Raw genomic sequence first — 57,671 nt, 5'->3', positions numbered from 1 at the left:
ACATACGAACGTTGACTATTTATGCTTTGCTGTCTTTTTATATTTCTTTAGTTCATATCCGCAAAAGTTCCAGACAATGACGGTATTTATCCCAGATTCATTAATTGTTCCAAAAACAGTTTGATGATTTGGCCATAAAAGGTATATGTAAAAGAAATCAATTTTCATTGGTCTTATTTAAAAAATTAAAAATATACGCTCCAAATTGAATGGCCGCACAGACCGCCTAAATTGTCCGGAACCGCCGGGAAAACTTAGTATGGTTCCCCGATAAGAGGAATATTCAGAGAAAAGGTTGTAAAGTACAGGACGAATGTATGGTGCTGTTTGTTGTCGTCATATTAACAATTTTGATATTCTGGGCCGCAATGCTGGCTGACTGTCTCCGGCGCCCTGTAGAGTACTTTCCCTCCGGAAGCGAGTTTGAAAAACTGACCTGGTCCCTGGTGGTGTTTTTCTGGCATCCTATTGGGGCATTTCTGTATTATCTCCTGATACTGAGAAACGACCGGTACTATGCCTTTTTGAAAGGATTGATGAATAACCGGAATATTCCCGGAGCTCGCAGGGAATGAAATAAAAGAGGGTCAGGGATGCAAAGATCAGATATGCAAGCACAAGCTTCCGAAGAAAATCTGCGGATACTGTCCCTTTCGAATGATTCCAGAAAAATCATACAGACCCTATCCAACGAAACTTCGATAAGAATCCTGCAGCTACTGGAATCCGGTAATATGTCGGCAAGCGAGCTTGCAGGCGGGCTTGACCTGCGGCTAAACACCCTCCAGTACCACCTTGATGCTTTGCTTGATTCCGGCCTGATCCGGGTCACGGAGGTCAGGTGGAGCCGGAAAGGCAGGAAGATAAAGGTCTATGAACCTGTCGATAAGTTGATAATCCTTATTCCGGGGCGAAGCCCTTTCAACAAAACCGCCCTTTCAGGCCTGCTTCAGGAGTGTATGGAGGAAGATCCTGACCTCTGCCCTATCTGATTTTTCCTTCAGGGTTTATTATTTCACAAAACTCCAGAAATGCAGGATCTTTAAATAAGGTGTTGAAATGAAGCTGAACAAAAGTCTGAAAGCAGGGATTCTGCTAGCCCTTATGTTGTTTTTGACGGCAGTTCCCGCAGCTTGCACGGAAGATGCTGAACTTCCCGTATATTCTCTTGAACAATTCAATACAGGAGAATCCGATGTAAGTGCAGAGGAAGCCTGTGGGTGCACAACCGAGCACGTCGGAGAGATTCTTTCCGGTGAAGAAGGTGTGATTGTCAGTGCTGAAGTCTTTGCGAGTTTTGGCTGGCCCCCCTTAACTGTAAGGGTGGACGGAAGCGGGGGTGGGCGCTTCCTGACAATCGGAGAGGCGCTGAAGCATCCTCTTTACGATATAATTCTTGTTGCCCCCGGGACCTATACCGAAAACCTTGTTGTGGATTCCCAGGTGACGATACGGGCCGAGTCCGGGAACCCTGAGGATACGGTGATAAGGGCAGCCGATCCCGGAGCTCCCGTTATCCATGTGACACGGAGGGTGTTGGAGATCAGGGGGTTTACTGTGGAAGGGGCAAACGGGAGTAACGATCCTGAAAAAAGTGCCGGTATCTTTCTCGATGGGGCCCGGGACTGCACGCTTGCAGATAATGTGTTTAGGGACAACACCTGTGCCATTTTCCTGAAAAATTCGGACGACTGCCGCCTGAGGAATAATACTGTAGAGGTTAACGGCAGCTACGGCATCCGGCTTGAGAATGCCGAAAGTAACCGGCTGGAAAACAACACGATCCGGGACACTGCATATTCCGGAATCCTGCTGCAGGGAACCCCGGGGCTCGAACTGGGGGACAGGTCTGTCCTGAACAGCTGCCGGGGCATAGGCCTGAATTTTTCGGACCGGAATCTTCTCTGTAACAATACCGTAAGCGTAAACTGCAGGCACGGAATCGAACTATTTTTCTTAAACAATTACATGATGGGCGGGGCCCGGGGCTTTGATGGTTCTGATAAGAGGCAGGCCTGGATCCGGGAAAATGCTTCCGAAAACAATACCCTGACAGGCAATTTCATCGGAGGCTACATAAAAGGGATCAATATCCCGGATGAGGATAGGGAGCGGATTGATGCAAAAAGGAGGAAGGTCTAGATGCAAGCAAGAAAAGAGGCAGAGCTATCGTTTTGGGGAGAATTTCGAGCGGACAGAATTGCTGAAGCTAATCAATGCAGGGAGTTGAGTTCGGGGGGATCCATATGAGAAGTTTTCGAAGAAATCTGATGATTGGCATTTCTTCTCTTGTATTGCTGTTCCTGCTGCTGTTCATAGTTATTCCCTATTTCATTGCCGGGCCACCGACTCCACTTTTTACTGCCAGGAACCATGACAGCGAAGGGCATGAACTCAGAGTGGAGGTCTTTGATTCGGAGAATAATTCCGTGCTTGACAAAACATACGAACTGGCACCTGATGAAAGAATCAGCCATCCCAAATCCTTCAGGTTCCGGGTGCCGGGGTTTGAAATCGTGGACTATACGTTCAAATTCACACTGGACGGCAGGATTACGGAAACTTACAGTACGAGTGTCCGGCCATGGAATACTGTTGAAGTCGAACTCTATGCCGATTACGCGGAAGGCAGGCCCCTTTCCGTAGGTGAGATCACTGTTTGAAATCACTGTTTGAAATGAGGGATTCGATGAGAAAACAAATTTCAGTATTTCTTCTGCTTTCGGCTTTCCTTATGTTTACGGGCTGTGCCGAGAGGCCTTCGGAAGATCTCTACCTTAATTCTACTGCTTACGAACTCCCGCTTTCCGAACTCTGGGCCCTCACGGTTAATGAAACCGGGGTTGAAAACGAATCTGCGGAGCTTGACCAGCTTGTTATCCGTATGCAGGATTCCGGAACCCTGGAATACGTCTTTCTGGAATTCAGGGGGATAAAGTCCGGTGAATGGGGGCATTTCCAGGTAAGGATGGACGAAAGCGGCAAAGTTAGCTGGCGTGAGTCAAAAGTGAAAGGGGACTTTCCGAAAAGTAACCATCCCCTGCCTGTCCTCAAAGTGGTAGAAACGGTAGGTTCCGGTGGCTCCAGCGGCTCCGGTTTTTTTGCTCCTTCCCGGGGCTTGCTGGTTCATGCGGATTTCCTGGCCGGGAGCATAGGTTACGGAGGGGAACCTTACGATTTGTATCTTTTCGAGAACGGAAAAGCTGTTCCTCTGGACCGTATCGAGTTTGGGAGCAGGGAGCCCTGGTGCCAGATTGTGTTCAACAGCCCCGGAGCTTGCAATACCACAATAAAAGAGGATAAAAAAGGCGTATTCAACGAAGTAATAAGTTCCGAATCCAGTTTGACAATCTCCGAGGTGAATGAAAATGGTCCGGAACCCGGTCTTCCCGATCACATACTCGTTTTTCTCGAAGATGATCTGAATAAGGCCCGATGTGTCGAATATGCGGTGGAAAAAACAGATGGCAGCAGTCCCTTGGATCTTATAAGCACAGGCTGTACCGAAAAAACCCTGGAGACTGTGGCCCTGACTCCAGAGCCTTACGAACTCCCTCTCTCCGAACTCTGGGACCTTACGGTTAATGAAACCGGGGTTGAAAATGAGACCGCAGCTTTTAGCAATTTAAAGGTCAGTATCGGGCCTCAGAGGTCCCCTGAACATATCCTGCTGGAATTTTGGGGAGAGCGGAGAGGCAGGTGGAATTTTTTCCATGTGGAGGTGAACAGCCGGGGAGCCGTAAGCTGGTATTCCAGTGAAAGTACTGATAGTTCCCAGGAGGCTCCGCATCCTCTGGAGCTTTTGGGTGAAGTCGAACAGGTCCGGCTCAGGGAACTCACCTTTGGAGAAGAAGGGCTCTATATTGAGGTTGATAAGGTGTGGAGAGCCAGTTATGATGGGAGGCTCAATAATGATGTTTTTGTGCTTAAGGACGGGAGCCTTCTTCCACTGGAACTGGTCCGTTTCTCAAGTGCAAAACCCCGGTATCCTATAACTATCGGTAAGAGGGGGTACCATAATGTTCTGGTAAAGGAAAACAAAACTACGGGGGAAAGTGACATTACCTTTTTGCCGGGAAAGGAGGCTCCCTCGTTTACTGTCTTTACGGAAGAGTCTCTTTCGGAGGCTGAACTGCTTGTGTATACAGAAGATGAAGAAACGGTGACCGTTTGTCCCCGGGCGGGTTATATGCTGATCAACAATATAACGGTGGTCCCGACATTGGTCCCGTATTCTGAAAACAGAACCCGCTATAACTATTATGCGGAACATCCGGAAAGAGAAGTTCCTGATGCTGTTATTGAAATTACTTTCAAGGACAATGTCTCCTTGCCCGAGGCAGTGGGGATTATTTCTGCTTCGAACATCCCCGAACCTTATTTGCTTTTCCAGCGCAGGTTCCGGGATTATTATATTAACGTTTCAGCAGAGGAATATGAGTATATCAAAAAGCAATACCCTGAACCTTATGTCTCTTATGAGGCAGAAAAGCCCGTCAAAGGCAGGTTTGTCGCCGTGCTCTCCATACACCCGGAGGAGAACGTTGAAAAGTTAAAGCAAGAGGGGATCACTTTGAAGAAAACGCTAAGTGTGTGGGCAATCTATGACCCTGAAGTTCTTCAAAATGAAAGCGATGCGATAATAAACAAACTTGAAGGGGAGAATGAGATCATTTCCGTATCTTTTGAGCTGTTATTCCGATGAACACGAAAATATGGTTTTCAGACTCCTTCGGGAAACTGGCCGGAAAATAAATTGTTGTTAGATTCAGGAGGTTTAATATTGGACAAAAGAGACCGTGCTTATTTGATCGCCGCTTCTGCGGCTCTGGCCGTACTTATCCTGGGTATTCTTATTTACTCCTATTTTAAAGCCCAGTTCCTCTGGGGAATCATAGTTGCGGGAATGATTATTCTAATAGCGTTTTCTCTTCTTTTTTGTCTCGTTTTTACTGATTCCCTGGCCTTTCCCTGGAAAAGTGAGGGTGGGAAATTCGGGGTTTCGGGAGTCAAATCAGAGGGAATTAAGTCAGGGGAAGTTGAATCAGAGGGAGTTGAATCAGAGGCTTTGAGCGACTCAAAAGTTTATGAAAGGCCGTCTTTCTTCTTTGGCATACCCTTCGGATTTGTGCTCGGAGGGGTTTTTAGCAGGTATGAGAGCCTGTTTTCCATGGAATATGACGGAGGATCGGCAGCTGTGCTGTATCGCGGGGTCTGCCTGGTTTCGAAAGGAGACAGGCTTAGAATTACCGGGAAATGGTACCCTGGGAAAAAAATCGGAGTAAGAGGGAATGTGATTGTAGCGGACAGGGTAGAAAATCTCAGTTCGGGGTTAATTTTCAGCAAAGAATGAACTTTATGTGTTTTTACACGGACTCCCTTTTAATTCACCTAATCTTTTTTTGGTGGTCTTACTTTGGTGGTCTTATTTTGGTGATCTGTTTTTTGGTGTTCCGATCAGGTTTTTTATTTTCGGGAGTCCGTGCAATAACATGGAAAGGAATGGTTCTTATGGGGAGGAGTTGCCTGCAAGCAAGTGACCGGGTGTTTACTGTGGGATTTGAACCTTTTAAGGCTTCAGGGCCCGGAAGACTTGCAAGCAAGCACTAGCCTTATTCCTACTTTATATTAGTTATAATTTGCGCTTGAAGTCCGAAGAAAAAATAGCTTGATTCGAAAAAGTTTGATCTGAAAAAGCTCAATTCAAAGGAATCTGGTCCGGGTTGTAATTGGAGAAAAAAAGTTCTGGAATCGGGCCTGGATGGTATTTCAGGGCCCGAAAAGGTTTTTGTTTTGAAATTGTTGCTTTAAAGTGAAATTGTTGCTTTAAAGTGAAGCTGACATTTTAAACTGAACTTCTTTATTAAAGCCCGAGAACGTCGTCCATGTTGTAGATGCCGGGGTTCTGTGCACAGACCCATTCGGCTGCACGGACTGCGCCTTTGGCAAAGATCTGGCGAGAGTGGGCCATGTGGTTGATCTCGATCCTTTCGGAGTTTCCGACAAAGAGGACGGTGTGGTCTCCGGTGATGTCTCCACCGCGGACGGCGTGGATGCCGATTTCCTTGTCACGGGGGGCTATTCCTTCCCTGCCGTAGACGTATTCCTTGCCTCCCAGGGCTTCGCTGATCACGTCGGCTGCCCGAAGAGCGGTGCCGCTGGGGGCGTCCTTCTTCTGGTTATGGTGGGCTTCGATGATCTCGATGTCGTAGTCTGCAAGGTACTTTGCAGCTTCCTTTATGATCTTGAAAAAGACGTTAACTCCGACCGAAAAGTTCGGGGCGATCACTGCACTGACCCTGTTTTCCTGGATTGCGCCGTCGACCACTGCCCTCTGTTCGGGGGTCAGGCCTGTTGTCCCTATAATCAGGTTGACTCCGCATCTGGCTGCGGTGGGGGCGTTTACCACGGTTGCGCCGGCTATTGTAAAGTCGATAAGGACGTCGGCTTCGGTCTTTTTCAGGACCGTTTCCATGTCTTTTACGTCCGATACTTCGATTCCGAGTGCCCCTACCCTGGCCATTTCCCCGGCGTCTTTCCCGACATTGCCAACGTCAAAGGCGGCAACGAGCTGCATGTCCGGGGAGCTCGTGATATTTTCTATAATCAGGGAGCCCATCCTGCCGCAGGCCCCTAAAACTGCTGCGTTGATCATTTGAGGACCCCCAGTTTCCTGAGTTCTTCTGCAAGCTTTTCAGTGTTGGCATCTGCGAGGGGAGCTAGAGGGAGCCTTACATGCCCGCTGGCAAGCCCTGCCAGATCGGCGGCCTTCTTTACAGGGATCGGGTTTGTCTCCAGGAAAAGCGCACGGATCAGGGGAGCCATTTCGTAATGGAACTTCCTGGCTGTTTCGTAGTCTCCCTTGAGGGCTGCGTCCACCATCCCGGACATTTTCTCGGGCACAATGTTAGCTGTAACCGAGATGACCCCACTGCCTCCTATGGACATGAGCGGAAGGGTCAGGCCGTCGTCCCCGGAAAGCACTATAAAGTCCTCGTCCACGGTGCCTTCAAGGATCCTGGTGGCCTTGTCGAGACTCCCGCTGGCTTCCTTGATCCCTACGATGTTTCCCAACTTTGCAAGTTCGGTGATGACTTCGACGGGCATGTCCTGCCCTGTCCTGGAAGGGACGTTGTACAGCACTATGGGTATGTCCACGGCCTCGGCTATTTTCGTGAAGTGCGCGATTAGCCCTGCAGGGTTGGGCTTGTTATAGTAAGGTGAAATTAAAAGAGCGCCGTCCACACCCGCATCTGCGGCGTGTTTTGTAAACTGGAGGGCTTCTCCGGTATTATTCGACCCTGTTCCTGCAAGCACCGGGACTTTTGCACAGTCCACGGCGATGTCGATCACTTCTTCATGCTCGGTTGCGGAAAGGGTTGCTGATTCCCCGGTGGTGCCGCAGGGTACTATACCTGTGACTCCTCCTGCTTCCACAAACGCGATATTTCTTCTCAGGCCTTCCCCGTCAATCCTGTCATCCTTCGTGAAAGGAGTGATCAGGGCAGGCATTGCTCCTTCAAACATACAGATCCCCAACTTCTTCCCGGTATCCCGGGGTTGCGCTCAGATTATTTTTGCGCGTGCAACTTTCCTTGTGACGTAGCCTGCGACCCGGTTCCTGATAACCTTGCTTTCAATGGTCGTGTACTTGGCCACAAGAAGTTTGTTTGTATCGAAATCTTTTGTAAAGACGTCTCCGTAGTTTTCAATTAACTTGAATGCGGTTCTCTTGATGTTGGTCTGTCTAATATTTCCCATGATATCTTCTCCTCTATGTTTTTCGCCGTTTTTTTCCAGGCGTCAAGATTTTCGGTTTATTTGGTTTATCGGTTTATTTGATTTATTCAGTTATTCGATATAGCTCACAATGTTTCCTGTGAACCTGGTTAACGTAAAGCAAGAAATGCGCTGAATCGTTACCTGAGTTAGTTTTGAGTTAAGTAAGTGCTAAGTTGAATGTTGAGTTAAGTAAGTGCTAAGTTGAATGTTGAGTTAAGTAAGTGTTACCAGCTTCCGGGGGATATATCTCCGAAAACCGGATATAAAAATTTGGATTAATTACTAATTTTGTCGACTAATAGGTAACTTCCGATTTATATCTTTTGGGGTAAAAAAGATTTTCGGATAATGTCCTTTCCTTTTTCCCTCAGGCTTCTTCCTCTGAGTTTACCTTACTTTTTCAGGTAATCCGTTTTTCCAAGGAAGCGGTCAAGAGTCCCTGCGCTGGTAAAGACTTTTTCCCTGGTCCCTTTGCGGTTGACAAAGAGGCCAGCCAGGACAATCAGGAGCCCGAGTTCTGGTTTTACCTCCACGGCAATGGCCCCTATCAGGATCAGGGAAGAGGCTGCAAGCCCCTTGAGGGCACCTTTCCGGTAGGAGAGGTAGCCTGTCCTCTTGAAAATCCGGATGTCCCGGAGGGTGAGGAAGAGCACCACAAAATAGGCAAACATTGCAATTTCAAGATACATTCCGTTCTCCACTGTTCATATTTCGCAGCCTGCCGACCCATGAGATTTATCCGGGGGCCTGGCTACATCTAAAAATCAAGTGTAAGATATGTTAGGGGCATGGGTTATATATAAAACCAGTCGTTTTGCGGCACTCCTGCTCACAGCCCTGCGGTTTTATATTTCCCTGGCTCTGCGGCTCAAGGAGATATGAACCCGAAAAGTATCAAGTAGACTACAATTCCGAGAAGAAGGGCTCCTGTCCAGAACAATATGCCAATATCCATGTATTTTTTGCCTTTCCATTTCCACTGGTTTGTGACAAAAATAATCCCCAGGACAAGGGTCAGGAGGCCAAGAAGCCTGTGCAGGGTGAGCAGCCACCCGTAAGCAGGAAGGAAAATGCCCAGGCTTGCGGAGTATAACATGTAGAAGACCGAAGGCAGGGCCACAATAAAGGCAACAGTTGCAACTTTTCCGTGCAGCCGGATATTTTTCTTTTTCTTTGTAAGGGCATAACCCAGAATTAAAAAAGCTATTAGCTGTACGAGCAGTGAAATATCTGATAGTGTTAGTGGTCTTGAAAACAGAACGATTCCCCCGAAAAGAAGTGGTCTGGAGATTATTTATACATAATTCTCAAATTTTCATATCAGGTTAAGGTCCAGGTATCCGGCAGTCCAGAGCAGGGCGAGAAAGAGGGGCTGGTGGATGAAATAGATAAAAAGGGAATGCTTACCGAGCCAGGCAAAGCCTTTCACGGCCCCGGAACCTTCGAAGGCAGGGACTGCAAACTGCCTGATGCCCCCCGCGTACAGGGAATTTCCCAGGTAGATCCCAAGGAGGACCATCCCGAACCAGGGGAAGACTGGGAAATAGTCCAGGGCCTGGAAGTGCTCGGGCCGGAAACCCAGCCAGATCAGGGTTGAAAACCCGAAAGTCCTTGTACCGAGCCAGTAACCGGGAATAAAGAATAGTAAAGCCATAAGCAGGTTTACCTCTTTCAGCCTGAGGTATGGGTAAGCGAGTATGGCCGAAACCCCGAAAAAGTGCAGGATCCCGAAAAGGATGTACCTTTCGGGAAGAAAAACCCGGGTTACGGCTGTGAGCACGAGCCCCAGAGTGAAGAGTTTGAGCCCCCTTCGGAGATATTTCCGGAAAAGTTTTGAGGGAAAGGCGGAGGTGGTTAGGGCTGAAGAGGAGGATATGGCTGAGAATGAAGCTAAGGTTGAAGAGGAGTGTGAAGCTGAGGTTGGGGATGAAGCCCCGGCCCCGTTTGCCCTGGAATAGCTTATTGAAAGGGCTGCCCCTGAAACCAGGATAAACATTTCTGCCGCACCCCTGCCGATGTAGGAGAGAAGCCCCGAATTAAGTTCAAACTCTGCCAGCCTGAAAAAGTCGAGGTCGTAGAGAAAATGGTAGCCCAGCATCAGCACGACGGCTAGCCCGCGCAAAAAGTCGATTTCCCAAAAACGGCCCTTAGCTCTGTACATTGAAACAGTCCCCGGAAAAACATATGACTGTCTTTATATAAATATGCAATGAGGCCGAAGGTTGGCTTTTAACTTACAGTTTATTTTAAGTTACAGTTTATTTTAAGTTACAGTTTATTTTAAGTTACAGTTTATTTTAAGTTACAGTTTATTTTAAGTTACAGTTTATTTTAACTCACAGTTTCTTTTAACTCACAGTTTCTTTTAACATACTTTTCTCGAATAAGCAAAAAGGAATACAATTCCTACCCCGATTCCCCCGAACATGTATATCCCGTCTCCTATCATTTCGTTATTCTCAAGTTTTTCGATTATTCCTTTTTTCCCGGGGTTTTCTATTAGCCCAGGAGTCTCAGGGTTTTCACTTCCCTGGCTATCCGGAGTTTGCTCCTGAAAAGATCCGGGGGCTTTTTCCTGCAGGGATGTGCTTTTTGCCTGGGCTGTTCCTATAACTGAAGCGCTTTCACCGATGGGTTCCGCTTCAGGCATGATGGTGGTTCTCGACCCCTGGATCTTCTGGGCGGTCCCGGGGCAGGACGGGCCGGAGGCCAGACTTCCTTCAGGCTGCAGAGTGACAGTTACTGCATAGTTCCCTCCGATGATTTCGTATTTTCCGGGGGGGACGGACTCCGTGCTGTAGGCATAGCTGAATTTCCCTTCCGAATCAGCCTTTACCACCTGCAGGGCCGTAACTTTCAGCTTCACCCGTGTCTCCCCGTTTTTTGCATTCCCGTCAAGCTTGAGCTGGTAAGTTCCCGGAGGGACCCTTTCTGCGGAAAGGACGGCAACACCTTCTTTTGCCTTTGTACTTCTCTGCCTCCAGAGGACAAGTTTGCCTCTTACGTACAGGTCCTCCACGCCTTCTGCCCGGACGGTAAAGTGGTTGTTGAAGTCAGGGACCTCCACGTTTTGCAATTCGTAAGTGTAAGTGCCTCCGATCACCGGGACATCTTCTTCAAAATAGACGAGAAACCCTACTTCCTCTTTCGGAGAGGCACTCCCGGTGATCAGGACGGTGTCTCCTGCCACAGGGTTTGCAGGATTTATTTCCCAGCCACTGACTTCCCCGCTTGCAGGAAAAACGGCCATTGTGATAAACATGAACAGTGAAAAAAGAAAGACCGACGTCTTTTTTCCAAAACCTCCGTTGAATACCTTAAATTTCATAAAAGCACCTCTCCCATAATAGCGCAAGGGTTCTGACCTTCCCCCTTTTTTCAGACCCCGGATCTTAAACTCCCTATCAATACTTTTCAGGTTCAAAGTACTTATACTTATCATTTTTTGTCAAACACTCATCATTTTTTGACAGACTTTCCGACATCAAATATTCTAAAAAAGGAGAACTGGATGGTGGAAATTTAGTGAAAAAGAAGCTATTTCGGAAGTCTATAAAAAGGAACCGGGTTTTAAAACCCTTTGATGACCTTTTTCCGGAATAATATTTTTTTAAGAATAGCACTTTTTTCGAGAATCGTTTTGAAAAGCAGAAGAAATGGAATTCTCTGCTTTTCAGGGTTTTTCCAGTTTACTGCCTCCTTTTCTCTATCACGGCCAGCCCGATCAGGATTATTATCATGAACCCGATAATGAAATTAAAAACTTTTGACATGATACTCTTCGAGATTCCTGTCTTTTCCCCATCTCCGGCACTTTCTTCGGTTTCCGGAGTTTCGGTTTCCAGGGAATCGGTTTCCTTTATCTGCTCTGTTTCTGTAGGGATCTGACCTTCTACCTCTCGGACCTCAATCAAGGGCTTACTGTTTTCGGCTGTGACGGCAAACGGGGAGAATCCCGGGGAGCTGGCTTCGAAGTAGATGAACCCCTCGTCTTCCCCGATCTTCCGGGTCTGGAGAACACTCCACCTGTCTTCGGAATACCTGTTCAGGGCGATCGTAGATTCGATGATTTCGTTTTCGGCGATCCACGTCTTGTTTACCCTGAAACCAACAACGGCCCCACCAATGTTTTCAGGACTTGCAAAGCCCCCGTTTCCGACCCAGATGTTGATGTGCCTGTAGATTTCCCCGTCAGGCTCAGCCGGGGTCAGGACGGAGATCTCCTTCAGTTCCTCGATAATGGTTGTGGTTTTTCCTGCACTTTTCTTTGCGTCGAATTCCACGTAGTCGACAACGGTGGCTTTCCGTATGAACTCAAACCTGATGCGGTTCCCGTTAGTAACGAACTGCTGGGCAAGTTCCTTGACGTGGACATTGCTTGCGGGTTCAGGAGACCCTCCACCCCCACCGCCGCCGCCGCCACCACCGCCTGAGGAGCTTTTCTTGACGGTTGTGACATCGCTAACAGTTATCTGCACGGTCTCAGAATCTGTTAATTCTCCGTCCGTAACATTGAACCCTACCGAATATACCCCTGAATCTTCAGAGCCCGGAGTCCATTCAAAAAGGCCACTGGTCGTGTTAAGTTGGGCCCCACCGGGAAGGCCTGTGGCACCATATGTAAGATCATCACCATCATCATCGGAAGCTGTTAATGTGAATGCCAAGAGGCTGTTTTCTGCAATAGCTTTGTTTCCTATTGAGTCTAGTGCCGGGGCCCTATTGACATCTCCAACTGCTATAGTTATTGTTTCAGAATCTGTAAGCTCCCCATCTGAAGCTGTGAATTCTACATAGTAAATGCCGCTTTCCCCATAAGCCGGAGTCCAGAGGAAAATATAATCTGCAAGTTCTCCGAAGGTTGCGTTTGTGGAGTAAGTCAGGGGGTCTCCATCCGGATCTGTTGCTGAAAGCTCTATCCTGAGTTCCGTGTTTTCAGCAGTTGACTGAGGGTCTATTTCAGCCAGAACAGGTTTCCTGTTCACGTCTCCCACAGTTATCTGCACGATTTCGAAGTCAAGACCTTCTTTCCCATCGGAAACACTGAAGTTTACGGAATAAATTCCTGCTTCATCATATTCAGGAGTCCAGGTAAAGTTCTTGTCAGTAAGAGTACCAACGCTACTGTCGTTCTTGGCAAAAGTGAGAGTGTCTCCATCTTCGTCAGTTGCAGAGAGGTTTATCACAAGTTCTGAACCTTCGTCAATAGATTGATCACCAATATCAACGAGCACAGGTGGCCTGTTTACGTCTCCCACTGTTATCTGAACTACCTCAAAGTCCAGACCACCCTTTCCATCCGAAACGCTGAAATTTACGTAATATATTCCTGCGTCCTCATCCGTCGGAGTCCAGGTAAAGTTCTTGTCTGTAAGCTTTCCAACGCTACTGTCGTTCTTGGCAAAAGTGAGAGTGTCTCCATCTTCGTCAGTTGCAGAGAGGTTTATCACAAGTTCTGAACCTTCGTCAATAGATTGATCACCAATATCAACGAGCACAGGTGGTCTGTTTACGTCTCCCACTGTTATCTGAACTACCTCAAAGTCCAGACCACCCTTTCCATCCGAAACGCTGAAATTTACGTAATATATTCCTGCGTCCTCATCCGTCGGAGTCCAGGTAAAGTTCTTGTCTGTAAGCTTTCCAACGCTGCTTTCGTTCTTGGCAAAAGTGAGAGTGTCTCCATCTTTATCTGTTGCAGAGAGGTTTATCACAAGTTCTGAACCTTCGTCAATAGATTGATCACCAATATCAACGAGCACAGGTGGCCTGTTTACGTTCTCTACAGTAATGACCACTGTTTCGGAATCATTCAGGACTCCGTCCGTTACGTTGAACTCTACATAGTAAGTTCCACTTTCCTCATAATTCGGAGTCCATGTAAACTCATTTCCCATCAGAGTTCCGAACGTAGCATTTGTAGCGTATGTCAGCTCGTCGTTATCAGGATCCGTAGCAGTTAGTGTAAATGCCAATGAGCTGTTTTCTGCAACCAATTGATCTTCAATTAATTCCAGTTCCGGTGGTCTGTTTACGTTCTCTACAGTAATGGTCACTGTTTCGGAATCATTCAGGACTCCGTCCGTTACGTTGAACTCTACATAGTAAGTTCCACTTTCCTCATAATTCGGAGTCCATGTAAACTCATTTCCCATCAGAGTTCCGAACGTAGCATTTGTAGCGTATGTCAACTCATCATTATCAGGATCCTTAGCCGTTAGTGTAAATGCCAATGAATCGTTTTCTGCAACCAATTGATCTTCAATTAATTCCAGTTCCGGTGGTCTGTTTACGTTCTCTACAGTAATGGTCACTGTTTCTGAATCATTCAGGACTCCATCCGTTACGTTGAACTCTACATAGTAAGTTCCACTTTCCTCATAATTCGGAGTCCATGTAAACTCATTTCCCATCAGAGTTCCGAACGTAGCATTTGTAGCGTATGTCAACTCATCATTATCAGGATCCTTAGCCGTTAGTGTAAATGCCAATGAATCGTTTTCTGCAACCAATTGATCTTCAATTGTTGCAAGTTCCGGAGGTTGATTCACCGGGACAGCCGTGTAAGTTGTAGAATTGTTCCATCCGATGTTTCCTGCTTCATCGGTTGCAGAAACATTAACCTGATGAGTTCCTTCAAGAGCTGTAATTATTCCTTCCCATATTGTTCCTGTCTCGTAATTCAGGGCTGTTCCTGATGCCTGTACTGCCGTAACTTCTATGTTGTCAGTAACATCCACTGTCACAAGAATAGGTTTTCCTGTTTCAGTCCCGGTTACGTTTAAATTGACCGCGTTAATTACCGGCTTTTCAGTATCCGGCATTTCCATCGTTGAAGCCGTATCGTTTACCCAGGTGTAATTTATGTTTCCTGCCTGGTCTACTGTTCTGGTCCCGATCTCGTATTGAGTGTTGTTCGTAAGGTTTGTTGCATTGTAGTAATTGTTAGAGGTGTTTTCCTTGAAAACACCATCAATGTAGACCCTTGTCCGGTTGAAATCCGTGTCATCCGGGTTCGTCCACGTCCAGTTAATCCAGGTGTACCCAACTTCCGATTCGTTCAAGCCGGTAACCATGGCCATGTATTCTTCCCCTGAGGAGGCCCCTACCCCTGGCAATAAGGCTATGAAAATAAAAAGTAGTAATAGTATGAGCGGTGTACCTAACTTGTCCTTCAATTATTATACCTCACAAAGTTTTTTAGATCCCCCTGCTGGGGGAGGGGAATGTATGTTCCAATTTTTTGTTCTGAATTTTATTGATTTTTTAATATAAACTATCTCAAATTTAATGAAGATTCGTACTATCTTTTTATAATGTGTTGTAGCCTAAAATCATTTCGCAGATTCAAAACTATAGGGGAGTTAAATACATGATACAATAGTGAGCAGCACAAAAGGTCAAGCGTTGAGGGAATTGCAATTCCATCATGGTACTATGGAATGATCATGTAATATGAAACAAATTTGAAGTTGAAGTAAAATAGTGGGTCACCTGTGCCCGATATAGTAATATATAAAAGAAAATTAAAAAAGCTAAACCATTTCGGGATAAAACAAAACGAGTTTCGAGGCGAAATTATTTCAGGATATGACATCCAGAATAATATTGCCTTCAGAATAGCATTTTTTTCAAGAATAGTTTTGAAAAGCAGAAGAAATGTTATCCTCTGCTTTTCAGGGGTTTTTATGGATTTTAGGGGATTTCAGGGGTTTTTTCAGTTTACTGCTTCTGTTTCTCCATCACGGCCAGCCCGATCAGGATTACCACCATGAACCCGATAATAAAACTAAAGGTTTTTGACATGAAACTCTTCGAGATTCCGGTCTTTTCCTTTTCTCCGGGGCTTTCTTCGGTTTCCGGAGTTTCGGTTTCTTCTGGCTGCTCTGTTCCTGTGGGAGGTTGGGCTTCCTCACTTCCCTCAACCACAGGCTTGTTGTTTTCGGCTGTGATGGCAAACGGGGAGAATCCCGGGGAGCTGGCTTCGAAGTAGATGAAACCCTCATCTTCCCCGATCTTCCGGGTCTGGAGGGCGTTCCACCTGCCTTCGGAATACCTGTTCAGGGTGACCGTAGATTCGATGATTTCGTTTTCGGCTATCCACGTCTTGTTGACCCTGAAGCCAACAGCGGGGCTGGCAATGTTTTGCGTATTTGAAAAACCTCCGTTTCCTACCCAGATGTTAATATGCTTGTAGACTTCCCCGTCAGGATCAGCCGGGGTCAGGACGGAGATCTCTTTCAGTTCCTCGATAATGGTTGTGGTCTTTCCGAAACTCCTTTTAGCGTCGAATTCCACGTAGTCGACAACGGTGGCTTTCCGTATGAACTCAAACCTGATGCGGTTCCCGTTAGTAACGAACTGCTGGGCAAGTTCCTTGATCCGGACGTTGCTTGCAGGTTCGGGAGATCCACCTCCCCCACCGCCACCGCCGCCACCACCGCCTGAGGAGCTACCTCCTCCGTTTGAGGGCTTTTCTTCTTCTTCTTCTTCATCTTCTTTTTTGTCTACGGTGACTTCTTTCTGGTCAAAGGCAACCAACCCTTCTCCGGATTTCCAGACTCCGGTGAACAGGATGTAGTCTTTGGGGGTTTCTACGTTTTCCAGATAGAAATTAAAATTCGTACTGTTTCCGTGTCCGTCTTTCTTAAGGAACTGGGTGTTTTCCCCAAAAACGTCGACTGCGAAGGAGTTTAAGTTACTCACGTCCTCGGTGTTGATCCCTATGAAGTCCAGCAGATCGGTTTCGGAGCTGAATTCCGCGGGAAGGTCGAGATCTCCCATAAGCTCTCTGCCATTAATGGAAAGGTTTGTCCCGGTCCTTGCCCCGTTGGATTCCATTTCCAGTTCGGCTTTGTAGTTGCTGGCTTCTATGAGGACGGCTGTATAGTTGTAGCTCGTGTCCGGCCCGTCGAGATCGATGCTGACGTCCAGGTCGTAACTTGAAGTGGACTGCTCATCGATGCTTGTGTCAACCGTCATCCCGTAGGGCAGGACTTTAAAGGCTGTTGCGGAGAGAATTGCCAGGTCATCGGAACTGTCGAGCAAAACGACTATCCCGTAATCCCCGCTGTCCTTTGGCCCCAGGTCGAGGTGCAGGTCTCCGTTTTCATCAAGGAGCAGGTCTTCGTTTTCGTCAAGGGTTTCTGGGTACCTCTCGTAATCGGATTCCTCAAAGTTCCGGAGGAAGAGGGCCTCAAAATCGTCCGCATTGGCTGCCCGGATATCGGCAAGCATATCAAGGACGGAAACAAGGTCCGCTTTTACCAGGTAGACCCTGACCCCCTGGCCCGCAAAGCCGGAGGCTCCCTTGAAGTCCAGGGATACTTCGTTTTTGCCCGTGACATTGGTGTACAGCGGATGGGTCGGGTAAGGATAGATGATTTCCTTGTAATAGTTCCCTTCCTCGTACATTCCCAGGTTCAGGTACATTGCCAGGTCCAGGCTTTCACTGTGGAATTCACTACGGTTTACTCCCCGGTAGGTGAAACTGAGCGGATCGGGCAATCGAACCGGGTCTCCCCCGCTTAACTGGATCCAGTTGCCGTCCGCTGTGTCGTCATAATGGTCAGCAAATAAGAGTGTGCTGCCGTTCATCACAACTTGTGCAATATATCCCGGGCTAGGACCTCCGGAAGTTTCAGCCGAGACTGTGGACATGGTGAATAGCAGCAGGATTATTGCAATTATGGTTTTTTTCAATTCTCATACCCTCGTCCATATTTCTCTTTTTGTTTTTTCTCAACATATCTGTTTAAAGAAATGGATTTTATTCCCCTGATTTCCGTATTAGGTATATTAATGAGTTGTACTATTATCAGGCTCGAAAAAATTATCGTGATCCTGTATCATTCAAAAGTGACTTCTGCCGTGAGTTCTTTGCACATATCACAAAAATAAATCCCACCCTGGGCGCCAGAGCTCGAAATATTATAAATGTGTATGTATAAATAGGGATTATTATTTTATACAGTCAAATATGTATTGCCGCAGACTTTATATTAATTTTTCTCAGTAATTCTTGACAGAATTCTGCGAACCCTTCCATGAAAAAGCAGATTTTGCCATGTTTATTTCGGCCCCTTTTCATAAGTGAGGAACTTCTGCATATTAATATTTGAAACTTCTCTTATTTGGAGGAGAATTTAAGAACATATTGGTTCAGGAGGATTGGCACAAATTTTTTATATTGTTGGCACCTTGTTTCTATCTGGTACTGTATAGAAGATTGTAAAAGACGTAGGAAAAATCCGGATGCTAATAAATCAGAAGTTTTTTATAGTATCTTGGGAGTGTATAAGCGTTATTTTACAATGTATCATTCCAATATATCATTTACAATATACCAATATTTCACAAGTGGAACTTATTTGCAGGAGGAATAATTTATACTACTAAGCATCATCTCATCGGCGATCTCTTCAAGCGCTATTTCCTCAAGTGCCATTTCAATGGTCACAAGCCCGGGACTCCCCCAGTACGGAGCTGCAGTGACAGTTGGGCTCATAGCGTTCCTCTCTTTAAAAGAGGTCCTTTCGGCATCAGACAAATGGAATAAATCCCTTGACAGTTCTTTTAACCTGGCAATCCTGCCGCTGCTTTTCTGTTTTGCAGCGATTGTCCTTTTCAAGGTCGCAGAGATACTTTAATTCCCGGAATTCTTCTTTTCTTCCCCTTTTATTCTCTACTTTTTTACTCTTGTTTCTTCTCCATTTTTTTACTCCCATTTCGTCCCCATTTTTTATCACTGTTTAACTCGCAGACGGGGAGACCCCTTCCTCAACAACCGAAGGCCGGCATGGGGGTTAGTTCACGAAGCACGGATGTGAAAAATAAGGGAAAGTAGAATTGAAGGTAGAGAAATTGAAGGTAAAAAAGCTTTTTAAAAAAGATTGAAAACAGAAGACTCTGAGCCTTCTGTTTCTCGCGTAATTTTGCTTCCGGTGCAGTGTTTATGTTTTTTAGAGTTTTTTTCGGGTTTACGGCTCTTCTTTCTTCTTCAGGGCCAATCCGATCATAACTACCATCATAACTCCTACTAAGAAACTGGCGATTTTCGAAAACCATGCCGGAAACTTTCCAGAGGTTTCAGGTTCAAGCCCGGGTTCCTGTTCCGGTGTATTTGTTCCTACGGAAAGCGGATCTTCTTCCCCACCTGTCTGCTCAAGCAGTATTATACTCTTGCCGCTTGTGGTAATCGCAAACGGGGAGAATCCCGGGGTTTCAGCTTCGAAGTAGATGTATTCTTCGTCTTCCCCGATTCTTGTAGTCGGAAGGAGATTCCACCGGCTCTCACTGAAATGCTGGAGAATTATTGAGTCCGCATCAACGTTGTTTTCAATGATCCAGTCCCTGCTCACCCTGAAGCCCACAACTGCGCCTTCAATGTTTTCCGGGGTTGCAAAGCCTCCGTTTCCGACCCAGATATTCAGGTACCTGTAGACTTCTCCTTCGGGTTCGGTAGGGGTCAGGGTTGACCTGCTTTTCAGTTCCTCGATAATGGTTGTGGTTTTCCCTACACTCTTTTTGGCGTCGAATTCCACGTACCCTACAGAGGTGGCTCTCTGCGTTAACTCGAATCTGATGCGGTTCCCGTTAGTAACGAACTGCTGGGCAAGTTCCTTTTTACGGACGTTACTTGCGGGTTCGGGAGACCCTCCCCCTCCGCCGCCTCCGCCGCCTGAGCTGCTGCCTTTACTTTTTTTCTTGCCCGGCACCTTGATCTCCAGTTCTTCCTGGCCAAGGGCAACAAGCCCCTTGCCTGGCTGGTATACGGCTGCAAGCAGGACGTAGTCTCCTACAGGAAGGTCAAAAGCGGTAAGTGAAAGGGTATTCTTTCCCTCTACCCCCAGTGATATCGCGCCTTTCCCTTCTCCCATCATGGTCTGGAGTTCGGTCTGGAGTTCGCCTTTGCTCAGCTTTGACCTGTAGTTTGAAGAATTTATGTCAAATTCCTCGATGACGTCTATTTCGTTTACTATGACGGAAGTCCCTGCCCGGGTGCCGTCGGAATCGATCTCGATGTTGGCTTTGTATGCCTGATCCCTGATCAGCACTGCCCCGTAGCTGCAGTCGTCGGTTTCGGGTACGCCGGGCAGTTCCAGGCTTATGTCCAGGTTATTGCCTTTCACGATGCTTTCCGCTGTGATCTCCAGCTCGTATTCCACAACCATAAACGCAGTTGCCGAAAGGACTGTAAGGCTCTTGTCCCCGTTGTCCTGAAGCAGCACTATGCAGTACTGCCCGGCTTCCATGGGGCCGAAGTCGTGGTCAAGGAGATCTCCGTTCCCGTCCAGGGAGGCCGGGAATGTCTCATAGTACCCGTCCATGTTCTCGTGGAAAAGGTCACTCAGGCAGTCTACGTTCTCACCTGCCAGGAGGGTATCAAGGACTCCGCGTACGGAACCCGAACTTGGCTTGAAGAGATAGATGACCACGTCCCCTGCCAATCCCGGCTCTCCCCGGAAGCTCATGGTCACGTTTTCATCAGGCAGATATAAGGGGTGGGTGGTATAGGGGTAGCTTACCGTATACGCTTCCTCTGCACCTTTATGCAGGGTTGCGGAAACCCCTCCGTATCCCCTGGATTTGGGGCCGTCGTATGTGATTTTAATAGGACTTGGGAGCCGGATCTCGCTGACCCCGGCAGGGCCTCCCAGGCTTATCCAGTTCCCTTCCTCCGGGTTTCCTGTATGGTCCAGGAAGTATACTTCCATGTCGCCAAAAGTCAGGTTGGCAATGGGTTCTGCCTCACATGCCACTGCTGTTGCAGAACTTAATATGAAAATGGTTAGTGCTAATAATATCAACAAACTCTTTCTCAAACTTTATTCCTCCGTTTCACTCCCTTTTTACTCTCCGTTTCACTCCCTTTTTACTCTCCATTTCACTCCCTTTTCAACTCCCCGTTACTTTTCCGGGCCATCGGTTTCCGGCTGTCTCTGCTCCTTCGGGGATGTCTTCGAAGATCCCTTTTTCCCGTTTCTTTTTGAAATTATGATCAGTGCAAGGGCTGAGGCCCCGATTCCTCCCAGTACATAGCTTTTGTCAAGCAGGAACCCGGTTTCCCTAGGGACTGCGGGTTTCGGGGCTTCATATCCCGGGACATGCGTTTCCAGGTTTCCTGCATCCCCACTTTCTCCCGGGGTTATATCCTGTCCCAGAGGTTCTTCCCGGGTTTCGGGAGGTTCTTCTTGTTCCGGTTCCTGTTCCGCTGCAGGCGTTGCCTGGGCTGCCGGAAGGGCAGGGGTTGGCACCCTGGCAGGTTCAGAGTCGAGCGAGATTGTTTTTGTGCTGCCTCCCACCTTTATTTCAAAGTCCCCCGGCGGGACGGCTTTTGTATTATAGGAATAGCTAAAGTCCCCTTCAGAATCGGCTTTTATCCGCTGGCGAGCCGTGATCTTCAGGTCCGTTGTCGAAGCCCCACTTTCGGCATTCCCGTCAATCCTTATCATGTAGGTCCCTGGCGGGACTCTTGACTGGGAAACGGTTGCGTCACCCCCCGATGCCTCCGAGCTTATCGTAATCCAGATAAGGATTTTCACCCTTACGTTCAGGTCCTCTACCCCGCTTGCCCGGACCGTAAAGGTGTTATCGAACCCGTCAGGGATCTCCACGTCTTCCAGGATGTACTCGTACTTCCCCCCGGAAACCGGGGCATTTTGTTCGAAGGTTACGGTCACATCTATTTCCTCTTCCGGGGACGCAGTTCCTTTTATCCGGAGGGTGTCGCCCACAACCGGGTTTTCGGGAGAAATTTCCCAGGCACTGACGGCTGCCCCCGCAGGAGAAACGGTTAGCAAGGCAAAGACAAGGATGGAAAGAAGGGCTGTAAGGGCAGCCTGTCTTTTTCGAGATTTGCGGGGATCTGGATTATATTTCATGGAATGACTCTCTTTTTTCGGGACCTGGTCTGAAATATTATATATACCGATGCCAAAATCCTGAAACATGATCTCGATAAATAATTTAGAAAGTTGTGAGCTCTTTACGAGTTTTTTACGGATACTCTAATCTCCACTCGATATAAGTTTTGTTAATAGTCAACGTTTTATAATACTTACTAATATATTTAATTTTAGTTGTTTTGACCTCTATTCGTATAATGAAACATCTAATTAGAGGTATTTAAAAGTTCCTTTGGAATTTAAAAAGATGCCTACTAACATCTATTTTAATTTACATTTTGTTTTTTTGTGGCACTTACCCTATTAATTTTATATACCAATGATATAATCAAAATCAAAAGTTTTTTATATGATTCGGTCTTCTTATGTAACATCATAAATTTGCTTGCTTTAGAACTATTTGCAGGAGGAATAATTCATACTACTAAGCATCATCTCATCAGCGATCTCTTCAAGCGCTATTTCCTCAAGTGCCATTTCAATGATCACAAGCCCGGGACTCCCCCAGTACGGAGCTGCAGTGACAGTTGGGCTCATAGCGTTCCTCTCTTTAAAAGAGGTCCTTTCGGCATCGGATAAGTGGAATAAATCCCTTGACAGTTCCTTTAATCTGGCAATCCTGCCGCTGCTTTTCTGTTTTGCGGCTATTGTCCTCTTCAAGGTAGCCGAGATCCTTTAACCCCCGAGATCCCGGCTACTTTGCCCTCCACTTTTTCATTTCCCACATCTTTCGTCTCAATTTTCCTTTTTTATCTTTTTTATCTTTTTTATTTTTTCATATATTTTAGCCAGACGGGAGGGTTTTCCCCGGATTTTTGGCTTGAAACCGTGCGTGCTTTCTGGCTTTCCGGCTTTCCTCCTGCCCCCGGCTCAAATAGGGGTGGTCCGGAATAAGGTGAAGCGGTCTGTCTTTCAAAAAGAGGAAAAAATCGTCCCGGCAAAAACGCGGGGGTTCGTTAGGAAGGGGGGAAGGACTGAGAAAAAGGAAGGAGGATAGGAAAAAAATGACAGAAAGGAAGGGGCAGAAAGGAAAGAAGATATGAGGAAAGAAAAGGAGGCAGGAAAAAAGGAGGCAGGAAAAAAGGAGGCAGAAAAAAAGGAGGGGAATTCTTCCTTTTCTGCCCGGTCCTTCCTTTTTGGTTGTTTTTCCGGCAAGCTGCGTATTATCTCCGGAGGCGGTTTACCGGGTTTGATTCAATTTTTATTTCCCAGATTTCCGGATGAGGGAGATTACCAGCAAGCTTCCCAGGATTCCCCAGACCATGAAGCTTCCGTCTGCGGAGGGTTCCTCTTCTTCAGGGGTTTCTTCGGCTGCGGGTTCGGACTCTGGCTGTTCTTCTTCAGCTTCGTTTCCGGAGGCTTTTGAGGCTTCGTCTCCGCTTTCTCCTTCGGAAGCTTCTTCATCGGATTCTGTCATTTCCCGGGTTTCGTTTTCTTCTTCGGGGGTGGGCTCTTCGGGCTCAACCGACCTTATGGTTGCGGAACCTGTACCCGAACTTCCTCCGGATGAGCTCTTTGCTTTGAGGGTTATGGTTTTTGTGACCCCCTCAATGCTTATATCGTATTCCCCTGCGGGCAGGCCGTCGGTGTCATACTCGAACCTCAGGTTTCCTTCGGAGTCGGTGTCTATTGTCTGGGCTGCGGTGATCCTGAGGTTTACACGGGACTGGCCGTCCAGGGCATCTCCGTCCATCTTGACTTTATAGGTCAGGGGGGGTACGTGGGACTGGGAGATCTCGGCGACTCCGTCGGTGGCGTCTTTGCTGAGAGTGACGAAGAGTGCTCTCACGTTCAGGTCTTTCACGCCTTCGGCACGCACTGTGAAGCGGTTGTTGTCCGCGGAAGGGATTTTCACTTCATTGATCACGTACTCATACTCCCCTCCGGATACGCCTACGCTTCTTTCAAAACTGACATCGGCATTGAGGGTCTGGTCCGGGGCGGAAGTGCCGGTTATGACCAGGGTGTTTCCAACGTAGGGGCTTGAGGGGGCTATTTCCCACTCCGTGACAGCGTCGGCGGATGCCAGGGGGGATGCAAGCAGTAAGGCAAGAAGCAGTACTGACAGGCAGGCGGCGGAACTCAGAATTTCGTTCCTCCTGCAATTATTCCCAGTGTCTTTTTTCACAATAATAACTCCTTTTTAGCAGATTTCTTAATTATAATATTAATAATGAAACTTCCGGTTTTATGCGATAAACTTGAACGTACTTTTATTTTTAGTTTACTCAGTTGGTTTGCAGGACTCTTTCCGGCTGTCCGGCATGAGGGATGGGAAGGGACCGTATTCCGCAGTTTATCACTTTTTCCTTAAGGTTTCTTTGCGGTTTCTTTGTACTTTCCCTACTATAGTCCCGAACGTAAATATTTACACTTACTTTATAAGCACGGAAGACACGGAAAGCACGGAAGGATTGTACACCTATTTCCTTTATTCCGTGTTTTCAGTGCTTTCTGTGGTTAAACTTTAATTTGAGATTGGGGAAGGAATTTGGGTACTTGACTATAGTTTCCCATAAGTATTTTAATACAGACTATTAAACTTTTGGACTTCCCTTAGTTCTAAACTTTATTAATATGTCGGATGCAGATCTCCCCCGATTTTTCCCCATTTCGCCCATTTCCTCCGGTTTTTTCAAAAGAGCCCGTAGGCTTCGTGCAGGTGCGGGATGATCCCGAAGAGGAAAACGTTCACGAAGCCGTGGAGAACCGCGATGAAGGGAAGGCTGCGGGTCCTGAGAAAGGCGACGCCCATGATGAGCCCGACAAAACCCGTATAGAGGATTTCGTAAGGAGTGCCGTAGCCCGAGTGCATGAGCCCGAAAAGGAGGCTCGTTATAATCAGGGCTTCTTTTATGCCCAGCACCTTTTCAAGCCGGGTCTGGAGGATGGACCTGAAAATGACTTCTTCGACAAGCCCCACGAAGAAGACCATTACTATGGTTAGCATGAGCAGGTTCTTGAAGGAGAGGTCCGGGATCAGGTACCCTGTCCGGATGGTCGCGTATTCCCCAAGACCAAGCAAAAAGCCCAGGGGAACCGAGAGAAGCATGTAGTGCCCGAGTTTATCGCTTGTGATTCCGAGCTCCTCAAGGCCAGGCCGCTGGTGCCAGGCCACGATTGCCGCAGGGATTGCCAGGGGCCCGTAGATGAAGATGAAGGTATAAAGGGTGGTATCGAAGAAGACCGGCATGGACAGGTTGACCAGGCGCAGGATCGGGAGCAGCATAAGGGCCTGGTGGAGCCGGATGATTTCCTGCTCCCGGATGAACATCGAGGAAAGGGCAAGGGCGGTTATGGTCCCGATGTGCAGCCAGACCGAAGCCCCCATATTTCCCGAGAAGATCAGGAACTCGGCAAGGGCGATGGCAAGGACGGGAAGGCCTACGGGAAGCACATATTTTTGAAGTTCCCCTGTCCCTGAAGCCGCTGTCCGTCCTGATTTAAGCGGCTTTCCTACCGGCTTTGTCTTGATTTTTACTCCGGGGTTTGTCCGGGATTTCCCTCCGGACCTTCCTTCGGACTTTACCCCTGACTTTGTTCCGGACTTTGCTCCGGGACTTCTTCCGCTCCCTTTACTTGTCCCGCCCCCTTTACTCGTTTCTTTCAGCTTTCCCGGGAGGGTTGAGGTTTTCGGGCTCACTTCGCTGCCTCCTCTATTTCGGTCCCTTTTTCGGTCCCATTTTCATCCCCTTTCCCGTCCTCTTTTTCACTCTCTTCTGCCGTTGCGTTTACGTTGATCCAGAGGTGGAGGTCGCGGTAGGGGACTTCCTGTTCAGTATCGTTGAAGAGCAGGAACTCGAGCTTCATGTCTTTTCCTTCGGCGGGCGGGGTGATGGTAAGCGGCCTTTCCCAGGTCACGTTGTGGCCGAGGCGGACGTGGCTTACGTCCTCGGGGAGCGGCAGGGATTTGTTGTCCAGCCGGACTTCCAGGCTGTAGTTCACGGCCCTGTATTCGTGGTTTACGACCCCGAAGATGACGGTCCCGCTTTCCCCGAGCACGTAGTCCGTGGGGTAGTTGTCAGCCATCCCTTCCGGCCCCAGGATGTAGAACTCTGTGAAGTGCTCCCCTTCCTTCGGGGTCACGATGACATAGCCCAGGGTTACGACCGAGGCGAGGATGGAGAGGATAAGGATGATTGTGAGTATTATGTCGGTCCGGGATTCGGGCTTTTCCAGGACCTCCGCCCTTAGTGCCTCTGCCCCTGCCCTGAAAGAGACCTCGAACCTCCCGGCTTCGGGAAGCTGTTCCCTCCGGAAATAGGCAAGCCCGCACATGAGGAGCGTAAAAAGCGAGATACTTATCAGGACCGGCACAAGCCTGATCCCCCAGGAGGTATAGTTCAGCCCCAGCCCTATCAGGGGCACGACAGCTATGCTCAGCCCGAAGGAAAGCGCAACCCTCTCGATCCCGTCCAGGTCGGATTTTGCAGGAAAGAGCGCTGCTATCAGCGCATACCCCGGCAGGAAGAGCACCAGGGGCAGCCCGAGCACTGTCCGCAGGAAAGTCTCATTGAGCCCCGGCATAAGCACGAAAAAGTCAGTCAGGAGTACGAGGCCGGTTACGAGTAAAAGGTCAGAGGGCACTTTTTTTCCATTCATTCGGTTCATGGGGCTCATCAGGCTCATCTTTTTTAAGAAAAAAATCTCATCAACAATTATCTTTAAGGAATGTCTAATATTTTTTTATCCTTTTTTATTCTTTTGCTTAGTTCCCCCGATTTGCCTGGTCCCCCTGATATGCGCATTCCATACCTTTATTTTTATTTTTCAACCGTTTTGGCATACTCTCTTTCCTCACTTCGACTATGTAAATTTTTCGATTTTATTGCGGTTTTACGTTCACTCTATTTCTTCTTTCCCACCGTCTTTTTTTCATTATAGCCCCGAACGTAAATATTTACATTTACTTCATAACCACGGAAGACACGGAAAGCACGGAAGGATTGTGCCCCGATTTCCTTTATTCCGTGTTTTCAGTGCTTTCGGTGGTTAAACTTTCATTTGAGATTCGGGGAGGAATTTGGGTACTTGACTATGGATGCAATTTTCCGTAAAGATCGAATAGTCCGGTCTTCCATCCCTTTCATATGTGAAAATCCAGACAATTTTCTGCGTCTTTTTGTCCCTGAAATACACGTTAAAAACGGAGTTTTTGTTCCCCCTGGACCCGATATGTCACTCGCTTTTTGAACTGACCCTGTCTGTTATCTGCCTGGTATGATCCGCCGGATTCATACCTTCATTATTTATTTTGCCCGGGGGGTGCTTCCCCTGCTTCTTTGAACATGCGGCTAACACCACTGCCCCACTGCTCGATAAGGTCCAGTTCCCTGGCGCGTTTGTGGCGTCTTTGGAGACTTCTAATGGCATCTTTATTTCTGGCGCTGTAGGCTTGATTGTGATCATTTAAGTTCTTTGGTCATTATATCTTTGGTGCGATTATGGCGTCTTTGTGGCGTCTTTGGCGTCTTTGGAATCTTTACCTTTTAGAGTATATTCAGTTCCTTTCCCAGTGGTTCCTATTTGGGCAAAAATATTTTTATCGACCAGATCTGCAAGGTCTCTTGATGCCGTTCGATTGGATGTATCACAGATTTCCTGATATTTTTTATTGGTAATCTTTCCTTTTTCCTTTACATAGAACACAGCCTTTATCTGCCTTTCATTTAGCCCAAGCCCCCTAAGATATTCTTCATTGAAGATCCCTTTCCTGAATATTACACGGAACCCCTGGTACTCTTCAAAAACAGGCTCAGGAACATCTGCTTCCTTGCAGTAATTTTGTATTTTTTCAATGCCGCTGACCCACTGTTCAATAAGGATCATGCCACCTTTAGTGTTGGCAAAAGCTACAGCCGATTCAACAGTCCTTTCATCGAATTTTTCCTTGAATTCGAAAGTTAGGATTCTCCACCTTTGATGAGTTCCAGGAGCTTCATTACATCAGGTTCCTTGTTTTCCTGTTATGAGCAGTGGTTTACAATGTTTATTATTTCTATTGTGACCTAACATTCCAATTTTGCTTTCTATTTGACTCCTTGTCCATTTTAATTAGGGAAAAGCCGGCCGACTTCGCGGCCGTACAAGAAAGACAAAATACGGCTAATACGGTTGTTACGGCTATTAGCTAGCATTTTCCAAAAAAGGAATGTTCGTGTTCGAGTGAGAAAGTTTGATTGACACTCTTGTTGCCTATTTTATTTTCATAATCACAACGTGCGAATTTAGCCAATTTCTCGCACTGCTGGTGCGAGTTTTTAAAAGTTCCGTAAAAGGGTAGTCTGAAAAGACCGGTGAAAAGCTTGTTTGAAACGAACCCGCCTGATACATAACTTCATTATTATATTTCGCCCGGGCACCTGCTCCCCTCACTTCCCCACCTACCGCCCTCTCCAACACCCAGAACCTCGAAAAATCCGGAACCTTTAGCCTTGCTCCTTCACTCCAATAGCCCTCAGGAACCTTTTTCCTCAAAAATAGATAAATTGCCTTTTCAGGTCCTGCTCATATAAATCTTTGATCTCAACTTCAAAGGTTTTTTAAGGGTGGGAAGAGCGCTATGCTCATTCAGCGTCTTCCCGACCTTCTTTAGCTAAGAATGCCTTACCTTTAGGTGTAAGGCGGTATTTCTGCATCCTGCTGCCAGGTTTTTCCGGAATTGTCATTTCAATATAATCGAGTTCAAGAAGTCTCTTGATCTGTTTATTGAGCTCCCCTGATACGGTCTTGTGACCTAACCCAGACGCAAGTTCGGCCTTCCCTGAATCATTTTTCATCAGAAGAATAAGCACTTTAGCCGCGATCTGTGACTCTAGCCGTGACTCGACTTCACCCGTAATTGAGCCGGTGGTTTCAACCTCAATGGACTCTTCCAAATAAACAATGAACCTCACTCGCATACCCACTTCAACGATTTCAGGTTCGGGTAGCCCAAGAGCCTTTGCTTCTTTGAACATGCGGCTAACACCACTGCCCCATTGCTCGATAAGGTCCAGTTCCCGGAAAACACGGGCAATAACATGGTTACGTATCTTTGATACACCCTGAAGCATATCCTCAACTGTCAGACCCGGAAGCAGGATTCCAGGGTTCTCTATCTCAATACGGTCATCAAAAAAGGCAACCCTGATAGGAGCGCCACGTTGCGAATAGTCTGCATGGACAACAGCATTTACCACCGCTTCACGCAGGATGGTCAGGGGAATACTCCAGACGTCCCTTCTCCTCAGTTCGGAAAAGTCCGCTCCGCGCATGGCGTGCTTTTTGAGAAACTCCATTACCCGTTCAACAGCTATCGGCAAGTGCTCATGGATCTCAATATGGTCGAAAATGTCGGCTTTGTCCTTGCCAATGAACCTTCCGCACTGTATCCAGGCATCCGGAAAGATCATCTCCCGGTCTTTGCCAAACAGCAGCATCCCGCCAACTGTGGGAACCAGGTGTCCCTGGTGTTTGGTGACAAGGCGCAGGGATTCAAGGTCTTTTTTTACCAGTTTACGATGGCGTTCGAAACAAACTACTGCGGCTTCAAAATCCAGGTCATCCACGGTCCGGTCAGGAAGTACCTGTTCATCAAAGGACTTTCCTTCAGCCCCTCGCTTAAGCTCGGCAATGAGCTCCCTGTCAGCCTGTCCGGGTATTTCCGAAACCTGCTTGCCGGAAAAGCGGTTTTGTGCCAGCCGGGATCCAGCCCGCCTCTCCCCCCGGGAAAGTTTTCCCCTTAGAAAAAATATAGCCTCGGACGTAACTATTTACACTTATTTTAAACCACGGAAGACACGGAAAGCACGGAAGGCTTGTGCCCAGATTTCCTTTATTCCGTGTTTTCCGTGCTTTCCGTGGTTAAACTTTCACCTGAGCCCGGTGAAGGAATCTGGGTATTTGACTATAATTTCTTCCGACCCTTCCTCCTTCCCCTCCTTATTTCCTTTCTATTCTTTCTTTCGTTCTTTCATTCGTTCTTTCATTCGTTCTTTCATTCGTTCTTTCATTCGTTCTTTCGTTCCCTTTCATGATGCTTCCTGCGCTCCTGCTTTTCTACCTCAACCCTTCCGATTGCCTCTTTGCTTTCCTTCCCTTTTTTCCTTTCAATCCGACCTCCCCCGGAGGGCGGGCAACTCCCCTCTTCCAGCCCGAGCCGCATCAAAGCTTCCGGGCCTGTCCGGAGAGAACTCCCTTACTGCGGGAAGTTTTATGGAGTGAAAATAAAATTATTTTGTGCCCTCCTGATTGCCATTATCTTCCAAAAATTATTTTTTATAGAATTGCGATTATATATTGTTTAGTGTGAATAAATATGACACTAAACTACAATTAGTTAGATCATATAACTTTATACACATTTCTTTAACGGCTTGCCCAATACTGTTATAATTTTGAATATATTTTTTATATGAGTTGACATCAATAAATTTAAATACTGCACAACAGTATGCTTTCACAAAAACAAGTTGCTAAGTCTCATCGTATAATCATGATCTGATTAAAATGGTTCAAAATAAGGATATTTACCTGATTATAATTTTGGAAAAGGGGGATGCACTTTAAATGGAAAAAAGCAGTATTTCTTGTGAAAGTTTTCAAGCGAGTGCGCAGAGTTCCGGCCTGACAGCCCAGGCGAGCCCCTACCTCGGCACCCCCATCCTGATCCCTGAAGAAGCCGCTGAGATACCGGTCCCTGTTGAACCGGTCTTCCAGCCCCCCCAGAACATAACCGTAATCCTCCCTGCCTATAACGAGGAAGTTGCCATAGGGAGCATCGTCCTTCTTACCAGGCAGTACGCCGACACCGTGATCGTGGTCGACGACGGAAGTTCCGACCGTACAGCAATGCTTGCGGAAAAAGCCGGAGCCGAAGTAATAGTCCACAAAATAAACACCGGGAAAGGAGGAGCCCTCAAGACCGGTTTCAAAGCAGCCTCCGAACTGGGCGCAGACGTAATCGTCACCATGGACTCCGACGGCCAGCACAACCCCTCGGACATCCCTGACCTTGCAGCCCCCATCCTCGCAAACGCCGCCGAAATGGTAATCGGCAGCCGCTACCTCTCCGGCCATGCCACCGACACCCCTGCCTACCGCCGCGTAGGCCAGACCGTCCTGGACAAAGCCACAACCATGAACTCCGGCGTAGAAGTAACCGATTCCCAGAGCGGTTTCCGCGCCTTTGCCGCCTCCACAGTAAACATCTTCCGCTTCCGCGCAGACGGCATGGCCATAGAAAGCGAAATGCTCGCCGATGCCGGGAACGCCGGCTTAAGGATAAAAGAAGTGGATATAGGGGTAAGGTACGACGTGGACTGCTCGACCGAACACCCGCTCAGGCACGGCTTAGGGGTCCTGGTTAAGATCCTGAAGGATATGGAATTTAACAGGCCGCTGTATTATTTCACTTTCCCGGGGATTGTTATGGGAGGACTCGGAGCTTATATGGGCCTGAGTTTTCTGCGGACTTTCTATTTTGGCGGGGCTTTGCATTTCGGGCCGACGATGCTTATGATTCTGCTTACTATTGTAGGGACGTTTATGGCTTTTACGGGAATTATGCTGCATTCGATGGCACGGCTATTACATGAATCTGTAGCCAGTAGATGATTTCTTGTTTCTGCATTTATCCATTGGCTGACAATTTTGATGCAAGTTTGATTATAATGTCTGGAAAAAACAAATCCGTAAGCATGGTTATACTTTCATACAATAGCAGGGAAGACCTGGAAGAGTGTATCCCCTCTTTAATTTCCCAATCGTATGCTGATTTTGAAATAATTGTAGTGGACAACGCATCTACGGACGGCAGTGAGGAGTTCATAAGAGCCAACTATCCCGAGATAAAGGTAGTCCAGACTGGAAAAAATCTTGGATATCCGGCTGGGAACAATGCGGGTTTTGAGGTTGCTGAGGGAGAATATATTGTAGTTGTAAATCCGGACACTGTCGCAGATCCTGAATGGCTTGCCGAACTCATAAAGCCCCTCAAAAGTGACTCGACTATAACTGCTACGACTTCAAAGATCCTGATCTATTACCAGAAAGACAGGATAAACACATGCGCAAATACAAACCATCATACAGGGCTTACCTTTTGTAGAGGGCTCAATAAACCTGCATCTGAATTCAATAACTGCCAGGAAGTAGGTGCCGTATCAGGATGTTCATTTGCAATAAGAAGTGACATGTTAAAGGACCTCAATGGATTCGATCCTGATTTTTTCCTCTATCAGGAAGATGCGGACCTTTCCTGGAGAATACGTTTTGCGGGAGGTAGAATAATGTATGTTCCGGAGTCTGTAATATATCACAAGTTCAAGTTGTCAATAGCTCCCTGGAAAGAATTTTACCTCGAAAGAAACCGTTACTTGATTTTATTGAAAAACTTTGATTCAAAAACGTTGTTATTATTATTCCCTTCACTTGTAGTAACTGAAATTGTAACCACGAGTCATGCGGTTTTAAATGGTCCAAAATATGTAATGAGTAAACTACTGGCTTACTTCTGGATAATAAAGAATAATAAAAGCATTTTGGCAAAAAGACGTGAAACTCTTTCTAAAAAAAGAATCTCAGATCACGAATTTTTTGAATTTCTGGATTGGAAAATTCCTTTTGAACAGGTTATTGAAAACCCGACAATGAATAGAACTGCTGATTTTGTTTTCAATTCATTTTATGCTTTTCACATGAAGTTAGTAAGAAGAATAGTTTAACCCAAAATTAATATCATAAGAATATTACAATTGATTTATGTAGTGTTGATATCCATTACTTACAATATATTGGACTGGTGTAAAATGAAGATTTGCCTTACCTGCTCCCATGGTGGCCATCTCACTGAAATTCTTCAACTTATGGACGCATTCGAGGATAATGATGTCTTTTTTATAACCTATGAAGGAGCCAGGTCCAGTGAACTCGTCAAAAAGTATACTATGAAAAATCTGGGGATGAATCCCTTCAGGTTCTTGCTCAGTGTTCCAAAGGTATTTGGTATTCTCCTGCGTGAGAAACCCGATATTATCATTTCAACAGGTTCTGAGATTGCAATCCCAGTATTTTATACTGCAAAACTGCTTCGGATAAAAACCATCTTCATTGAAAGCCTGTGCAGAGTCGAAGCCCCTTCTTTAACAGGAAAGATAGTCTATCCTATTTCTGATGTGTTTTTAGTCCAGTGGAAGCAGCTACTCCCCAAATTTGGGAAAAAAGCCCAGTACTGGGGGAATGTGCTTTGATATTTGTGACTGTTGGTAGCCATTATCAGGGTTTTGATAGGCTAGTAAAGAAAATGGATGAGATTGCAGGAAAAATTGATGAAAAAGTAATAATGCAAATTGGGAACACGAAATATAAGCCTGTAAATGCAGAGTATTTTGAATTTGCGGAATATTCAAAGATTCAAAAACTTAATTCTGATGCTCGAATTGTTGTTAGTCATGCAGGAGTTGGGTCGATTTTAACTGCATTGGAACAAAAAACTCACCTTATAATCGTCCCTCGATTAAAAAAATATGATGAAGTGGTGGATGATCACCAATTGGAAATCGCAAAAGAATTGTCAGAAAACCCTAATGTTACGGTTGTTTATGATGTAGAGTATTTGGAAGAGTCTTTAAAAATAGATTTTTCTTTTGTAGAAGAAAGTAGCGGGAATAGACTTGTTCATTCTTTAAAAAACTACATCTTTTCAATTTCTTGATATCTTTCTTGGTTTGATTATATATGAGAATATGTGTGATTACTTCAGCAAATTTCCCCCCTGAAGAAGGAATTGGTAATTTTATTTACAATATGTCAAAGGAATTTATTCGGAAGGGGAATCAAGTTACTATCATTACCCGTGGTTCTTCTTCTAAAATTAAAGAGGAAGATTTTGAAGGCATTCGATTATATAGAGTCCCATTCTTTCCTCTTTATCCCATTCATGTACAAATACATGGAATTTTTGTAAAAAAACTGTTCTCTTCAATTCAGTCCGATTTCGACGTAATACATTTTCATACTCCTCTACCTTCACCTCTAAAAACAAATCTTCCAACAATTACTACTGTGCATACCCCTATGAAAACGGATACTGCAAAGGTAGAGTTAGTGAATCCTTTTTCTGTGGCAGTAAAACTCCAGGGAAAAATTAGCTGCCTGATCGAATCTAAATTATTTAAGATCTCTGATAAAATCACCTCCGTTGCAAGTTCTGTATCCCAGGAGTTAGGTGAATATGGACTAAATCCGAATGATGTAGAAGTCATAGGCAATGGGGTGGATGAAAAACTGTTTTGTCCTATCAAGAACAAGACCAATGAAAAATACATTTTGTATACCGGGAGATTGAGCTACCGCAAAGGGTTATTTGACTTTATAGAATGTGGAGTTAATATATGTTCTCGATATCCTGACATTAATTTCAAACTGACAGGAAAAGGGCCTTTATTCGAAAAACTAAAGAAAATCGTTCAGGAATCAGGTTATGAAAACAGGTTTGAGTTTTTAGGCCATGTCGAAAAAAGCAAGCTAATCGAATTATATCAAAATGCAACCATATTTGTCCTCCCTTCTCATTATGAAGGCCTTCCCACTACCTTGCTTGAAGCCATGTCCTGTGGTCTGCCTGTTGTTGCAACTGCAGTAAGCGGGAATCTTGATGTAATCGAATCAGGTGAAAATGGAATTCTTGTGCCCCTAAAATCCCCGGATAAGATGGCTGAAGCAGTATCTTCTCTTCTGGATGACGAAAACCTGAGAACCGAACTTGGAATCGCAGCAAGAAAAACAATTGAAGAAAAGTTTACCTGGGACGCAATTTCTAACAAAATTCTGGATTGTTACAGTTCTATTGTGTGAAACTTGAAGTTCCAGACCTATAACGTTTTAGTGTTAAAGAAGAACCGGTTCATATAATCTTAATTAAAAAAGCTGAGATCTATTATGAAAAATATAAAATTAAAAATTGTGCCAATACTTTCTTTTGTATTTTCTTTTATGGCCTTAGTATTAATAAGCAGTTCAAAGGTTAATGGCTACGAACATTCTATTTATAGTGGAACGCCTAATTTTTCATTTATATTTCTAATTTTAAGCACTATTTTCGGCGTATATTTAATCCTGACTCAAGAAAATCCGAATTTTATTTTTTGGAGACTAGGTTACCTCAACATACTCCTTAACAATGTAATCTTAATTCTCTTGCCGGTACTAAAAGGTTATGCATTTAACGAACGTTCAGATGTATTAACTCATATCGGGTATGTAATAGACATAAATACAATAGGGCATTTTGATTCTGATAATTTCTATCCAATTACTCATATACTGTTATCTGAAATTTCACAGGTGGCCAATTTACAAGCAATAACAACTTTTAGACTTTCTCCTTCTATTTTCTATGTGATATTTGCATTGAATATGTATTTTTTTGCAAAGTCTATATTTGAAGATAATCGTATAATTTCTATGGTTGTGGCTTCAAGTTCAATTCTTTTTCTTGGAAAATATCAGACCATGATTGTTCCAAATGGTATATGTAACATGTTTTTTCCTTTGGTTTTAGCAATATATTTTAAAAACTTTGAAGTTAAAGCTACTAAATTTGCTATCCCATTAGTCTTATTCTTAATAGTTTTTCCATTTTTCCATCCACTATCATCATTGGCACTTATTTTAGCGTTTATAACTATAGAGATCTCTAAATATGTCCTTTCAAAATTTACTTCTTGCAATAAGGTAACTATCACCCATATTCTGATACTATCCCTCACATTCATAACATGGATTTCTTCATATGTAGTTTGGAGCCGCAGTGTTCGGGGGGTGTTTAATAAACTTTCTAATGAAATAACTGCTACGCCTATAGACGCTATGGTCACAGACTTAACTAAAATTAATATTACTTTGTTAGATTTCATCGAACTTTTTATACGATTATATGGAATTACTATACTATATATATTATTTTCATTTATTGGGATTTATTACATAGCGATTTGTATACATAATAAGGATAATACTTATTATAAAATATCAATACTCGCCTTATGTTTAATTTTCTTCTTAATTTTTTGCATATTGATGTTATTTATTCCACTTGGATTTAGTCCTCTGCGGATAGTGACATATATAAATATCATTTCATTAGTAGTGGGAAGTTTTGGATTATTTAAATTGAGTAAGCAAAAAATTAAAAATCAATATTTGGTGTTTTTATTGCTACTGATCCCTTTGACTATTGGAATTTTTAACATTTATGATTCTCCTTTGGTGATGAAACCCAATCCTCAAATAACTTCTGAAGAATATTGCGGGTGGGGGTGGTTTTTTGATCATAAAGAAGAACATATCCAGGTTAGGGGAATTATGTCTTCTCAGCCGTACAGATTTTTTGATTTTTTACACGGTTTTGAAGGAAGATTGAATAGAAAAGATGTTAATCCGCAAGCTCCATCGGTTCCAGACCATTTTAGTTATAATGAATCTAGCCAAATAGGTGATTCTTATACAAATCCTATATACATCCCACTGTCTACGTATGACAAAAAATTATATGTCGATGTGTGGAATATGGTTGGGAGGTATAATGAAACTGATTTTGAACTACTTGAACGAGATGAAAGTGCATTTCTATTCTATTCAAGTAATGGATTCGACGTGTGGTACATAACTCCTCGATGACTGACAGTAAAATAATTCCAACCGAATGTTGTGTAATTTGATTAAAAGCTCTATACACTTACATTAGTAGTTAATTCCTTTTGGTCGTGTAATAAGATGCTTATAAAAGATGAAAAAAGGAGGTATGGATATGAAAATCTTAGTTCTTACGTCTCATTATCAGCCTGATTTAGGAGCAGCAAGTGTTAGGATGTTTGAGCTTGCTAATCGTTTTTCTTTCCATGAAAATATCCAAAATATTATGGTGATGGTTTATAATCCGCAGTCTAAGGTTGATAACTCTCTTATCGAGAAAGTGAATAAGAAAATTGATATTTTTAGGCCAAAAAACATTTTTCCTACACAATTTCATATATTGCAAATTATAAACCCTCTCACATTTTTTGAATGGGCTGTTTTATGTTTTAAAGAAATTAAAAAATACAATCCTGATATTATTATTTCAACAGCTCCTACACCCCATCCTGCCATCCTTGCTTACTTATGCAATATTTTTTTTAATATCCAATATTGCGTAGATGTCAGGGACAATTGGAGTGGAACTGTTAATGACTTTGCAGAAGAGTTTGATTTTTTCAAGTGCAATGTTATAAAAATATTTAATGTAGTTTTTAGATATTTCTTCCATAAAAGTTTGAAAAATGCTTCACTAATAAGTACTGTTAATGAAAGTCTCAAAGAAGAGATTTCTAAAAATTCTGACTCTGAAATTTTAATTGTGCCGAATGGGATAAATGTATCTGAATTTAATTCTATCAAATCAACATTTGTTAAAAAGAATGTACTAAACAAAAACAAACTTCAAATTAAAGAAGATTCTAAAATTATCTCTTATGTGGGAGATTTGGGAGCGCCTTATCATAAACCTGAAATTTTGTTGAGAGCAATTAAAAATCTGAATGATCGAAATATTCCCGTATCTTATATAATTATCGGAGACGGGAAATCCATAGATACTATCTCTAAGTTGGTTAAAGAATATGAGGTTGGAGAATATGTGTTTTTAGTTGGTAAAAAAGATCATAAGCAGGTAATTGAGCTTTTACTATGTAGTGATTTTGCATTTTATGCATTTCAGCATGGTGCTATACAAGCACAACATGCGATTGGCGTTAAAATCTTTGAATACATCGCATGTGGGCTGCCTATCTTGTCGGTAGCTGACCCCAATTCTGCAGTTTCAAAGTTTATTAGAAATAATAAAATTGGATTGGATATTGATTGGTCAAATGTTGGTATATTAGATAAATTCTTACTTAATTTAATGAATAATTTCGAATACAAGCAGAACATTTTAGATTGCTATAACTCCAATATAGATCTTTTCGATAGAAATGTTGGTATCGATAGTTTATTTTCTTCTATTCAAAAATTACACTACCAATTTTCAGGGTAAATTCACTGTGATACTTAGGACTCGTCACAGAATAACCTCTGCATATCTCCAATTGTACATCTTGATTTTCAAGATCAAGGTCGCCAATCGAAGTTCCAATTTATAATAAGTTGCATGGGTTATTTCGTTGCGGGCACTTAGGGAGGGCAACCTTCGTTATAGCTCATAAATTAATATCAAGAGATCAAAAACCTGAATTTATTGAATGAAACCTATGTTCCGGATTTTAGGCACACAAAAACCGCTTGATGCTGAATTATCAGCTTAAACCTAAATACTTCATCTCCAGCTTCAAATTCCAAAACTGCAGTCAAATGACATAACAGATTTGCGGAAACATGGATATGCGCTTAAAATTTTGGAACTAAGGATAAATAGAAGGAAATGTGACAAAGGAAAATTAATTATAATCTTGTTTTTGTTTTTTAAAAATGTGATCTTGATGCCATATAGAAAATTCATAAAAGATGTTGGGCTAATAGGAATCACTCAGGCTCTAATAGGTCTGGGTGGCTTTTTTTTGCTTCCAGTAATCACAAAAACGCTGGGATCTTATGATTATGGGATCTGGGCACAAATAAATATTACTGTGTCTCTATTATCCCCTCTCGCTCTTATGGGCCTATCTATGGGAGTTGTAAGATTTCTCTCTTCGGAAAAAGATATAGAAAAAATAAGGGAAGGATTTTTTTCTGTAATATTTTTTGTTGCTTTCACCGGCTTATTAATATCTATAGTGGTATTTCTATTATCTGATTTCTTGGCTGCAAGTATATTCAAAGATATCAGTACATCAGGTTTCATAAAAGTGGGAGCTTTTTTGATTCTTTTAAGTGCAATTGATCAAATTTCAATTTTTTATTTCAGAGTATCCCGACAGACCGAAACATTTGCCTTTTTAACTTTATTTCAGACATTAGGGCAACTCATTTTGATTTTATCGTTTCTCTTAATGGGATTCGGATTGTTTGGAGTTATATCGGCTGTATTAATTGTTCAAGGATTATTGTTCATAATTTCTACTTACAAGATTGTATCCCAGATAGGTTTTGGAATCCCAAAATTTAATCAGATTGGTGAATATTTGAAATACTCTGCACCATTAACTCCAAATTCTCTCATCAGATGGATCACCGATTCAAGTGATAGGTATATGGTCAGTTATTTCCTGGGATTAAGTCAGGTTGGGATTTATTCAGCTTCATATGCTATCGGAAGTCTTATCCAATTGTTTATTACACCGATCCAATTCATTCTGTTTCCAGAACTTTCACGTTTGTTTGATGAAGGGAAAAGTGATGAGGTGAAGGTTTATTTAGGTAATTCAATGAAATATTTCCTTTTAATAGCGATTCCTGCTGTTTTTGGATTATCTGCACTTGCAAAGCCTATGTTGGAAATTCTTACAACCCAAGAATTCATTTCAGGAAGTATTGTTATTCCTTTTATTGCCTTATCAGGACTTTTATCAGGTATTTTTCAGATAGTTATTAATATTACACATCTTGTGAAAAAAACAAAATTCAATTTATATATCCATATTTTTGCTGCCTTGTTAAACATAGTTTTCAATTTTTTGTTGATTCCGTCAATTGGAATTGTTGGAGCAGCAATTGCTACTTTAATTTCATACACATTAATGGTAATAGTCTGTATCCTTGTTTCTTTTAAGCATATTGAATTCAATCTAAATTTCGGCTTTATTTTGAAAAGTATCATGGCCTCTTCAATTATGTTCGGAGTTATTTTTTGTTTAAATCCTTCTAATATTATGGGCCTTTTCGGTTCAGTATTATTGGGTGCATTCGTTTATCTTGCGATAATGATTTTGATCAAAGGGATTAGTAGAAATGAATTAAATTTGATAAAAAATTTCAGTATTAATATCAGAAATATGATTTCTAATAAAATTATAAAAGGAGATCTTAGATGAAAGTAGTTTTTACAGGTGATTTGTTTTTAGGTGGGGATCTTCTAAATAAGTCCGCTGAATCAATTGTTTATTCTAATACATTTACAGGTGCCGATAAAAAAATTGTAAATCTCGAGCAACCGATAAGTGACAATGACCTCATTGCAGACAAGTGTACACTACACACGGGTTCGTTTGCAATTAAACAATTAAAGCAATTAAATGTAGATGCTGTTAATCTGGCTCATAATCATATCCAGGATAAAGAAAAAGAGGGAATTGTAGAAACAGTTGGTCATTTGGACAATTCTTATATCGGGCATTTTGGGGCTGGAAAAGATATTTTTGAAGCACAAAAACCATACTGGATTGCTTCAAATTTATGTATTTTAGGTTCTTGCGAATTTGGACGTCCTTACTTAAAACAAATTCAAGTCGCAACAGATCAGGAACCGGGCATAAATCCATTAAGATATGAGTCAATAGTACACAATCTTAATCAATTACCAGAGGGCACAAAAGCTGTCCTTTATTTTCACTGGGGAAGGGAACACGTCTGGCTCCCCCCAGTTCATGACATTGAATTAGCAAAAAAATTATTAGAAGATGAGAGAGTATTACTAATTGTTGGGATGCACTGCCACCGTGTTCAGGGATATGTGGAACACAAAGGAAAAAGAGCATATATGAGTCTTGGTAATTTTTTATTTCCTAATTTTTTTATATCCCCTCCCACTCAAATTGCGTATCCTGAGATCTTACCTGAAAAATATATGATTACTAGGCAGTATCATAACGTTAGTAAGCTGACTTATAAAAAGTGGCGAGTTGCAAATCGTGTTTCATTAATCCTGGAATATGATTCTGAAACTCAAAATGTTAGGCATGTTCCTCTGATTCAAGAAGATGATGAACCAAAAGTTCAAGAATTATTAGGGATTTCAAAAAAAATTTTGTTATCGTGGATTTCATTTTTATCGCAGGTTTACAAGCTTCCTTATGCCTTGTACAATCCGTTGGAAAATATAAATTCATTTATCGTTTACAAATTATGGAGAAGTCAAATTTTTATATTTCAAATGAGGCAATATGGGCTAAGTTACTGTATGAAAAAAGCAGTACCTTTTTTGAAAAGTTGGTTAAATAGATATTAAGGAAAGGAAGTAATGAACAAAGTATTTAAGGTCAAATCAAGCCATTAATGCTATTTATCAAATATTTTAAAGGGGATAAATATGCTTGCATCGAATAATAAAAAAAATGTAATTTTCCTAGCACCTTCTTCAGCTATAAAGCCATTTATCGTGGCTCAAAATGTCTTGAAAAATGAAATCTATAACAGGTTTTACGATACAAAATTTGTTGTCGATACAAAAAATGGAAAATTAGTCGATTACTTAAATAAAAACAAAATCCAGTATGAATCCATTGAGAATTCAGGAGCAATGGGGTCTGCTATAGCTTCCTTATTACGGGGCTCAAAAAATGTTGACATTATTGTGTCTTGTGGATGGGGTAAAAAGATCCCAAACGATATTATTAAAATGCCTGAAATAGCTGCGATCAATTGTCATAGTTCTTACTTGCCTGATTACAAAGGGGGCAGTGTCTATCTGTATCAATGGGCAAATTTAGAAAAACATGGGGGGGCAACAATTCATTTTTTAAGCAGTGAATTTGATTCAGGAAACATTATATGTCGTAAAAAATTTGAAATCAAGGTCAAAGATTCTCCGGATGATATTCTGATAAAAGCTTCAGAACTAACGGCTGATTTATTATTGGAAGCTATCGAATTACTGGAGAAAGGATACAAAGGTTTTGATAATAAAGGAGGTAGATACTTCATGAAAACTCGTTTCTTAACTTTACGCTTACACAGAATTACAAATCTTCTTTTAAGTTTATTTTCGGATAAAAGATGGCGGACTCGTTGGAAATAAAAATCGTTTTAATCTCTGAAAGTATAGGTAAGGAATATGAAGTTAAAAAAAACAAACCCTGCGATTATTTTTAATTGTTATTTTAATGGTCTAAGTATAATTCAGGAATTAGGCAAAAATAAGATAAAATGTATAGCAATGGACTGTGTCCGTGATATAGGAACTTTTTCGAAATATGCCAAGTACCAAAAATGTCCCGATCCATTAGAAAATGAAGATGGTTTTGTTCATTTCCTATATGATTTTTGCAAAAAACTAGATTCTAAACCAGTTCTTTTCCCAACCAATGATCACTGGGCTGTAGCCATTTCCAAGAATAAAAAATTGCTATCTGAGGTTTCAATTCCTGTTGTAGCAGATTGGGAAGCAGTAAAAATCTTAATTAACAAAGATCTATTTTACGAAATTGGGACTAAAAATAATTATTTGACTCCTCGTTCTTGGAACCTTGATGATTTAAATAACTTAAATGAGGATAATTTTCCTATTGTGGCAAAACCGATTTATAGAAGGATCTCTTCTAATGAGGATCTAAAATATATCACTGAAAATATGGATAGATTAAGGTTTAATGTTCTCAAAAATAAAGACGAGTTAAATGCTTTTATTAAAAGAGAAGAGAAATTTATCAATAAACTCATTTTTCAAGAGTACATTAATGGAATGTCTGACCGTATGTATACTGTTGGTATCTATGCAAATGATTGTTCTGAGATCCTGGGTTTGTTTACAGGGCACAAGGTAAGAGGCTATCCTGCTGATAGCGGTGATTGTGTCGTCGGCGAATGTATGAAAGTTCCTGATTATGTAATTGAAAATACAAAAAAAATAGTGAAAGATCTTAAATACTCAGGAATTGCCGAATTCGAATACAAAAAAGATTCAATTTCCGGTGAATTTAAATTAATTGAAGTAAATCCCAGACCTTGGTCATGGATAGGTATTACACCCGCCTGTGGAGTTAGCCTGCCCTTAATAGCTTATAAAGATTCATGTGGGGAAAAAGTAGAGTTTATTGAAAGCAATTTAAAAGACCATTCTGTAAAGTATGTGAAAATAGTTCCGGATTTCTTTAATTGTAATAGGAACTATAAAAAAGATTATCATAAGTGGACGATGTCTTTTTCTGAGTGGATAAACGATCTAAATACAGAAAAGATAGTTTTTGCAGAATTTAATGCTGGAGATTGGATCATATCAATCAAAGTATTGTATGATACCTTAGTTGGAATATTGGGAGCTCTCAGGAATTCGATTTTTAAACATAAAAATACTAAGTAATCTTTTTTAATCTAATTTTTTTAACTCGCTATTTATCAGGTTATTGCCACACTTCATATATTTCTTTGCCACTTGTTAACCATGCGTTTTTCTCTGAGCAATACTTCAATATCTTCTTATAGTATTCTAAATTTTCTTCCTGCATGTGTGTATTGTGCCATAAGATTGTAATTACTCCGTTACACTTCTCGACAGTATCAATAAGGTTTTTTGTTAATTCCCATGCTTTTTTAAAATCAAGGCGCATATAGTCTTTTAATAAAGTAGAATCCATAATTGTTAGAGGAATCTCCAGAATATCAATCTGTTGTCCAGTATTTACATTAAAGGGTTTGAACGGATGGCACATTCCATTCCTAAATCCTGCACAATCAGCATATCCAAATGTAGAATCGTATTTAAAGCCTGCTTTGCTCAATAATTCCCAAGTATTCGGTGTCTCAAATTTTAAGTAATGATTTCTGTATCCGACTACTTCTTTCCCGAGAACCTTTTCAAGCTTTTGCTTTTTTTTCTTGATATCTTCAAGGTTGTTATAAGATTCATGCCCTCCGTGAAGTCCAACTTCCCATCCATTATCTGATATAGTCTTTAATTCATCTTCGATATCCTCTATCTTATAATTATAGTCGCTCTCCCCTTGATTAAGAGTTAAGAAATAAAAGCTGGATTTTGCATCATATTTCGCTTCTAGTTCCATTATTTCTTTAAAATTCCAGAACGGATTTCGTTTCTTGTTAATTCTAGAACAGGAAATTTTTATGGCACTTGCCAAATTTCCTTTTACAAAAGCTCTTGAGGCTTCAAGTACTGGGTATAATCTACTAGGACGAATAATATCAATGTCGTGTGTAAGGCAGACCGCAAACTGTTTTTCGTCTGGATACTGTGGTCTCAGGCCATTTTCTAATAGAAATTTGGAAACTCTAGGGTCAAAGATATCTCTCTGGCTGCTTAGATAGTACGGAAACCTCTCATACATGTCGCGAAAGGTTAGGTCGTATTCTTCCTTTCTGGTAAAAAGGTCCCAGAGCTCCTCGTTTTCTTTTAATTTCTTATACATTGTGCTCTTCCTTTTTACATAATTCTACAAAATTATATATTTACTTTTTAAGCTGTAGTTTACTAAAGTTTTACGTATGAGGGAATTAGGAGAGGAGATCAAACGAGCATGAGATCATTTTGGCTTTCAATGAATTTACCCGGTTCAACTACGTTCCTTTCACTCACAATAGTTGGATTCACTTTTTCGGTAAGCTCTTTTAACCGATAAGCCTTTTTCTCAAAATACGCACCTTATTCCGTAAAGTCAATACAGAATCCGCATCTCTGGAAACCTCTCCAGTGATCTGAAATCTCTACAATCGGATAATTCAAAATATACTAACTTTAATCTTAATTCCCGCATATAGATAGAGATCCCTATCAGGTTCTAAGCGTGTGTTTTTCACATTCTCTTATTATAGGGCTCATTTTAATGATCTTGGGCCTTGTGCCGAGAATAATTGCAATCTTCATATTTTTACCGCATCCTTGCCGGAAAATATTCTCTAATTAATCTATGAATCTATGTTCCATTCTTAGAATTTCTTACTCTTGTATGAAATTGACAAAATCGCTAATAATTTTATAATTTTTGGCATTATACTCTAGGAGTCTTTTTCTCTACTTTGCTTTACCATCATACTTGCTCTTAATAAACTCTCAAAAGTCCCTGCATCACTCCAGAAACCCTCAAGAACCCCGTACTCCATGGCCCCTTTGCTTATGTAATAATTATTTACGTCCGTTATCTCAAGTTCACCTCTTCCGGAAGGCTTGAGTGTTTTAATTGCATCAAAAACATCAGAGCCATAAATATAAAGCCCGGTAACTGCAAAATTGGTTTTTGGCACTTTTGGTTTTTCCTCAATGCCTATTACTTTCTCACCCTTCAATTCGGCTACTCCAAACCTCTGAGCATCGGTGACTTCTTTTAAAAAGATCCTGGCACCACCATTGAAGTTTGCAACATCCTTCTCGATGTTGTCCTGGAAGATGTTATCTCCTAAAATAACAGTTACACTGTCCCCATCAACAAAATCCTCGGCTAGGCTAAGTGCCTGGGCAATACCTCCTGCTTTTTCTTGAATTTCATAGGTAAAATGAACTCCAAAATCTACCCCGGAACCTAAAAGTTCAAGAAAATGCCCTGCATGCCCTCTGCCAGACACGATCATGATGTCTTTTATTCCGGCATTTATTAGAGTCTCCATCGGGTAGTAGATCATTGGTTTGTCATAAACCGGCAAAAGGTGTTTGTTAGTCACTTTGGTAAGAGGATACAGTCTGCTGCCGGTACCGCCTGCAAGTATTACGCCTTTCATGCTTTTCTCTCCTTCAAATAGGCTTTAAGTGCTTCTTTCCAGTGCCTCATGGGTTCGGTTTTAGTGTTTGTCAGAACTGAGTACTCAGGACGTTTCGCTTTTCTTGGGAATTCTTCACTGGTACAGGGAATTACGTTATCGATAATAGAAGAGGCAAATTCATACCAGGAACATATTCCATCATTTGTAATGTGATAGATTCCGGGGTCGAGTTCAATTATTTCTTTTATTTTAGTGGCTATGTCCATCGTATAGGTGGGTTTGCCAAACTGGTCATTGACAACCTTTACTGTATCCATTTCTCTGGATAATCTCAGCATGGTTTCAACAAAGTTGTTCCCATTGATTCCAAAAAGCCAGGAAATTCTTACAATCCTGTAATCATTCATATTCTCAATGATTTTCTTTTCACCGAGAAGTTTTGAGTGCCCATATACATTGATCGGATTTGTGGTATCTGACTCTACATACTCTTTTTTGGATCCGTCAAAAACGTAGTCCGTGCTGAAGTGGACAAGCTTCGCTCCAGCCATAGAACAGGCTTCTGCAATGTATCCAGGGCCGTATCCATTAACCTGAAAGGCAAGCTCCTGGGAATCTTCGCAGCCATCCACATTTGTGTAGGCAGCTGCATTTATGACAAGCTCAGGTTTTATTTTTTGAATAGATTCGATAACCTGCTCTCTGTCTGTGATGTTAAGATCCTTATGTGTCAGTTTCATAGCATCGGGAAAGACTTTGCAGAGGTCCGAACCGAGCATCCCAGTGGAGCCGATGATCAACGTTTTAATGGTTCCCACCACCATTTGTTTTCAACGTACCAGCTGACTGTCTGTTCCAGGGCAGTGTCAAAATCATATCTGGGTTTCCAGCCCATTTTTTCCAGTTTGCTGCCGTCAAGGGAGTACCGGAAATCGTGGCCTTTTCTATCTTCAACATACTCGATTGAAGACTCGTCTTTGCCGAGCATTTTAAGGAGGACGTGAGTGATTTCGAGGTTAGTTAGTTCATTTCCGCCGTCTATGTTGTAGATTTCCCCGCTGCTGCCGGAATGGAGGACAAAGTCTACTGCAGAACAGTGGTCTTCAACATGAATCCAGTCCCGGATGTTCAGGCCGGTGCCGTAGACGGGGACTTTCTTTCCTTCCATTAATCGGCTGATGAAAAAAGGAATTAATTTTTCAGGGTACTGGTAGGGGCCGAAGTTGTTTGTGCATCGGGTTATGCATACTGGAAGACCGTAGGTTGTGTAGTAGGACATTGCAAGGAGGTCGGAACCTGCTTTGCTTGAGGAATAGGGGCTTGAAGGGGCAAGGTTGTCTTTTTCGGTAAAAGAACCTTCCATGGTGCTTCCGTAAACTTCATCAGTTGAAACATGAATGAACTTTTTGATGTCATTTGCAAGGGAACTCTGGAGCAGGGTGTTTGTGCCGAGCACGTTTGTCCTGACAAAAACCGAACCGTCTTCAATTGAACGGTCTACGTGGCTTTCGGCTGCGAAGTGGACAACCTGATCTGCGTTTTTCATTACTTCATTCACAATGACAGGGTCGCAGATGTCGCCTTTTATGAAGGAATAATTAGGGTTCTCTTCGATATCTTTCAGGTTTTCAGGATTTCCCGCATAGGTCAGTTTGTCAAGGTTTACAATTTCATAATCAGGATATTTTTCCAGCATGTAATGGATGAAGTTGCTGCCTATGAATCCACAGCCGCCAGTTACCAGCAGTTTCAATTTGCTCACCTTCCGGGTTGGTACAATTTTTAATATTAGATAATAATCAGGAATCAGAAGTTCATTTCGGCGTTTTCCAGTTTCGGGAGGAGTTTATCCTTTTCCGAGAGGACAATTTTCTCTTCCGGCATTTTCCAGTCGATGTCGAGGGAAGGGTCATTGTAGATTATCCCACCTTCGGTTTCTGGGTGATAGTACTCGTCGCACTTGTAAGTAAAAACGGCAGTTTCACTCAGGACGGAAAAGCCGTGGGCAAAACCTTTTGGGATCAGGAACTGTCTCTTGTTTTCAGCGGAAAGTTCAACTCCTACCCATTCCCCGAAAGTCGGTGAATCTTTCCTCAGGTCAACAGCAACGTCGTATACGCATCCTTCCAGAACCCTCACAAGTTTTGCCTGGCTATAGGGAGCTAACTGGTAATGGAGCCCCCGGACCACGCCATAGGATGATTTTGATTCATTGTCCTGGACGAAATTGTATTCCTTTCCAATCAGACCGTCCAGGATCTTTTTGTTATAGCTTTCAAAAAAGTATCCCCGGTCGTCAGCGAAAACTCTTGGCTCCAGAATAAAAAGGTCTTCTATTTTGGTTTTTATCAGGTTCATAGGTTTTGCCTCACTTGGTTTTTATAATCTCTGGCCTTGTGCCGAGGATGATCGCGATTTTCATGAGTTTCACTTAATTTATTAATAAAGATGAGTAATACAAATATCCAAATTTTTAGTATGATACACTTTATAATTATTTAAGTGATTTGGTTAATCCGGATAGCCCTCCTTTAAAGTTTCGATCCGTAAAAAGGTATTCGTGCGGGGGAAAGGGCGTGGTGCGGTTTGGCTGCGGTTGCCCGGGAAGTTCCTTGAGGAGACCGCCCACTGGACAAATATAAAAATAAAGTTTTGAGAAATTTTTTTATATGGTAAAGAAGTAACAAACACCCATAGTTTTTTGTTTTTTAAAGTCTACTTCTGGGTGATGTGTACATGGATCATGTAAAAAAAGTCTGCCCCATTTGCGGCAGAGAGTTCTTTGTTCTGGAAAATGTGGCAGAAAAGGCGGTTTACTGCACTCTCGAGTGCCTGGAAAAGGCTCAGGAAGGTTCGGGGGTTCGGGAAGAGTTTTTGGTTGCCGGAGAGTAAGCTTTGCGAGAGGGAAGCTTGCGGTTTGCAGGGGAGAGGTTGGAGTGCAATTCGGTTATGGTCGTTCCGGGGAAGTGTTCGCTGGAGCCCACCGACCGGCGAAATATAAAAAAGGAGTTTTTAAAATTTCGTCCGCTTGAGGGAGTGCAACGACCGAAACGGACCCCGTGCTGTTGCACTTACAGTGCAACTCCCAGAAAATCTCCGATTTTCTGTGATCCCGAAGCGGAACTCGGGCTCTAAACAGGTTTGTTATTCCGTAACTGGTTTTGTATTCAGCAGGAATCAGTTTTTTGGCAATTGGCTGCCCATAGTGGATATTTTCCTTTAACAGTTCCACCTTCTGAAGGAACGAATTAAGGATTGCCTCTTCTTGCTTTGAGCCTGAGGCTTTGTTCATGAGATCCTGATATGCATCTGCAGCTTCAGGGGCAAGGATTACCCTGACATATTTCATAGTTCGAGTCCCTGGACCACTGCCTTTCTCAAGTTTTCATTCCTGCTGTGAATCCAGGTTATTCCCTTTATCCCAACAGCAATTTTATTACTTTGTTCCAGATAATCCAGGATGACCATCAGAGTATTGTGGTTAACCTGTCTTGGTAGCATTTTCTTGAGATCTGCAACTGTTACAACACTTTCCGGGCTGTTTTTCAGGGTGTCTTCTACCATGAGAATAGTATTAAGAGTCGGGGATGGTTTTGCCTTCCCGGAATTTAACGCTTCTGCCATTTCTTTGCCTCCGGTAGATTTGCAATAGGCTCTGACATTTTGTTTTTCAAGTACATTTGCGTAACAAAAAGTTATTGATTAATAACTAATTGATATCTATTAATATTTATATCCTCTCGTAAGGCTATCAAATAGTTCTTAAGAAATCTTCAGAGTCCCGGTCCTTGTTTTTTTCGAATCGTAGTTTGGGTGGATGGACTGAATGGACTGGATGGACTGAAAAGGCTGTAATGCCTGGACAAAAGTTAATATGCTCTTCCGGAACACCTTTTTTTCTGATTGCTTTTCACTTCCCGGGGCTCTCACCGGGTGCCGGAGGCAGCCGGCCTTTCCCTGAAAATTAATAGAAGACTGCTGAAGTGTAAATTTCAAAAAAGATTTTAAGACGTTTTTTAATTAATTTTTGATCCCTGTTGTTCCGGTTTAGTGTTCGCAGGTGCCCGCTGACAGGCTAAAAATAATGATCAAGTATTGGCGATTATATTATATATGTTAAAGTATTAAACATATACAGTTTTTTAATATTTAATATCTACTTCGGGTGATGTATTTATGGATCATGTAAGAAAAATCTGCCCCGTTTGCGGCAGAGAGTTCTTTGTTCTGGAAAATGTGAAAGAAAAGGCGGTTTACTGCACTCTCGAGTGCCTGGAAAAGGCTCAGGAAGGTTCGGGGGTTCGGGAAGAGTTTTTGGTTGCCGGAGAGTAAGTTTTGGGAGGGAGTTTGCGGTTTGTGGGGTAGAGGTTGGGATGTAGGGTTACGGTTGTTTGGGGAAGTGCATGAAGGTGCCCCCCGACCGGTGAAATATAAATAATGGGTTTTGAAAATGTGAGGTTTCTCAGGTCTCGGGTCGGGTCCCGGGGATAATTGCTGTTTTCATTAGTTTCCGATTCAAAAGCACTTTCTCCCCACCTGTTTTGACAAATACTCAAAGAGTCTTTATAACATTAATATAAATATAACTTCCATATAAAATTTTCATATCTGAAGAAGTTATGGGATGCAGATCAAAAAGGTTGTTGTTTTAAGCGGATTATGAGGGCAAAAGATGGAAAATACGTTGCAATTTGGGGAAACGATCAGGGAGCCCGATGTCCGGATGCTCTCCGACATGAAAGACGTCCTTGCTGACAAGGCCTGGTTCCGGACAGCAGGGGACTTTGAGCTCTATTATATGTACCGGGAACTTTCCCGGACCGAATCCGACCTTCAGAGCATGCGAAAAGCCGGGCTCCGCTATGACATCACGGTTATCCCGCCTGCCCGCCTGGGAAAAGAGTTCGTAAAGACCAAAGGGCATTACCATCCCATAGTTCCGGGGGCAAAGGTCTCGTATCCTGAGATCTACCAGGTGCTCGAAGGAGAGGCTGTCTATCTCCTACAACAGGCGGAGGGGGAAAACGTCCTGGACGCTGTTGTTATAGAGGCTGAAAAAGGGGATGTGGTAATTGTGCCTCCGGGATACGGGCATATCAGCATCAACAGGTCCGAAACTGTCCTGAAGATGGCTAACTGGGTCTGCACCGACTTTTCCTCTGTTTATGAGCCTATCAGGAAGGCCGGGGGTGGAGCTTACTACCTGCTTGAGGGTGAAGGGTTCGTTCCGAATTCTAATTATGTTTCCTTGCCTGAAATCAGGCGGCTTGAACCTGTGGAACCTGAGCTTCTGGGGCTTGAGAGGAGAGAGGATATGTATGGGCTCGTAAATGAGCTTGAGAAATTAAGGTTCTTGAAGGAGCCACAGGAGTTTGAGGAGTTTTTCGAGGAGACTTTTGAGGAGAATTGATTGTATTCGGTAAAGGTTGCTTGGGGGGAGTTTTCTGAGCAGTCCGCCGACTGATAAAAAATAGAAATAAAGTTTTGAATTAGTAGTCCTCTTGAGGGAGCGAAGCGAGCGAAAAGGACCCCGTGCTCCCGAAGCGGAACTCGGGATGGCCAACTGGGTCTGCACCAGTTTTTCTTCTGTTTATGAGCCTATCAGGAAGGCCGGGGGCGGAGCTTATTATCTGCTTGAAGGTGAAGGGTTCGTTCCGAATTCTAATTATGTTTCCTTGCCTGAAATCAGGCGGCTTGAGCCTGTGGAGCCTGAGCTTCTGGGGCTTGAGAGGAGAGAGGATATGTATGGGCTCGTAAATGAGCTTGAGAAATTAAGGTTCTTGAAGGAGCCTCAGGAGTTTGAGGAGTTTTTTGGAGAGGTTTTTGAGAAGAATTGATCGGATCTCCGAACGTAAATATTTACACTTGATTTATAACCACGAAAGACACGGAAAGCACGGAAGGATTGTGCCCCAATTTCCTTTATTCCGTGCTTTCCGTGCTTTCTGTGGTTAAACTTTCACCTGGGATTGGTGAAAGAATTTGGGTCTTTGACTATTGATTTAGTAAAAGTTGTTTAGGGAAGTTTTCGGAGCTGCCCGCCGACCGGCTAAATATAAAAAAAGAGTTTTGAAAATATTAGGTGTTCGGGTTCTCGAATCAAAGTTCTGTTGGATAAGAGCTGATTTTTCATTCCGGAAAAACCGTATTTTGGGTTGCTTTTCACTTCCCGGGGCTCTCACCGGGTGCCGGAGGCAGCCGGCCTTTCCCTGAAAATTATTAAAAGATTGCTGAAGTATAAATTTCAAAGCAGTTTTGAAGGCTTTTTAATTAATTTTTGATTCCGGTTTTAGTAGGCTTGAGTTAACTTCCTTTCATTTCTTTCTTTTTTTTCTTTTCAATTTTTTCGTGCAGGCCGTTTGCAAGCAAACGGGAAAATAACCACGGGATGCGGTATTAAACGCTGCTCTGTTTTTCAGTCGGATTGAGTGAAATTCGGCTACGGTTCCTTAGGAGATGTTCCAGCAGCAGTTTCTTATCACTCGTATTTTGAAATAAGGTGCTTTGCAATGTATTCTGCAAAGAGTTCCAGGTCATCAATGTCATTCTGGAGATGAGAATAAAGTTTCACTATATCGATATCTGCATACATGTGGACGAGCACATTTCGAAAACCTGCGGCTGGTGCAAGTTTTTCTGCAAAGTCTTCAGGGAGAATTCCGTTCTGGCCAAGTGTCAGGATAACTTTTCTATAGGTATCTGGCCGCCTCAATTTCTCACTGGAAATAATCATCTCGCAAATATCAATCACGCAGGCCAGGGAAACCTCCATATACCTCTCAACTGCTCCTCTCAAAGTAAGGTTGTCTCTGATTTCCTCCAGATCATAGTTCTGATATTCCCTGAGGATGCTGACATACTCACCAAGTTGTTCAAGCTTGAAGTTTATCTCTTCTCTCATCTAAATCCGCTCTTTGCTATCCTTATTAAGTTTCTAGCTTGGTCCGCTTGAGCGAGCAAAGCGAGCGAAACGGACTCCGTGCTGTTGCACTTACAGTGCAACTAAAAGAAAAATCATAGATTTTTCTGATCCCGAAGCGGAACTCGGGTAGTTTATTTCTTCTCTCATCGAAACCCGTTCTCCGCTATTCTTTTCAGGCTCTCTTTTGCATGCCTTTCAATGTGATACCGCTCGTCAAGGTACCTGGACATTATTTTTGTTTCGAACCTGACTCTTTCAAGTTCGTCGGATTTCAAAATAATTCCGTCACGTATAACATTATAGGTCAAAAGGAGGGGTGAATCATTGAGTAACACGAGGTCTACGTTATTCGTATTAAGAAGTTCTGTAAGTTCGCCGATCAATTCAAGTTGAAGGTCAAAGGCTTCCTCCTGTGAAAGGCTCTCCTTAAAAAGCACAGCTATATCTATATCGCTTAAGCTGTTAGCTTCTCCACGGACTGTTGAGCCAAAAAGATAGGCTACCGTAACATCCTCAACTCCGGAGAAAAAATCCCTGAGCTCCCTTTCAAGCCTTTCAAGCTTCGGGTCTGGAGTAACGGACTTCACATCAGCAGACTGCATATTACCCATCATTAAGGACTTTATGCTTACCTCTGTTTATATCTTATGCAGGCCTTGCAATAGCAGGTCCTACAATATATGGTTCCGGAGTGATAAATAGTTCAGGCTTGTGAAAACTTCTAGCTTTATTCAGTTTTCGGTCTTGTATTTCGCAGGAATCAGCTATATTTCATAGTTCGAGCCCCTGGACCACTGCCTTTCTCAAGTTTTCATTCCTGCTGTGAATCCAGGTTATTCCCTTTATCCCAACAGCAATTTTATTACTTTGTTCCAGATAATCCAGAATGACAATCAGAGTATTGTGGTTAACCTGTCTTGGCAGCATTTTCTTGAGATCTGCAACTGTTACAACACTGTCCGGGCTGTTTTTCAGGGTGTCTTCTACCATGAGAATAGTATTAAGAGTCGGGGATGGTTTTGCCTTCCCGGAATTTAACGCTTCTGCCATTTCTTTGCCTCCGGTAGATTGCAGTAGGCTTTGAAATTTTGCTTTTCAGGTACATTTGCGTAACAAAAAGTTATTGATTAATAACTAATTGATATCTATTAATATTTATGTTCTCTCATAAGGCTATCAAATAGTTCTTAAGAAATCTACAGAGTCCCGGTCCTTGTTTTTTTCGAATCGTAGTTTAGCTGGATGGACTGAATGGACTGGATGGACTGAAAAGGCTGTAATGCCTGGACAAAAGTTAATATGCTCTTCCGGAACACCTTTTTTTCTGATTGCTTTTCACTTCCCTGGGATCTCACCGGGTGCCGGAGGCAGCCGGCTTTTCCCTGAAAATTAGCAGATGGTGGTTGCAGTATAAAAATCAAAGTTAGTTTTTACTCCATTTCGGCAAGGATAGATCTGAACATAGGGATAAGGGGTGGGATGTCCTGTTTTATGGTGTCCCATACAATTATAGGGTCCACGCCAAAATAACCATGGATTAGCCGGTCTCGCATGGTGGCCATGTCTCTCCACGGGATGTGTCGGTATTTTTCCCTGATCTTTGCAGGTACGTTTTTAGACGCTTCCCCTATGATCTCTATTGCCCTGATAACGGCATATTGTGTTTTTCTATCGTTGATAAACCGGTCATAGGAATATTCGGCTGTGAATTCTTCAATATCCAGCATGGCATTGAGTATGTCTTCTATGTAATCTCCTGCTTCCCGGTCGCTCATACTTCGACTACCTCTAAAAGGACGTGTTTGCCGATTCTGGGTTTCAGGGCAGTTTTTGATACAAGGTCTACCTTGACCCCAAGTTTATCCGACAGCTCATTCCCAAGTCTGGCATACCCTAAAAGTGTGATGGACCCGTTGAATTCCACCAGAATGTCCAGGTCGCTTGAGGCACTCTGCTCTCCCCTGATGTAGGAACCAAAAACCCCCATATACTTGATGGGGTACTTCTTCTTCAGTTCCGGAAGCATTTCCTGCAGTTTTTTTATATATATGTCAACCTCATGCTGGCTCCCCTGCAGTTTCATGATATTTTGATTTATGACCTTTCGTATATAAATTGATGGCTTTCTCCTTTAAACCCTTGACAACATCTAACTAATGTTTTCTTTCCGGAAAAACCGTATTTTGGGTGGCTTTTCACTTCCCGGGGCTCTCACCGGGTGCCGGAGGCAGCCGGCTTTTCCTTGAAAATTGTTAAAAGATTGATGGAGTATAAATTTCAAAGCAGATTCAAGGTTTTTTTAGTGAATTTACCTTTTTTGCTCTTTTATGGCTGATTCCCCTTTTCTTTTTTGCTTTTTTTTTCGGGCAGGCCGTTTGCAAGCAAACGGGAAAATAGCCACAGGATACGGCATTAAACGCTGCTCTTTTTTCAGCCTGCTTGAGGACAATTCGACCATGGTTGTTCTGTTTAAGTTCTCGAAGGTGCCCGCCGACAGGGAAAAAATAAAAAGTAAGTCATGAAAAATTCTTTTATACATTGTGAAGTAATGAATAACTACAGTTTGTTATTCTTTAAAGTCTACTTCCGGGTGATGTGTACATGGAACATGTAAGGAAAATTTGCCCCATTTGCGGCAGAGAGTTCTTTGTTTTGGAAAACGTGGAAGAAAAAGCGGTTTACTGCACGCTTGAGTGCCTGGCAAAGGCTCAGGAAGCTTCGGAAATTCGGAAAGACCCTTTACCGGTTGAACAGTAAGCTCCGTGGGGGGATTGCGGTTTGCCGGGCAGAGGCCGGGAGGAGGGGGCACGGTTGTTCAGGGAAGTGTGCTTAGCTTCCAGCCGGTTTTTCCCTGGAAATTTGGGGATGATTGCTGAAATAGAAGTTAAAAAACAATTTCAAAGGCGTTTTTCAGCGTGTTTTTGATTTCATCTTTACTCTGTTCGAGTTTTTTAATTCTATCCGTAACTTATTTTTTAAAAACTGTTTATGATTGAAATCATTATGAATTTTTCCTGGAAATTTGCTTTCAATATGGGCTGTTTCAGGGCTTTTTTATGATTTTTAAGGGATTATGGAGGTTTCAATCTTTTTTTCATATTTTTTATTCTTTAATTGTATTCTCTTCGGTTTAATATCTCTTTTCGTATTTTTTAACATGATTAAAAAGTTTTTTATATGTACCAATTCATCTCTCTAATCGGGGGGATGAAGTTGCTTGCGGGTTCCATAACGGCTTCCGGGAATTTGATACTTAATACTGCAGTTTCAGGCGTAAGTGCCTGTTCGATATCCACGGGGATCTACTACCCGGAATACGGGGCGATAATAACCGTCGGCCTGATCCTCCTGCTCTCCTTAAAGGAAGTGCTCTCGGCATCAAGCCAGTGGTCCCGGGACCTGAACGGCTCGCTCAATACAGCTATCTTGCCATTGTTGGTTTCTTTTTTCGGAATCGTTGTTTTTAAGGTGCTGGCAATTCTTGCCTGATTTAAAGCCTAGCCTGAAGACCTCCGGAAACTCTCGAAGACGTCCGAAGGCTCCCGAAGGCTCCCGAAGACTCCCGAAGACTTCCGGAGATGTCTGAAGACGTTTCGTATATCCGGGTACACAGCTGCCAGGGTTTCGATTTGTAAAATAAGATTCATGCGGGGGGAAGGACGTGTGCGGTTTGAATAAGGTTGCTCTGGGGAGTTTAGGGAGCTGTCCGCAGACCTGCAAAAAATAAAAAACGGGTTTTGAAAGTATGTGCTTGCCCGGGTTTCCAGATTATAATCGGCTGGATAAGAGCGAAGTGATTCTTTCCGGAGAATCCGTTTTTCGGACTGCTTTTCAGGTCCCGGGGATCTCACAGGGTGCCAAAGGCAGCCGGCCTTTCCCTGAAAATTAATAGAAGGCTGCTGCAATAAAAATTCAAAGGTAGTTTTTGTTTTCGTTTTTTGATTCCGGTTGCTCCGGGGGAGTTTAGGGAGCTGTCCGCAGACCTGCAAAAAATAAAAAACGGGTTTTGAAAGTATGTGCTTGCCCGGGTTTCCAGATTATAATCGGCTGGATAAGAGCGAAGTGATTCTTTCCGGAAAATCCGTTTTTCGGACTGCTTTTCACTTCCCGGAACTCTCACCGGGTGCCAAAGGCAGCCGGCTTTTCCATGAAAATTAATAGAAGGCTGCTGAAATATAAATTTAAAAGCAATTTTAGAGGTGTTTTTTGTGAATTTTATCCTTTTTTCAGTTTGTTTGAGTTTCATTTCTTTCATTGTCTTCCTTTCAACTTTTTTGAGCAGGCCGTTTGCAAGCAAACGGAAAAATAACCACGACATACGGGAATAAACGCTGCTCTGTTTTTCAGTCCGCTTGAATACGCAAAATAGACCCCATGTTTCAGAAGCAGAACTCGGCTAATGCAACTCAGCCGGTTAAAAATAAAAAAAGGGATGCAGGGCCTTAGCCCTTAATACCTTCGAAAAATCAAAAAGAGGAGACACAGGTTTCTCTTCCATCAATTTCCCCTTAAATTTCTTATTACCCCCTTAATCCCACATTCATCCCTTTAGCTCGTGCCCGTTTTTATCTCCCCTTCCGATTCCCTTGTACACAAAACCCTTTTCAATAAACTCGGCCGGCTTAACAACGTTCCTTCCATCCACAATGACAGGGTTTTCCTTCCCGCTAAGCTCTTTGAGCCAATCGGCCTTCACATTAAAGTACGCACTGTGCCCCGTAAAAACAACCACAGCATCCGCACCCCTGACAACCTTTTCCAGGTCAGCCGAGATCTCAACGTCCGGGTAATTTACGACGTAGGGATCGTGTACCCTCACTTCTGCCCCTGCCTGCAGGCAAAGGTCCCTGTAGGGTTCGGAGGGGGCGTTTCTGGCATCGTCGGAGTCGTTTATGAAAGCCCAGCCGAGCATGGCAATCTTTGCCCCCTCTACCGTTTTCCCAATCCGCTCAAGGGCTGCAACGGTCAGGTTGTACATGTGAACAGGCATGAAGTCGTTGACCTTCCGGGCAAGCACGTAGATGGAATCCGCACCTTCCGGATAGTCCAGCTGCCCTTCCCCGATCTTTACGCCTCTTTCCAGGTGGTAGGTATCCTTGGTAAGGCAGTGCCCCCCAACCCCGGCCCCGGGCCAGAGGATGGCTCGCGTAATTCCCTCACCTTTCAGGCTGTCCACGCCGGTCCTGACGTCGTAGACGTTTATGCCCATGGCTTCACAGTAGAGGGCGAGCTGGTTGATGGCTGCAATCTGCAGGTCCCGGAAAGTGTTTTCTGCGGTCTTGGTAACTTCGGCAGCAGTGGCAGACATAGGGATTACTTTTCCGACTGTGAGCACCGGGGTGTAGAGCTCAACTGCCCGCTTCGTGCTGGCCTCATCAATCCCTCCCACAATCCGGTCATGTTCCCTGATATTTTTAAGGAGCCTCCCCACCATGACCCTTTCGGGAGCATGGGCAAGGGCAAAGTCTTCCCCCGCTTTTAACCCGGATTCCTCTTCAAGGATCTGCTTTGCCATACCT

At 43.4% G+C, this 57,671-nt stretch carries 57 protein-coding genes (1 of these 57 cut by a window edge); 24 read left to right on the top strand and 33 right to left on the bottom strand.

What is annotated here, in order from left to right:
- Positions 1–317: 317 nt before the first annotated feature.
- From MSMTP_RS01040 to MSMTP_RS19835, 6 genes are all read left to right on the top strand, one after another.
- A complete protein-coding gene (locus MSMTP_RS01040; RefSeq protein WP_048177213.1) occupies positions 318–575 on the top strand; it encodes a PLDc N-terminal domain-containing protein in 258 nt (85 codons plus the stop codon).
- 18 nt (positions 576–593) lie between these two features.
- Complete coding sequence (locus tag MSMTP_RS01035; RefSeq protein ID WP_048177212.1) at positions 594–992, top strand: transcriptional regulator; 399 nt, start codon at positions 594–596, stop codon at positions 990–992.
- Between the two features lie 67 nt (positions 993–1,059).
- Positions 1,060–2,142 carry a nitrous oxide reductase family maturation protein NosD gene (locus MSMTP_RS01030; protein ID WP_048177211.1) on the top strand — a complete coding sequence of 361 codons (1,083 nt, stop codon included), beginning with the start codon at positions 1,060–1,062 and terminating at the stop codon, positions 2,140–2,142.
- 104 nt (positions 2,143–2,246) lie between these two features.
- On the top strand, positions 2,247–2,663 hold the full coding sequence (locus tag MSMTP_RS01025) for a hypothetical protein (RefSeq protein WP_048182409.1): 417 nt from the start codon (positions 2,247–2,249) through the stop codon (positions 2,661–2,663).
- Positions 2,664–2,689: 26 nt separating this feature from the next.
- A complete protein-coding gene (locus MSMTP_RS01020) occupies positions 2,690–4,705 on the top strand; it encodes a hypothetical protein (protein WP_156153630.1) in 2,016 nt (671 codons plus the stop codon).
- Positions 4,706–4,783: 78 nt separating this feature from the next.
- The gene (locus MSMTP_RS19835; protein ID WP_231582865.1) at positions 4,784–5,353 is read left to right on the top strand and encodes a hypothetical protein; all 570 of its coding nucleotides are present in this window, start codon (positions 4,784–4,786) and stop codon (positions 5,351–5,353) included.
- Between the two features lie 510 nt (positions 5,354–5,863).
- Here MSMTP_RS19835 and dapB read toward each other — a convergent pair.
- From dapB to MSMTP_RS17775, 13 genes are all read right to left on the bottom strand, one after another.
- Positions 5,864–6,655, bottom strand: a complete 792-nt coding sequence (gene dapB, locus MSMTP_RS01010) for a 4-hydroxy-tetrahydrodipicolinate reductase (RefSeq protein WP_048177208.1) — start codon at positions 6,653–6,655, stop codon at positions 5,864–5,866.
- Entirely contained in the window at positions 6,652–7,527 is an 876-nt protein-coding gene (gene dapA / locus MSMTP_RS01005) for a 4-hydroxy-tetrahydrodipicolinate synthase (protein ID WP_048177207.1), read from the bottom strand. The genes dapB and dapA overlap by 4 nt, the downstream gene beginning before the upstream one ends.
- A 39-nt stretch (positions 7,528–7,566) precedes the next feature.
- Entirely contained in the window at positions 7,567–7,761 is a 195-nt protein-coding gene (locus MSMTP_RS01000) for a 30S ribosomal protein S17e (protein WP_048177205.1), read from the bottom strand.
- 413 nt (positions 7,762–8,174) lie between these two features.
- Complete coding sequence (locus tag MSMTP_RS00995; RefSeq protein WP_048177201.1) at positions 8,175–8,471, bottom strand: hypothetical protein; 297 nt, start codon at positions 8,469–8,471, stop codon at positions 8,175–8,177.
- A gap of 179 nt (positions 8,472–8,650) precedes the next feature.
- Entirely contained in the window at positions 8,651–8,878 is a 228-nt protein-coding gene (locus tag MSMTP_RS00990; RefSeq protein ID WP_197076119.1) for a hypothetical protein, read from the bottom strand.
- A gap of 219 nt (positions 8,879–9,097) precedes the next feature.
- On the bottom strand, positions 9,098–9,943 hold the full coding sequence (locus MSMTP_RS00985; RefSeq protein ID WP_048177199.1) for a heparan-alpha-glucosaminide N-acetyltransferase: 846 nt from the start codon (positions 9,941–9,943) through the stop codon (positions 9,098–9,100).
- Between the two features lie 204 nt (positions 9,944–10,147).
- Complete coding sequence (locus tag MSMTP_RS17790; RefSeq protein WP_156153629.1) at positions 10,148–11,110, bottom strand: hypothetical protein; 963 nt, start codon at positions 11,108–11,110, stop codon at positions 10,148–10,150.
- A 361-nt stretch (positions 11,111–11,471) separates the two neighbouring features.
- Entirely contained in the window at positions 11,472–14,864 is a 3,393-nt protein-coding gene (locus tag MSMTP_RS17785) for an Ig-like domain-containing protein (RefSeq protein WP_052718238.1), read from the bottom strand.
- A 640-nt stretch (positions 14,865–15,504) separates the two neighbouring features.
- On the bottom strand, positions 15,505–17,484 hold the full coding sequence (locus MSMTP_RS17780; RefSeq protein ID WP_052718237.1) for a TIGR04279 domain-containing protein: 1,980 nt from the start codon (positions 17,482–17,484) through the stop codon (positions 15,505–15,507).
- A 664-nt stretch (positions 17,485–18,148) separates the two neighbouring features.
- Complete coding sequence (locus MSMTP_RS18810; RefSeq protein ID WP_156153628.1) at positions 18,149–18,289, bottom strand: hypothetical protein; 141 nt, start codon at positions 18,287–18,289, stop codon at positions 18,149–18,151.
- A gap of 34 nt (positions 18,290–18,323) precedes the next feature.
- Positions 18,324–18,509: a hypothetical protein gene (locus MSMTP_RS18805; protein WP_156153627.1), complete on the bottom strand. Its 186-nt coding sequence runs from the start codon at positions 18,507–18,509 to the stop codon at positions 18,324–18,326.
- 252 nt (positions 18,510–18,761) lie between these two features.
- Entirely contained in the window at positions 18,762–20,543 is a 1,782-nt protein-coding gene (locus tag MSMTP_RS00950; protein ID WP_231582864.1) for a TIGR04279 domain-containing protein, read from the bottom strand.
- Positions 20,544–20,690: 147 nt separating this feature from the next.
- The gene (locus tag MSMTP_RS17775) at positions 20,691–21,665 is read right to left on the bottom strand and encodes a hypothetical protein (protein WP_197076118.1); all 975 of its coding nucleotides are present in this window, start codon (positions 21,663–21,665) and stop codon (positions 20,691–20,693) included.
- 505 nt (positions 21,666–22,170) lie between these two features.
- On the opposite strand from MSMTP_RS17775, the gene MSMTP_RS00940 reads away from it, so the two are divergent.
- Entirely contained in the window at positions 22,171–22,368 is a 198-nt protein-coding gene (locus MSMTP_RS00940; RefSeq protein ID WP_231582863.1) for a hypothetical protein, read from the top strand.
- 522 nt (positions 22,369–22,890) lie between these two features.
- Here the strand turns inward: MSMTP_RS00940 and MSMTP_RS00925 are convergent.
- The 7 genes from MSMTP_RS00925 to MSMTP_RS18800 all read right to left on the bottom strand — a co-directional run bounded on the left by MSMTP_RS00925 (position 22,891) and on the right by MSMTP_RS18800 (position 29,835).
- On the bottom strand, positions 22,891–23,817 hold the full coding sequence (locus MSMTP_RS00925) for a hypothetical protein (protein WP_052718236.1): 927 nt from the start codon (positions 23,815–23,817) through the stop codon (positions 22,891–22,893).
- A 507-nt stretch (positions 23,818–24,324) separates the two neighbouring features.
- Complete coding sequence (locus MSMTP_RS00920; protein WP_231582862.1) at positions 24,325–25,332, bottom strand: CPBP family intramembrane glutamic endopeptidase; 1,008 nt, start codon at positions 25,330–25,332, stop codon at positions 24,325–24,327.
- Entirely contained in the window at positions 25,329–26,291 is a 963-nt protein-coding gene (locus MSMTP_RS00915; RefSeq protein WP_082090693.1) for a DUF1616 domain-containing protein, read from the bottom strand. The genes MSMTP_RS00920 and MSMTP_RS00915 overlap by 4 nt, the downstream gene beginning before the upstream one ends.
- Positions 26,292–26,867: 576 nt before the next feature.
- Positions 26,868–27,062: a hypothetical protein gene (locus tag MSMTP_RS00910; RefSeq protein ID WP_156153626.1), complete on the bottom strand. Its 195-nt coding sequence runs from the start codon at positions 27,060–27,062 to the stop codon at positions 26,868–26,870.
- 69 nt (positions 27,063–27,131) lie between these two features.
- The gene (locus MSMTP_RS00905) at positions 27,132–27,518 is read right to left on the bottom strand and encodes a hypothetical protein (protein ID WP_052718235.1); all 387 of its coding nucleotides are present in this window, start codon (positions 27,516–27,518) and stop codon (positions 27,132–27,134) included.
- A 737-nt stretch (positions 27,519–28,255) separates the two neighbouring features.
- Positions 28,256–29,239 carry an ATP-binding protein gene (locus tag MSMTP_RS19830; RefSeq protein ID WP_231582861.1) on the bottom strand — a complete coding sequence of 328 codons (984 nt, stop codon included), beginning with the start codon at positions 29,237–29,239 and terminating at the stop codon, positions 28,256–28,258.
- 440 nt (positions 29,240–29,679) lie between these two features.
- The gene (locus tag MSMTP_RS18800) at positions 29,680–29,835 is read right to left on the bottom strand and encodes a hypothetical protein (RefSeq protein ID WP_156153625.1); all 156 of its coding nucleotides are present in this window, start codon (positions 29,833–29,835) and stop codon (positions 29,680–29,682) included.
- Positions 29,836–30,239: 404 nt separating this feature from the next.
- Here MSMTP_RS18800 and MSMTP_RS00885 point away from each other — a divergent pair, with 404 nt between their 5' ends.
- From MSMTP_RS00885 to MSMTP_RS00835, 11 genes are all read left to right on the top strand, one after another.
- Positions 30,240–31,286 (top strand): glycosyltransferase family 2 protein, encoded by a 1,047-nt coding sequence (locus MSMTP_RS00885; protein WP_082090443.1) that lies wholly within the window; start codon positions 30,240–30,242, stop codon positions 31,284–31,286.
- 56 nt (positions 31,287–31,342) lie between these two features.
- Positions 31,343–32,395 (top strand): glycosyltransferase family 2 protein, encoded by a 1,053-nt coding sequence (locus tag MSMTP_RS00880; protein WP_048182368.1) that lies wholly within the window; start codon positions 31,343–31,345, stop codon positions 32,393–32,395.
- 141 nt (positions 32,396–32,536) lie between these two features.
- A complete protein-coding gene (gene pssD / locus MSMTP_RS00875) occupies positions 32,537–32,920 on the top strand; it encodes a PssD/Cps14F family polysaccharide biosynthesis glycosyltransferase (RefSeq protein WP_156153889.1) in 384 nt (127 codons plus the stop codon).
- Complete coding sequence (gene pssE, locus MSMTP_RS00870; protein WP_231582860.1) at positions 32,860–33,384, top strand: PssE/Cps14G family polysaccharide biosynthesis glycosyltransferase; 525 nt, start codon at positions 32,860–32,862, stop codon at positions 33,382–33,384. The genes pssD and pssE overlap by 61 nt, the downstream gene beginning before the upstream one ends.
- A gap of 35 nt (positions 33,385–33,419) precedes the next feature.
- Positions 33,420–34,526, top strand: coding sequence for a glycosyltransferase family 4 protein (locus MSMTP_RS00865; RefSeq protein ID WP_231582859.1), 1,107 nt, complete (start codon positions 33,420–33,422; stop codon positions 34,524–34,526).
- A gap of 84 nt (positions 34,527–34,610) precedes the next feature.
- Positions 34,611–36,350 (top strand): hypothetical protein, encoded by a 1,740-nt coding sequence (locus tag MSMTP_RS00860; protein ID WP_048177176.1) that lies wholly within the window; start codon positions 34,611–34,613, stop codon positions 36,348–36,350.
- 130 nt (positions 36,351–36,480) lie between these two features.
- Positions 36,481–37,746 (top strand): glycosyltransferase, encoded by a 1,266-nt coding sequence (locus MSMTP_RS00855; protein ID WP_048177175.1) that lies wholly within the window; start codon positions 36,481–36,483, stop codon positions 37,744–37,746.
- A 442-nt stretch (positions 37,747–38,188) separates the two neighbouring features.
- Positions 38,189–39,679, top strand: a complete 1,491-nt coding sequence (locus MSMTP_RS00850) for a flippase (protein ID WP_048182364.1) — start codon at positions 38,189–38,191, stop codon at positions 39,677–39,679.
- The gene (locus tag MSMTP_RS00845; protein ID WP_048177173.1) at positions 39,676–40,812 is read left to right on the top strand and encodes a CapA family protein; all 1,137 of its coding nucleotides are present in this window, start codon (positions 39,676–39,678) and stop codon (positions 40,810–40,812) included. The genes MSMTP_RS00850 and MSMTP_RS00845 overlap by 4 nt, the downstream gene beginning before the upstream one ends.
- Positions 40,813–40,893: 81 nt before the next feature.
- Entirely contained in the window at positions 40,894–41,601 is a 708-nt protein-coding gene (locus MSMTP_RS00840; protein ID WP_048177172.1) for a formyltransferase family protein, read from the top strand.
- Between the two features lie 36 nt (positions 41,602–41,637).
- Entirely contained in the window at positions 41,638–42,882 is a 1,245-nt protein-coding gene (locus tag MSMTP_RS00835; RefSeq protein WP_048177170.1) for a hypothetical protein, read from the top strand.
- Positions 42,883–42,922: 40 nt separating this feature from the next.
- Here the strand turns inward: MSMTP_RS00835 and MSMTP_RS00830 are convergent, their stop codons facing one another.
- The 5 genes from MSMTP_RS00830 to rfbC form a co-directional block, all read right to left on the bottom strand.
- Entirely contained in the window at positions 42,923–43,945 is a 1,023-nt protein-coding gene (locus tag MSMTP_RS00830; RefSeq protein WP_048177169.1) for a polysaccharide deacetylase family protein, read from the bottom strand.
- Positions 43,946–44,531: 586 nt separating this feature from the next.
- Positions 44,532–45,248 carry a sugar phosphate nucleotidyltransferase gene (locus MSMTP_RS00825; protein WP_048177168.1) on the bottom strand — a complete coding sequence of 239 codons (717 nt, stop codon included), beginning with the start codon at positions 45,246–45,248 and terminating at the stop codon, positions 44,532–44,534.
- Complete coding sequence (rfbD, locus tag MSMTP_RS00820) at positions 45,245–46,054, bottom strand: dTDP-4-dehydrorhamnose reductase (RefSeq protein ID WP_048182361.1); 810 nt, start codon at positions 46,052–46,054, stop codon at positions 45,245–45,247. Before rfbD ends, MSMTP_RS00825 begins: the two co-directional genes overlap by 4 nt.
- Positions 46,027–46,983, bottom strand: coding sequence for a dTDP-glucose 4,6-dehydratase (gene rfbB, locus MSMTP_RS00815; protein ID WP_048177165.1), 957 nt, complete (start codon positions 46,981–46,983; stop codon positions 46,027–46,029). Before rfbB ends, rfbD begins: the two co-directional genes overlap by 28 nt.
- 53 nt (positions 46,984–47,036) lie before the next feature.
- Entirely contained in the window at positions 47,037–47,588 is a 552-nt protein-coding gene (gene rfbC, locus MSMTP_RS00810; protein ID WP_048177163.1) for a dTDP-4-dehydrorhamnose 3,5-epimerase, read from the bottom strand.
- 378 nt (positions 47,589–47,966) lie between these two features.
- Here rfbC and MSMTP_RS19575 point away from each other — a divergent pair, with 378 nt between their 5' ends.
- The gene (locus tag MSMTP_RS19575) at positions 47,967–48,122 is read left to right on the top strand and encodes a hypothetical protein (protein ID WP_197076117.1); all 156 of its coding nucleotides are present in this window, start codon (positions 47,967–47,969) and stop codon (positions 48,120–48,122) included.
- A gap of 55 nt (positions 48,123–48,177) precedes the next feature.
- Here MSMTP_RS19575 and MSMTP_RS19825 read toward each other — a convergent pair whose 3' ends face one another.
- Together MSMTP_RS19825 and MSMTP_RS00800 are read right to left on the bottom strand one after the other, a co-directional pair.
- The gene (locus MSMTP_RS19825) at positions 48,178–48,579 is read right to left on the bottom strand and encodes a hypothetical protein (RefSeq protein ID WP_231582858.1); all 402 of its coding nucleotides are present in this window, start codon (positions 48,577–48,579) and stop codon (positions 48,178–48,180) included.
- Complete coding sequence (locus MSMTP_RS00800) at positions 48,576–48,854, bottom strand: hypothetical protein (protein ID WP_048177162.1); 279 nt, start codon at positions 48,852–48,854, stop codon at positions 48,576–48,578. Before MSMTP_RS00800 ends, MSMTP_RS19825 begins: the two co-directional genes overlap by 4 nt.
- Before the next feature lie 552 nt (positions 48,855–49,406).
- Between MSMTP_RS00800 and MSMTP_RS19570 the strand changes: the two genes are divergently transcribed.
- The 3 genes from MSMTP_RS19570 (at position 49,407) to MSMTP_RS00790 (ending at position 51,067) form a co-directional block, all read left to right on the top strand.
- Positions 49,407–49,562 (top strand): hypothetical protein, encoded by a 156-nt coding sequence (locus MSMTP_RS19570; protein WP_197076116.1) that lies wholly within the window; start codon positions 49,407–49,409, stop codon positions 49,560–49,562.
- 340 nt (positions 49,563–49,902) lie between these two features.
- On the top strand, positions 49,903–50,640 hold the full coding sequence (locus MSMTP_RS00795) for a glucose-6-phosphate isomerase family protein (protein ID WP_048177161.1): 738 nt from the start codon (positions 49,903–49,905) through the stop codon (positions 50,638–50,640).
- Between the two features lie 91 nt (positions 50,641–50,731).
- A complete protein-coding gene (locus tag MSMTP_RS00790) occupies positions 50,732–51,067 on the top strand; it encodes a glucose-6-phosphate isomerase family protein (RefSeq protein ID WP_156153624.1) in 336 nt (111 codons plus the stop codon).
- A gap of 641 nt (positions 51,068–51,708) precedes the next feature.
- Here MSMTP_RS00790 and MSMTP_RS00785 read toward each other — a convergent pair.
- From MSMTP_RS00785 to MSMTP_RS00760, 5 genes are all read right to left on the bottom strand, one after another.
- Positions 51,709–52,131 carry a DUF86 domain-containing protein gene (locus MSMTP_RS00785; RefSeq protein ID WP_048177159.1) on the bottom strand — a complete coding sequence of 141 codons (423 nt, stop codon included), beginning with the start codon at positions 52,129–52,131 and terminating at the stop codon, positions 51,709–51,711.
- 164 nt (positions 52,132–52,295) lie between these two features.
- Positions 52,296–52,754 (bottom strand): nucleotidyltransferase domain-containing protein, encoded by a 459-nt coding sequence (locus tag MSMTP_RS00780; RefSeq protein WP_048177157.1) that lies wholly within the window; start codon positions 52,752–52,754, stop codon positions 52,296–52,298.
- Between the two features lie 169 nt (positions 52,755–52,923).
- Positions 52,924–53,202, bottom strand: a complete 279-nt coding sequence (locus tag MSMTP_RS00775) for a hypothetical protein (protein ID WP_048177156.1) — start codon at positions 53,200–53,202, stop codon at positions 52,924–52,926.
- A 380-nt stretch (positions 53,203–53,582) separates the two neighbouring features.
- Positions 53,583–53,927, bottom strand: a complete 345-nt coding sequence (locus MSMTP_RS00765; RefSeq protein ID WP_048177152.1) for a DUF86 domain-containing protein — start codon at positions 53,925–53,927, stop codon at positions 53,583–53,585.
- On the bottom strand, positions 53,924–54,235 hold the full coding sequence (locus MSMTP_RS00760) for a nucleotidyltransferase family protein (protein ID WP_048177151.1): 312 nt from the start codon (positions 54,233–54,235) through the stop codon (positions 53,924–53,926). The genes MSMTP_RS00765 and MSMTP_RS00760 overlap by 4 nt, the downstream gene beginning before the upstream one ends.
- Positions 54,236–54,753: 518 nt before the next feature.
- Here MSMTP_RS00760 and MSMTP_RS19565 point away from each other — a divergent pair.
- Positions 54,754–54,909, top strand: a complete 156-nt coding sequence (locus MSMTP_RS19565; protein WP_197076115.1) for a hypothetical protein — start codon at positions 54,754–54,756, stop codon at positions 54,907–54,909.
- A gap of 450 nt (positions 54,910–55,359) precedes the next feature.
- Positions 55,360–55,641 carry a hypothetical protein gene (locus MSMTP_RS00750; protein ID WP_231582857.1) on the top strand — a complete coding sequence of 94 codons (282 nt, stop codon included), beginning with the start codon at positions 55,360–55,362 and terminating at the stop codon, positions 55,639–55,641.
- 1,051 nt (positions 55,642–56,692) lie between these two features.
- Here MSMTP_RS00750 and MSMTP_RS00740 read toward each other — a convergent pair.
- A protein-coding gene (locus MSMTP_RS00740) for a nucleotide sugar dehydrogenase (protein WP_048177143.1) crosses the window boundary here: on the bottom strand, positions 56,693–57,671 show its 3' portion. Its footprint extends 452 nt past the window's final position; only the last 979 of its 1,431 coding nucleotides appear in the window; the start codon falls outside the window, past its right edge; it ends in the stop codon at positions 56,693–56,695.

Origin of the sequence: Methanosarcina sp. MTP4 (assembly GCF_000970045.1) — an archaeon.
Lineage (GTDB): Archaea > Halobacteriota > Methanosarcinia > Methanosarcinales > Methanosarcinaceae > MTP4.
The sequence above is the reverse complement of the archived record's forward strand: the minus strand, read 5'-3'. Positions and strand labels throughout refer to the sequence as shown.

What these genes read in the sequence shown, in the direction of transcription:
- MSMTP_RS01040 (WP_048177213.1), top strand. Translation starts at nt 318, where the DNA reads ATGGTGCTGTTTGTTGTCGTCATATTAACAATTTTGATATTCTGGGCC.
- MSMTP_RS01035 (WP_048177212.1), top strand. Translation starts at nt 594, where the DNA reads ATGCAAAGATCAGATATGCAAGCACAAGCTTCCGAAGAAAATCTGCGG.
- MSMTP_RS01030 (WP_048177211.1), top strand. Translation starts at nt 1,060, where the DNA reads ATGAAGCTGAACAAAAGTCTGAAAGCAGGGATTCTGCTAGCCCTTATG.
- MSMTP_RS01025 (WP_048182409.1), top strand. Translation starts at nt 2,247, where the DNA reads ATGAGAAGTTTTCGAAGAAATCTGATGATTGGCATTTCTTCTCTTGTA.
- MSMTP_RS01020 (WP_156153630.1), top strand. Translation starts at nt 2,690, where the DNA reads ATGAGAAAACAAATTTCAGTATTTCTTCTGCTTTCGGCTTTCCTTATG.
- dapB (WP_048177208.1), bottom strand. Translation starts at nt 6,655, where the DNA reads ATGATCAACGCAGCAGTTTTAGGGGCCTGCGGCAGGATGGGCTCCCTG.
- dapA (WP_048177207.1), bottom strand. Translation starts at nt 7,527, where the DNA reads ATGTTTGAAGGAGCAATGCCTGCCCTGATCACTCCTTTCACGAAGGAT.
- MSMTP_RS01000 (WP_048177205.1), bottom strand. Translation starts at nt 7,761, where the DNA reads ATGGGAAATATTAGACAGACCAACATCAAGAGAACCGCATTCAAGTTA.
- MSMTP_RS00995 (WP_048177201.1), bottom strand. Translation starts at nt 8,471, where the DNA reads ATGTATCTTGAAATTGCAATGTTTGCCTATTTTGTGGTGCTCTTCCTC.
- MSMTP_RS00990 (WP_197076119.1), bottom strand. Translation starts at nt 8,878, where the DNA reads ATGTTATACTCCGCAAGCCTGGGCATTTTCCTTCCTGCTTACGGGTGG.
- MSMTP_RS00985 (WP_048177199.1), bottom strand. Translation starts at nt 9,943, where the DNA reads ATGTACAGAGCTAAGGGCCGTTTTTGGGAAATCGACTTTTTGCGCGGG.
- MSMTP_RS17790 (WP_156153629.1), bottom strand. Translation starts at nt 11,110, where the DNA reads ATGAAATTTAAGGTATTCAACGGAGGTTTTGGAAAAAAGACGTCGGTC.
- MSMTP_RS17785 (WP_052718238.1), bottom strand. Translation starts at nt 14,864, where the DNA reads ATGGCCATGGTTACCGGCTTGAACGAATCGGAAGTTGGGTACACCTGG.
- MSMTP_RS18810 (WP_156153628.1), bottom strand. Translation starts at nt 18,289, where the DNA reads ATGAGCCCAACTGTCACTGCAGCTCCGTACTGGGGGAGTCCCGGGCTT.
- MSMTP_RS18805 (WP_156153627.1), bottom strand. Translation starts at nt 18,509, where the DNA reads ATGGGAGTAAAAAAATGGAGAAGAAACAAGAGTAAAAAAGTAGAGAAT.
- MSMTP_RS17775 (WP_197076118.1), bottom strand. Translation starts at nt 21,665, where the DNA reads ATGAAATATAATCCAGATCCCCGCAAATCTCGAAAAAGACAGGCTGCC.
- MSMTP_RS00940 (WP_231582863.1), top strand. Translation starts at nt 22,171, where the DNA reads ATGATCACAAGCCCGGGACTCCCCCAGTACGGAGCTGCAGTGACAGTT.
- MSMTP_RS00915 (WP_082090693.1), bottom strand. Translation starts at nt 26,291, where the DNA reads ATGAATGGAAAAAAAGTGCCCTCTGACCTTTTACTCGTAACCGGCCTC.
- MSMTP_RS00910 (WP_156153626.1), bottom strand. Translation starts at nt 27,062, where the DNA reads ATGCCATTAGAAGTCTCCAAAGACGCCACAAACGCGCCAGGGAACTGG.
- MSMTP_RS00905 (WP_052718235.1), bottom strand. Translation starts at nt 27,518, where the DNA reads ATGATCCTTATTGAACAGTGGGTCAGCGGCATTGAAAAAATACAAAAT.
- MSMTP_RS18800 (WP_156153625.1), bottom strand. Translation starts at nt 29,835, where the DNA reads ATGCGGCTCGGGCTGGAAGAGGGGAGTTGCCCGCCCTCCGGGGGAGGT.
- MSMTP_RS00885 (WP_082090443.1), top strand. Translation starts at nt 30,240, where the DNA reads ATGGAAAAAAGCAGTATTTCTTGTGAAAGTTTTCAAGCGAGTGCGCAG.
- MSMTP_RS00880 (WP_048182368.1), top strand. Translation starts at nt 31,343, where the DNA reads ATGTCTGGAAAAAACAAATCCGTAAGCATGGTTATACTTTCATACAAT.
- pssD (WP_156153889.1), top strand. Translation starts at nt 32,537, where the DNA reads ATGGACGCATTCGAGGATAATGATGTCTTTTTTATAACCTATGAAGGA.
- MSMTP_RS00860 (WP_048177176.1), top strand. Translation starts at nt 34,611, where the DNA reads ATGAAAAATATAAAATTAAAAATTGTGCCAATACTTTCTTTTGTATTT.
- MSMTP_RS00855 (WP_048177175.1), top strand. Translation starts at nt 36,481, where the DNA reads ATGAAAATCTTAGTTCTTACGTCTCATTATCAGCCTGATTTAGGAGCA.
- MSMTP_RS00850 (WP_048182364.1), top strand. Translation starts at nt 38,189, where the DNA reads ATGCCATATAGAAAATTCATAAAAGATGTTGGGCTAATAGGAATCACT.
- MSMTP_RS00845 (WP_048177173.1), top strand. Translation starts at nt 39,676, where the DNA reads ATGAAAGTAGTTTTTACAGGTGATTTGTTTTTAGGTGGGGATCTTCTA.
- MSMTP_RS00840 (WP_048177172.1), top strand. Translation starts at nt 40,894, where the DNA reads ATGCTTGCATCGAATAATAAAAAAAATGTAATTTTCCTAGCACCTTCT.
- MSMTP_RS00835 (WP_048177170.1), top strand. Translation starts at nt 41,638, where the DNA reads ATGAAGTTAAAAAAAACAAACCCTGCGATTATTTTTAATTGTTATTTT.
- MSMTP_RS00830 (WP_048177169.1), bottom strand. Translation starts at nt 43,945, where the DNA reads ATGTATAAGAAATTAAAAGAAAACGAGGAGCTCTGGGACCTTTTTACC.
- MSMTP_RS00825 (WP_048177168.1), bottom strand. Translation starts at nt 45,248, where the DNA reads ATGAAAGGCGTAATACTTGCAGGCGGTACCGGCAGCAGACTGTATCCT.
- rfbD (WP_048182361.1), bottom strand. Translation starts at nt 46,054, where the DNA reads ATGGTGGTGGGAACCATTAAAACGTTGATCATCGGCTCCACTGGGATG.
- rfbC (WP_048177163.1), bottom strand. Translation starts at nt 47,588, where the DNA reads ATGAACCTGATAAAAACCAAAATAGAAGACCTTTTTATTCTGGAGCCA.
- MSMTP_RS19575 (WP_197076117.1), top strand. Translation starts at nt 47,967, where the DNA reads ATGGATCATGTAAAAAAAGTCTGCCCCATTTGCGGCAGAGAGTTCTTT.
- MSMTP_RS19825 (WP_231582858.1), bottom strand. Translation starts at nt 48,579, where the DNA reads ATGAAATATGTCAGGGTAATCCTTGCCCCTGAAGCTGCAGATGCATAT.
- MSMTP_RS00800 (WP_048177162.1), bottom strand. Translation starts at nt 48,854, where the DNA reads ATGGCAGAAGCGTTAAATTCCGGGAAGGCAAAACCATCCCCGACTCTT.
- MSMTP_RS19570 (WP_197076116.1), top strand. Translation starts at nt 49,407, where the DNA reads ATGGATCATGTAAGAAAAATCTGCCCCGTTTGCGGCAGAGAGTTCTTT.
- MSMTP_RS00795 (WP_048177161.1), top strand. Translation starts at nt 49,903, where the DNA reads ATGGAAAATACGTTGCAATTTGGGGAAACGATCAGGGAGCCCGATGTC.
- MSMTP_RS00785 (WP_048177159.1), bottom strand. Translation starts at nt 52,131, where the DNA reads ATGAGAGAAGAGATAAACTTCAAGCTTGAACAACTTGGTGAGTATGTC.
- MSMTP_RS00780 (WP_048177157.1), bottom strand. Translation starts at nt 52,754, where the DNA reads ATGCAGTCTGCTGATGTGAAGTCCGTTACTCCAGACCCGAAGCTTGAA.
- MSMTP_RS00775 (WP_048177156.1), bottom strand. Translation starts at nt 53,202, where the DNA reads ATGGCAGAAGCGTTAAATTCCGGGAAGGCAAAACCATCCCCGACTCTT.
- MSMTP_RS00765 (WP_048177152.1), bottom strand. Translation starts at nt 53,927, where the DNA reads ATGAGCGACCGGGAAGCAGGAGATTACATAGAAGACATACTCAATGCC.
- MSMTP_RS00760 (WP_048177151.1), bottom strand. Translation starts at nt 54,235, where the DNA reads ATGAAACTGCAGGGGAGCCAGCATGAGGTTGACATATATATAAAAAAA.
- MSMTP_RS19565 (WP_197076115.1), top strand. Translation starts at nt 54,754, where the DNA reads ATGGAACATGTAAGGAAAATTTGCCCCATTTGCGGCAGAGAGTTCTTT.
- MSMTP_RS00750 (WP_231582857.1), top strand. Translation starts at nt 55,360, where the DNA reads ATGAAGTTGCTTGCGGGTTCCATAACGGCTTCCGGGAATTTGATACTT.